The organism is Leptolyngbya sp. UWPOB_LEPTO1 (genome assembly GCF_017302695.1).
Classification (GTDB): Bacteria; Cyanobacteriota; Cyanobacteriia; order Leptolyngbyales; family Leptolyngbyaceae; genus Leptolyngbya; species Leptolyngbya boryana.
The window spans coordinates 1-48,192 of record NZ_JAFLCJ010000033.1; the positions used below are offsets into that span (position 1 = coordinate 1).

General features: G+C 47.2%; 57 protein-coding genes, 1 tRNA gene, 1 other RNA gene and 2 pseudogenes. 37 read left to right on the forward strand and 24 right to left on the reverse strand.

The window, feature by feature from the left end; translation table 11 throughout:
* Positions 1 to 127: 127 nt before the first annotated feature.
* On the forward strand, positions 128 to 451 hold the full coding sequence (locus tag J0L70_RS28675) for a sensor histidine kinase (protein ID WP_287456812.1): 324 nt from the start codon (positions 128 to 130) through the stop codon (positions 449 to 451).
* Here J0L70_RS28675 and fghA read toward each other — a convergent pair.
* The 4 genes from fghA to J0L70_RS28695 form a co-directional block, all read right to left on the reverse strand.
* Positions 433 to 1,263, reverse strand: a complete 831-nt coding sequence (fghA, locus tag J0L70_RS28680; RefSeq protein WP_287456813.1) for an S-formylglutathione hydrolase — start codon at positions 1,261 to 1,263, stop codon at positions 433 to 435. The two genes, J0L70_RS28675 and fghA, sit on opposite strands and share 19 nt — an antisense overlap.
* 7 nt (positions 1,264 to 1,270) lie before the next feature.
* Positions 1,271 to 2,380 carry an S-(hydroxymethyl)glutathione dehydrogenase/class III alcohol dehydrogenase gene (locus J0L70_RS28685; RefSeq protein ID WP_017287513.1) on the reverse strand — a complete coding sequence of 370 codons (1,110 nt, stop codon included), beginning with the start codon at positions 2,378 to 2,380 and terminating at the stop codon, positions 1,271 to 1,273.
* Positions 2,381 to 2,469: 89 nt separating this feature from the next.
* On the reverse strand, positions 2,470 to 3,675 hold the full coding sequence (locus J0L70_RS28690; protein WP_287456814.1) for a homocysteine biosynthesis protein: 1,206 nt from the start codon (positions 3,673 to 3,675) through the stop codon (positions 2,470 to 2,472).
* Between the two features lie 41 nt (positions 3,676 to 3,716).
* On the reverse strand, positions 3,717 to 4,685 hold the full coding sequence (locus J0L70_RS28695; RefSeq protein WP_287456815.1) for a tetratricopeptide repeat protein: 969 nt from the start codon (positions 4,683 to 4,685) through the stop codon (positions 3,717 to 3,719).
* Between the two features lie 86 nt (positions 4,686 to 4,771).
* Here J0L70_RS28695 and J0L70_RS28700 point away from each other — a divergent pair, with 86 nt between their 5' ends.
* From J0L70_RS28700 to J0L70_RS28730, 7 genes are all read left to right on the forward strand, one after another.
* Positions 4,772 to 5,206, forward strand: a complete 435-nt coding sequence (locus J0L70_RS28700) for a cobalamin biosynthesis protein (protein ID WP_287456816.1) — start codon at positions 4,772 to 4,774, stop codon at positions 5,204 to 5,206.
* Positions 5,207 to 5,231: 25 nt separating this feature from the next.
* Entirely contained in the window at positions 5,232 to 5,753 is a 522-nt protein-coding gene (locus J0L70_RS28705; protein WP_190653360.1) for a pentapeptide repeat-containing protein, read from the forward strand.
* Positions 5,754 to 5,762: 9 nt separating this feature from the next.
* Positions 5,763 to 6,875: a 5-(carboxyamino)imidazole ribonucleotide synthase gene (locus J0L70_RS28710; protein WP_287456817.1), complete on the forward strand. Its 1,113-nt coding sequence runs from the start codon at positions 5,763 to 5,765 to the stop codon at positions 6,873 to 6,875.
* 65 nt (positions 6,876 to 6,940) lie between these two features.
* Positions 6,941 to 7,483 carry a GNAT family N-acetyltransferase gene (locus J0L70_RS28715; protein ID WP_287456819.1) on the forward strand — a complete coding sequence of 181 codons (543 nt, stop codon included), beginning with the start codon at positions 6,941 to 6,943 and terminating at the stop codon, positions 7,481 to 7,483.
* A gap of 180 nt (positions 7,484 to 7,663) precedes the next feature.
* A non-coding RNA gene (ssrS, locus tag J0L70_RS28720) (6S RNA) lies at positions 7,664 to 7,848 on the forward strand.
* Positions 7,849 to 8,200: 352 nt separating this feature from the next.
* Positions 8,201 to 9,508: a M16 family metallopeptidase gene (locus tag J0L70_RS28725; protein WP_287456820.1), complete on the forward strand. Its 1,308-nt coding sequence runs from the start codon at positions 8,201 to 8,203 to the stop codon at positions 9,506 to 9,508.
* Between the two features lie 134 nt (positions 9,509 to 9,642).
* Positions 9,643 to 10,926 carry a M16 family metallopeptidase gene (locus J0L70_RS28730; protein ID WP_287456821.1) on the forward strand — a complete coding sequence of 428 codons (1,284 nt, stop codon included), beginning with the start codon at positions 9,643 to 9,645 and terminating at the stop codon, positions 10,924 to 10,926.
* A 6-nt stretch (positions 10,927 to 10,932) separates the two neighbouring features.
* On the opposite strand, the gene fmt is transcribed toward J0L70_RS28730, so the two are convergent.
* On the reverse strand, positions 10,933 to 11,895 hold the full coding sequence (gene fmt / locus J0L70_RS28735) for a methionyl-tRNA formyltransferase (protein ID WP_287456822.1): 963 nt from the start codon (positions 11,893 to 11,895) through the stop codon (positions 10,933 to 10,935).
* Between the two features lie 59 nt (positions 11,896 to 11,954).
* Between fmt and J0L70_RS28740 the strand changes: the two genes are divergently transcribed.
* The 3 genes from J0L70_RS28740 (at position 11,955) to J0L70_RS28750 (ending at position 14,083) form a co-directional block, all read left to right on the forward strand.
* Entirely contained in the window at positions 11,955 to 12,440 is a 486-nt protein-coding gene (locus J0L70_RS28740; RefSeq protein ID WP_190653355.1) for a hypothetical protein, read from the forward strand.
* Between the two features lie 26 nt (positions 12,441 to 12,466).
* A tRNA-Ala gene (locus J0L70_RS28745) sits at positions 12,467 to 12,539 on the forward strand.
* A 440-nt stretch (positions 12,540 to 12,979) separates the two neighbouring features.
* A complete protein-coding gene (locus J0L70_RS28750) occupies positions 12,980 to 14,083 on the forward strand; it encodes a tyrosine-type recombinase/integrase (RefSeq protein ID WP_287456823.1) in 1,104 nt (367 codons plus the stop codon).
* On the opposite strand, the gene J0L70_RS28755 is transcribed toward J0L70_RS28750, so the two are convergent.
* From J0L70_RS28755 to J0L70_RS28770, 4 genes are all read right to left on the reverse strand, one after another.
* The gene (locus J0L70_RS28755; RefSeq protein WP_287456824.1) at positions 14,080 to 14,319 is read right to left on the reverse strand and encodes a helix-turn-helix transcriptional regulator; all 240 of its coding nucleotides are present in this window, start codon (positions 14,317 to 14,319) and stop codon (positions 14,080 to 14,082) included. The genes J0L70_RS28750 and J0L70_RS28755 overlap by 4 nt on opposite strands.
* Positions 14,316 to 16,610, reverse strand: coding sequence for a virulence-associated E family protein (locus J0L70_RS28760; protein ID WP_287456825.1), 2,295 nt, complete (start codon positions 16,608 to 16,610; stop codon positions 14,316 to 14,318). The genes J0L70_RS28755 and J0L70_RS28760 overlap by 4 nt, the downstream gene beginning before the upstream one ends.
* A 217-nt stretch (positions 16,611 to 16,827) precedes the next feature.
* Positions 16,828 to 17,010: a hypothetical protein gene (locus tag J0L70_RS28765; protein ID WP_287456826.1), complete on the reverse strand. Its 183-nt coding sequence runs from the start codon at positions 17,008 to 17,010 to the stop codon at positions 16,828 to 16,830.
* Between the two features lie 250 nt (positions 17,011 to 17,260).
* A complete protein-coding gene (locus J0L70_RS28770; RefSeq protein ID WP_287456827.1) occupies positions 17,261 to 17,563 on the reverse strand; it encodes a hypothetical protein in 303 nt (100 codons plus the stop codon).
* A 426-nt stretch (positions 17,564 to 17,989) separates the two neighbouring features.
* Here J0L70_RS28770 and J0L70_RS28775 point away from each other — a divergent pair, with 426 nt between their 5' ends.
* The 15 genes from J0L70_RS28775 (at position 17,990) to J0L70_RS32065 (ending at position 25,861) form a co-directional block, all read left to right on the forward strand.
* Positions 17,990 to 18,298, forward strand: coding sequence for a hypothetical protein (locus tag J0L70_RS28775; protein WP_287456828.1), 309 nt, complete (start codon positions 17,990 to 17,992; stop codon positions 18,296 to 18,298).
* A gap of 13 nt (positions 18,299 to 18,311) precedes the next feature.
* Positions 18,312 to 18,527, forward strand: coding sequence for a hypothetical protein (locus J0L70_RS28780; protein WP_287456829.1), 216 nt, complete (start codon positions 18,312 to 18,314; stop codon positions 18,525 to 18,527).
* A 60-nt stretch (positions 18,528 to 18,587) separates the two neighbouring features.
* Positions 18,588 to 18,749 carry a hypothetical protein gene (locus J0L70_RS28785; protein WP_287456830.1) on the forward strand — a complete coding sequence of 54 codons (162 nt, stop codon included), beginning with the start codon at positions 18,588 to 18,590 and terminating at the stop codon, positions 18,747 to 18,749.
* A gap of 75 nt (positions 18,750 to 18,824) precedes the next feature.
* A complete protein-coding gene (locus J0L70_RS28790) occupies positions 18,825 to 19,037 on the forward strand; it encodes a hypothetical protein (protein ID WP_287456831.1) in 213 nt (70 codons plus the stop codon).
* Between the two features lie 85 nt (positions 19,038 to 19,122).
* Complete coding sequence (locus tag J0L70_RS28795) at positions 19,123 to 20,097, forward strand: ParM/StbA family protein (RefSeq protein ID WP_287456832.1); 975 nt, start codon at positions 19,123 to 19,125, stop codon at positions 20,095 to 20,097.
* Positions 20,098 to 20,400 (forward strand): ribbon-helix-helix domain-containing protein, encoded by a 303-nt coding sequence (locus J0L70_RS28800; protein WP_287456833.1) that lies wholly within the window; start codon positions 20,098 to 20,100, stop codon positions 20,398 to 20,400.
* Between the two features lie 79 nt (positions 20,401 to 20,479).
* Entirely contained in the window at positions 20,480 to 21,085 is a 606-nt protein-coding gene (locus J0L70_RS28805; protein WP_287456834.1) for a hypothetical protein, read from the forward strand.
* Positions 21,082 to 21,273 carry a hypothetical protein gene (locus J0L70_RS28810; RefSeq protein WP_287456835.1) on the forward strand — a complete coding sequence of 64 codons (192 nt, stop codon included), beginning with the start codon at positions 21,082 to 21,084 and terminating at the stop codon, positions 21,271 to 21,273. Before J0L70_RS28805 ends, J0L70_RS28810 begins: the two co-directional genes overlap by 4 nt.
* 3 nt (positions 21,274 to 21,276) lie before the next feature.
* Positions 21,277 to 21,432, forward strand: a complete 156-nt coding sequence (locus J0L70_RS28815) for a hypothetical protein (protein WP_287456836.1) — start codon at positions 21,277 to 21,279, stop codon at positions 21,430 to 21,432.
* Positions 21,429 to 21,845, forward strand: a complete 417-nt coding sequence (locus J0L70_RS28820) for a hypothetical protein (RefSeq protein ID WP_287456837.1) — start codon at positions 21,429 to 21,431, stop codon at positions 21,843 to 21,845. The genes J0L70_RS28815 and J0L70_RS28820 overlap by 4 nt, the downstream gene beginning before the upstream one ends.
* An 11-nt stretch (positions 21,846 to 21,856) precedes the next feature.
* Positions 21,857 to 22,723, forward strand: coding sequence for a hypothetical protein (locus J0L70_RS28825; RefSeq protein ID WP_287456838.1), 867 nt, complete (start codon positions 21,857 to 21,859; stop codon positions 22,721 to 22,723).
* 66 nt (positions 22,724 to 22,789) lie between these two features.
* Positions 22,790 to 24,622: an ATP-binding protein gene (locus J0L70_RS28830; RefSeq protein ID WP_287456839.1), complete on the forward strand. Its 1,833-nt coding sequence runs from the start codon at positions 22,790 to 22,792 to the stop codon at positions 24,620 to 24,622.
* A 465-nt stretch (positions 24,623 to 25,087) separates the two neighbouring features.
* On the forward strand, positions 25,088 to 25,270 hold the full coding sequence (locus J0L70_RS28835; protein ID WP_287456840.1) for a type II toxin-antitoxin system HicA family toxin: 183 nt from the start codon (positions 25,088 to 25,090) through the stop codon (positions 25,268 to 25,270).
* 4 nt (positions 25,271 to 25,274) lie between these two features.
* Entirely contained in the window at positions 25,275 to 25,598 is a 324-nt protein-coding gene (locus tag J0L70_RS28840) for a hypothetical protein (RefSeq protein ID WP_287456842.1), read from the forward strand.
* 8 nt (positions 25,599 to 25,606) lie between these two features.
* On the forward strand, positions 25,607 to 25,861 hold the full coding sequence (locus J0L70_RS32065; protein ID WP_353736675.1) for a GIY-YIG nuclease family protein: 255 nt from the start codon (positions 25,607 to 25,609) through the stop codon (positions 25,859 to 25,861).
* 55 nt (positions 25,862 to 25,916) lie between these two features.
* On the opposite strand, the gene J0L70_RS28845 is transcribed toward J0L70_RS32065, so the two are convergent.
* The 4 genes from J0L70_RS28845 to J0L70_RS28860 form a co-directional block, all read right to left on the reverse strand.
* Positions 25,917 to 32,255, reverse strand: coding sequence for a cell wall hydrolase (locus J0L70_RS28845; RefSeq protein ID WP_287456844.1), 6,339 nt, complete (start codon positions 32,253 to 32,255; stop codon positions 25,917 to 25,919).
* 193 nt (positions 32,256 to 32,448) lie between these two features.
* Positions 32,449 to 33,192, reverse strand: coding sequence for a hypothetical protein (locus J0L70_RS28850; RefSeq protein ID WP_287456845.1), 744 nt, complete (start codon positions 33,190 to 33,192; stop codon positions 32,449 to 32,451).
* A 54-nt stretch (positions 33,193 to 33,246) separates the two neighbouring features.
* Positions 33,247 to 33,648 carry a hypothetical protein gene (locus tag J0L70_RS28855; RefSeq protein ID WP_287456846.1) on the reverse strand — a complete coding sequence of 134 codons (402 nt, stop codon included), beginning with the start codon at positions 33,646 to 33,648 and terminating at the stop codon, positions 33,247 to 33,249.
* 189 nt (positions 33,649 to 33,837) lie between these two features.
* Entirely contained in the window at positions 33,838 to 34,284 is a 447-nt protein-coding gene (locus J0L70_RS28860) for a ribbon-helix-helix protein, CopG family (RefSeq protein WP_287456848.1), read from the reverse strand.
* 291 nt (positions 34,285 to 34,575) lie between these two features.
* Here J0L70_RS28860 and J0L70_RS28865 point away from each other — a divergent pair, with 291 nt between their 5' ends.
* Positions 34,576 to 35,148 carry a tyrosine-type recombinase/integrase gene (locus J0L70_RS28865; protein ID WP_287456849.1) on the forward strand — a complete coding sequence of 191 codons (573 nt, stop codon included), beginning with the start codon at positions 34,576 to 34,578 and terminating at the stop codon, positions 35,146 to 35,148.
* Positions 35,149 to 35,209: 61 nt separating this feature from the next.
* Here J0L70_RS28865 and J0L70_RS28870 read toward each other — a convergent pair whose 3' ends face one another.
* Positions 35,210 to 35,575 (reverse strand): hypothetical protein, encoded by a 366-nt coding sequence (locus J0L70_RS28870; RefSeq protein ID WP_287456850.1) that lies wholly within the window; start codon positions 35,573 to 35,575, stop codon positions 35,210 to 35,212.
* A 117-nt stretch (positions 35,576 to 35,692) separates the two neighbouring features.
* Here J0L70_RS28870 and J0L70_RS28875 point away from each other — a divergent pair, with 117 nt between their 5' ends.
* A complete protein-coding gene (locus J0L70_RS28875; RefSeq protein WP_287456851.1) occupies positions 35,693 to 36,280 on the forward strand; it encodes a terminase small subunit in 588 nt (195 codons plus the stop codon).
* 1 nt (position 36,281) lies between these two features.
* On the opposite strand, the gene J0L70_RS28880 is transcribed toward J0L70_RS28875, so the two are convergent.
* Positions 36,282 to 36,542 carry a hypothetical protein gene (locus J0L70_RS28880; RefSeq protein ID WP_287456853.1) on the reverse strand — a complete coding sequence of 87 codons (261 nt, stop codon included), beginning with the start codon at positions 36,540 to 36,542 and terminating at the stop codon, positions 36,282 to 36,284.
* Positions 36,543 to 36,897: 355 nt separating this feature from the next.
* On the opposite strand from J0L70_RS28880, the gene J0L70_RS28885 reads away from it, so the two are divergent.
* Complete coding sequence (locus tag J0L70_RS28885) at positions 36,898 to 38,340, forward strand: AAA family ATPase (protein ID WP_287456855.1); 1,443 nt, start codon at positions 36,898 to 36,900, stop codon at positions 38,338 to 38,340.
* Positions 38,337 to 39,020 (forward strand): Rho termination factor N-terminal domain-containing protein, encoded by a 684-nt coding sequence (locus J0L70_RS28890; protein ID WP_287456857.1) that lies wholly within the window; start codon positions 38,337 to 38,339, stop codon positions 39,018 to 39,020. Before J0L70_RS28885 ends, J0L70_RS28890 begins: the two co-directional genes overlap by 4 nt.
* Before the next feature lie 93 nt (positions 39,021 to 39,113).
* On the opposite strand, the gene J0L70_RS28895 is transcribed toward J0L70_RS28890, so the two are convergent.
* Positions 39,114 to 39,599 carry a toxin-antitoxin system TumE family protein gene (locus J0L70_RS28895; protein ID WP_287456858.1) on the reverse strand — a complete coding sequence of 162 codons (486 nt, stop codon included), beginning with the start codon at positions 39,597 to 39,599 and terminating at the stop codon, positions 39,114 to 39,116.
* Positions 39,571 to 39,876 (reverse strand): hypothetical protein, encoded by a 306-nt coding sequence (locus J0L70_RS28900; RefSeq protein ID WP_287456859.1) that lies wholly within the window; start codon positions 39,874 to 39,876, stop codon positions 39,571 to 39,573. Before J0L70_RS28900 ends, J0L70_RS28895 begins: the two co-directional genes overlap by 29 nt.
* Before the next feature lie 680 nt (positions 39,877 to 40,556).
* Between J0L70_RS28900 and J0L70_RS28905 the strand changes: the two genes are divergently transcribed.
* Positions 40,557 to 41,210 (forward strand): hypothetical protein, encoded by a 654-nt coding sequence (locus J0L70_RS28905; RefSeq protein WP_287456860.1) that lies wholly within the window; start codon positions 40,557 to 40,559, stop codon positions 41,208 to 41,210.
* A gap of 62 nt (positions 41,211 to 41,272) precedes the next feature.
* On the opposite strand, the gene J0L70_RS28910 is transcribed toward J0L70_RS28905, so the two are convergent.
* The 6 genes from J0L70_RS28910 to J0L70_RS28930 form a co-directional block, all read right to left on the reverse strand.
* Positions 41,273 to 41,971, reverse strand: a complete 699-nt coding sequence (locus tag J0L70_RS28910) for a thermonuclease family protein (RefSeq protein ID WP_287456861.1) — start codon at positions 41,969 to 41,971, stop codon at positions 41,273 to 41,275.
* A gap of 44 nt (positions 41,972 to 42,015) precedes the next feature.
* Entirely contained in the window at positions 42,016 to 42,219 is a 204-nt protein-coding gene (locus J0L70_RS28915) for a hypothetical protein (RefSeq protein WP_287456863.1), read from the reverse strand.
* Between the two features lie 25 nt (positions 42,220 to 42,244).
* Positions 42,245 to 42,535, reverse strand: a complete 291-nt coding sequence (locus J0L70_RS28920; protein ID WP_287456864.1) for a hypothetical protein — start codon at positions 42,533 to 42,535, stop codon at positions 42,245 to 42,247.
* An 897-nt stretch (positions 42,536 to 43,432) separates the two neighbouring features.
* A complete protein-coding gene (locus J0L70_RS32070) occupies positions 43,433 to 43,657 on the reverse strand; it encodes a metal-dependent hydrolase (RefSeq protein ID WP_353736674.1) in 225 nt (74 codons plus the stop codon).
* Positions 43,633 to 44,259: a response regulator transcription factor gene (locus tag J0L70_RS28925; RefSeq protein ID WP_017287500.1), complete on the reverse strand. Its 627-nt coding sequence runs from the start codon at positions 44,257 to 44,259 to the stop codon at positions 43,633 to 43,635. Before J0L70_RS28925 ends, J0L70_RS32070 begins: the two co-directional genes overlap by 25 nt.
* A complete protein-coding gene (locus tag J0L70_RS28930; RefSeq protein WP_353736676.1) occupies positions 44,256 to 44,921 on the reverse strand; it encodes a sensor histidine kinase in 666 nt (221 codons plus the stop codon). The genes J0L70_RS28925 and J0L70_RS28930 overlap by 4 nt, the downstream gene beginning before the upstream one ends.
* A gap of 102 nt (positions 44,922 to 45,023) precedes the next feature.
* Here J0L70_RS28930 and J0L70_RS28935 point away from each other — a divergent pair.
* From J0L70_RS28935 to J0L70_RS28960, 6 genes and pseudogenes are all read left to right on the forward strand, one after another.
* Positions 45,024 to 45,512, forward strand: a pseudogene (locus J0L70_RS28935) (ATP-binding cassette domain-containing protein); the annotation flags it as partial.
* Between the two features lie 55 nt (positions 45,513 to 45,567).
* Entirely contained in the window at positions 45,568 to 46,017 is a 450-nt protein-coding gene (locus tag J0L70_RS28940) for a DUF2141 domain-containing protein (protein WP_287456868.1), read from the forward strand.
* A gap of 37 nt (positions 46,018 to 46,054) precedes the next feature.
* Positions 46,055 to 46,285, forward strand: coding sequence for a fasciclin domain-containing protein (locus tag J0L70_RS28945; RefSeq protein WP_242044378.1), 231 nt, complete (start codon positions 46,055 to 46,057; stop codon positions 46,283 to 46,285).
* Positions 46,286 to 46,297: 12 nt separating this feature from the next.
* Positions 46,298 to 46,594 (forward strand): annotated as a pseudogene (locus J0L70_RS28950) (fasciclin domain-containing protein); the annotation flags it as partial.
* A gap of 6 nt (positions 46,595 to 46,600) precedes the next feature.
* Positions 46,601 to 46,759, forward strand: coding sequence for a hypothetical protein (locus J0L70_RS28955; RefSeq protein ID WP_017287495.1), 159 nt, complete (start codon positions 46,601 to 46,603; stop codon positions 46,757 to 46,759).
* Positions 46,760 to 46,827: 68 nt separating this feature from the next.
* Positions 46,828 to 47,265, forward strand: a complete 438-nt coding sequence (locus J0L70_RS28960) for a squalene/phytoene synthase family protein (RefSeq protein ID WP_268242062.1) — start codon at positions 46,828 to 46,830, stop codon at positions 47,263 to 47,265.
* A gap of 218 nt (positions 47,266 to 47,483) precedes the next feature.
* On the opposite strand, the gene J0L70_RS28965 is transcribed toward J0L70_RS28960, so the two are convergent.
* The gene (locus J0L70_RS28965) at positions 47,484 to 47,915 is read right to left on the reverse strand and encodes a GlcG/HbpS family heme-binding protein (protein WP_287456869.1); all 432 of its coding nucleotides are present in this window, start codon (positions 47,913 to 47,915) and stop codon (positions 47,484 to 47,486) included.
* Positions 47,916 to 48,192 lie beyond the last annotated feature (277 nt).

A 48,192-nucleotide genomic window follows, 5' to 3' on the forward strand; every position in this document is an offset into this window, starting at 1 on the left:
CAAGTGCGACTTTGGCTTTGAATTGGGCACTGTGTTGTTTGCGTTTGTTTTGGCTCATAATCTACTCTTACCATGAGGTTGAGGGGGGGTAGCTTATTCACCTGTCCAGCTTTTTGGTTCCACCTCAATGAATCTGCTAAGTAATGCGATCGATGCGCTTGAAACGGTTGAGAATCCCACAATTCGTATCCGCACAAAACAAGTTCATGACGATCGCGTGCTCATTTCGATCGCAGATAATGGATGCGGAATTTCAGCCCAAACTCAGCTGCGTATCTTTGATCCGTTTTTTACAACGAAACCGATCGGAAAAGGAACAGGCATGGGATTAGCGATCAGTCATGAAGTGGTCGTGCGAGACCATCAGGGCAATCTAAACTGTCATTCTGAACCGGGGCAGGGAACTGAATTTTGGATTGAAATTCCGATCCGTCAAAGCATTTCTGCATGAAAGCGAATGTGATCTTCAATGAAGGAAGCAATGAAATAGTAGCTGTGATCGTAGCCGGGTTGAATTCTCAGATTTAATGATTGTCCAACGTCTGCACAGGCTTGCTGAAATACGGTTGGCAAAAGCTGATTCGCGAGGAATTTGTCTTCGCTGCCTTGGTCGATGAGAATCGATCCGGGAAATTGTCCGACTCGAACTAGCTCACTCGCATCATACGATCGCCAGTCGTTCTGATTTGCTCCTAAGTAATTTGAGAATGCTTTCTGTCCCCACTGACATTGTATCGGGGCACAAATCGGCGCAAATGCAGAAACCGATCGATAGCGATCGGGATTTCGCAAGGCGCAGATTAATGCACCATGTCCGCCCATTGAATGTCCGGTGATGCTTTGTCGATCGCGTAAGACTGGAAAGTTTTCACCAATTAACTCTGGGAGTTCATCGACGATATAGCTATACATGCGATAGTGCTGGCTCCAAGGTTCAGCCGTTGCATCGACATAGAATCCTGCGCCAGTTCCAAAGTCCCAATCCTCATCTTCCCCCGCAATTCCGGTGTTGCGGGGGCTAGTATCTGGCGCGACTAAGATCAGCCCATACTTTGCGGCAAACTGTTGTGCGCCTGCTTTTGCCATGAAATTCTCTTCGGTGCAGGTTAAGCCAGAGAGAAAGTACAACACTGGCAGCGATCGCGCTTTTGCTTGGGGCGGCAAATAGATCGAGAATTTCATCGGAGACTGACAAGCGATCGAGGCATGAGAATAAACCTCGATCGAGCCTCCGAAGCATTTGGTTTGACTAACTAAATCCATTGAAATTTTAGAACGTTACGACTGAGCGAATGACTTCGCCTCGATGCATCAGATCAAAGGCTTGATTGATATCGTCGATCGGTAAAATTTTCGATACCAAATCATCAATGTTAATTTTGCCATCCATATACCAATCGACAATCTTCGGCACATCCGTGCGACCTTTTGCCCCACCAAATGCTGTGCCTTTCCAAACCCGCCCAGTAACGAGTTGAAAGGGGCGAGTACTAATTTCTTGCCCTGCACCAGCGACTCCAATAATCACACTGACTCCCCAACCTTTATGGCAGCATTCCAACGCTTGTCGCATGACTTTGGGATTGCCAATACACTCGAAGGAGTAGTCTGCTCCACCTTTCGTCAGGTCTACTAAATACGGAACGATATCGCCTTCTACTTCGCTGGGATTGACGAAGTGAGTCATGCCTAATTTCTCGGCTAAAGCCCGCTTGCTCGGATTGAGATCGACTCCCACAATCATGTTTGCACCGACCATACGAGCTGCTTGAATCACATTCAGCCCAATCCCACCTAAGCCAAAAACCACCACATTTGCACCGGGTTCGACTTTGGCAGTATTGATCACGGCTCCAATTCCAGTGGTCACACCGCAGCCGATTAAGCAGACTTTCTCGAACGGAGCATCTTCGCGAATTTTAGCGACTGCAATTTCTGGCAGAACGGTGTAATTTGAGAAGGTCGAAGTGCCCATGTAATGCAGAATCGGCTCTCCCCCGATCGAGAATCGGCTAGTGCCATCGGGCATCACCCCTTTTCCTTGTGTCGATCGAATCGCTTGACAAAGATTTGTCTTGCCGCTGAGACAGTACTCACAATTGCGACATTCTGGCGTGTAAAGCGGAATCACATGATCTCCAGGCTTAACACTCTTTACGTCGGCTCCCACTTCCACCACAATGCCTGCGCCTTCATGTCCCAAAATGGCTGGGAACAAGCCTTCAGGGTCAGCGCCAGACAGCGTATAAGCATCGGTATGACAGACCCCAGTCGCTTTGATTTCGACTAAAACTTCTCCCGCTTTTGGGGCTTCTAACTGCACCGTTTCGATCTTGAGAGGCTCTCCGGCTTTGTAGGCAACTGCGGCTTTCGTATCCATATCTTTAATTACCTAGTCAAACTCCATCGCAGTGTAACGCTCCTGCCTCTCCTCAGGTCAACCCATTCAAAATTTGTCACCAAACGGATTTACATCCCTCGCATATCTTGGGGAATAAATGCGCGATCGTTGGGAATGGCGGCAACAGCTTCAGTTAGTGTGAAAGTGCCTGCCTCAATCCAGCGTTTTAACTCGATTGCAACTTGGCGGGACAGATAAAGGCTTGCTAGCGGTGCGACTCGCACGACTTTGCCATCGATCGTTAATTTCCCAGACTTTAACTGGGCATAGTTCACGAGTCCAAAGGTGGGACGGACTCGGCGCGGAATCGAAAAATCAACGATCGGGGCAACTAAATCTTGATCTTGCACCGCACAATGTGCAATTACCTCTTCGCTCAGCACAGGCAACGGAATTCCCACCCCAAGCATCAACGAAGCTCCATAGCCGCGAAAATAACATCCCCGCACCCAGCGTGCATCCATCTGTTTTGCATCGCCAATTAATGCAAGCGTCGAAGCGGGTCCGATCGGCGTTCGATTGGGTAAGCGTTTCTGAAGTGGAAAATGCTGTGTTCCTTCCCAAGCGACATAGCCGATTCCCCCACCTAAAAAAATTCGTGACCCAATGCCAATCAATTGCAAATCTGGATCGTTCAACAGCGGCGAAATTGCACCCGGATTTGAGAAAACAGCATTGCCCAATTGGGGCTGTAGCGCGCCTAGATATGTAAATAAAGGGCGATCGCCCCCATTCACGCCCACGATAAAGTTCTGGTACAGATTCCGAGGATTGAATAAATAGAATTGATTAATCGTGTCCCGCGTAATGCTGGTTTCAAAAGACGATCGCGGATAGCAGTCAGTCACCTGTCCGAGTGCTCGCAACGTTACCGATCGTCCGGCAATCAGATCCTCGATCACATGCCCTCCACCGCGCTGTCGCTGTCTGGCATCTGGGGATTCTCGATCGTCATGATCTAACGGCTCTGATCCGCCCGGATACTCTACAACCTGCGACGCTCCCAAATACAAATCGACTGCGCCAAATCCTGCATATGCGGGCACTCCATCGACCCAACACTGGCGAATTTTGATCGGGGGATCAGTTTGTCCTAAGTTCAACACTGCCCCCGAAGACTCCATTGGCTCGAACGTGCCTGTCGTCACGACATCAACGAGCTTTGCGGTTGCAGCGACTCCGATTTCTGCTACTTGAGCTTTCACCTCTTCGGCAGTTCGTACGATCGCACTTCCGCGTTGAATTTTCTCGTTGATTTCAGCCAGAGTTCGCATAAGGCATCGGAATTAAGTCATCTCTGCCATTATGCGGCGAGTTAACTCCGAGCCGAAGTTGTTTTGGAAACTTCTTGAGCGAGGCGCTGTTTGGCGCGGTTCAAATTGTTCTGTGCGGCTTCGTAGTTGAGATCTGTATCGACTGCTTTTTCATACTCCGCGATCGCTTCTTTGAGTTTTCCTTGTCGCTGCAAAGCAGAACCCAATCCATTCAGTGCAATGGCATGGGTATTGCCGAGATTGCCTTTGCGCTCACTGGGCTGATTGAGCACTTGTTGGTAAGCTGCGATCGCGGCATCGAACTGATTCTGATTTGCCAAAGCATGACCGAGGAAAATATGTGCCCACGCATAGTCCGGCGCAACTTGAGCCGCTTTGCGATAGAGATTAATCGCTTCTTCTGTGCGATTTTGAGTCTGCAAGGCTCGTGCCAATCCGACATACGCGATCGCTTGTGCTTTCTCGGTTTGCTCGGGTGCTTTTAAGGCTTGTTCGTACTGCGCGATCGCTTCTGGGATTTTCTTCTGTTCTGCCAGCACATTTCCCAATCCTGCATAAGCCATCATCTGCTTCGGATTCGCCTCAATCGAACGGCGATAAGCTGCGATCGCTTCCTCGTTGCGTCTGCGATCGGCTAGAGCATTGCCCAATCCGGCATAGGCAGAGGCATTTTGTGGATTAATTTCAATCGAGCGGCGATAGGCGGCGATCGCCTCTGCAATTCGACGTTGTTCGATCAGTGCTTGTCCCAGACCGTTATAGGCTTCAGAGTTTTCCATGTCGAGCACGATCGCTTTGCGATAGACCGCGATCGCTTCTTCGTATTTGCGACTCGATTGCAGTTCGTGTCCTAAATTGACGTAATAAGCAGGATCACCAAGCGAGAGATCGGTGGAAAGTTCTGGAGTAGAAGCACGAACCGCATCGCGAGCATCATCGCATCCGGTGGTGAGTGCTGCTGCTGCTAGAGTCAAAAGGAGGGGGAGAGCCGATTGCTTAGAAACTTGCATCTTTTTTGCCCTAAAACGTTGGTGACAAGTCATTTTCCGTACCCAACGCACCCTAATTTGTTCTATTTTGCACTAAGTTGGCTGCAGTGAGAATCCGTACTCAAGAACTTTTCGACAATTGGCTTAACCTGAAACAGTCGTCGCTTTGCCTCTGGATTGGGATTGGCTGTCGTCGAGGTGCGACCAAGTTGATCATTCAAACTGCAATTGATCAAGTTCTCGATCTGTATCAATTGGAGCATAGGACGATCGCAGGAATTGCAACGCTCGATCGTAAATCTGATGAAATTGGACTGGTCGAATATTGTCGAGATCACGCTTTGCCCTTACGATGCTTCTCCGCAGATCGGCTGAGTACGATCGCGGTTCCCAATCCGTCTTTACACGTTGCGATGACTGTACAAACGCCGAGTGTGGCAGAAGCCGCAGCAATGTGTGCTGCGCAAACGCAAATTTTGAAAGTGCCGAAACAAGTGATCCAAGGGGTGACGATTGCGATCGCGGAAAGTTCGCTACAGTGAAGGGTGTTGAATCGGCAAGATAGTTATGGGACGGCGAATCGCGATCGTATGCTTGACTCTCATCTGTAGCGTTTGGATTATGGCAAGCGCTAGTGCTGATCCGATTGTAGGAAAACGCTACGACCAGCAATATCGCCCGCCTTTGTCTTATAGCAATGCAGATGTGAAAGGGCAGGATTTTTCAGGTCAGACCTTGAGATTGGCAGAATTTACGAATGCCAATCTCACAGATGCAGATTTCTCGAATGCTGATTTGTCCGGGGCTGCGATGAGTGCATCGAATATGACAGAGACGAATCTGCATGGTGCAAATCTGCAACAGGCAATGGTCGATCAAGTTCCAATGGTGCGGGTGAATCTGAGCGATGCGATTTTAACGGATGCAATGTTGCTGCGGAGTGAATTCTTGAATGTTAATATCACTGGGGCAGATTTTACGGGGGCAATTCTCGATCGCTATCAGATTCGAGAATTGTGCAAGGTGGCTCAAGGAACGAACTCAAAAACTGGGGTCGAAACTCGTGAGTCGCTCGGTTGCCCGTCCTAGGAGGCAAGTATGAACCGAGTCGGTGTGATTGGCGGCGGACAGTTAGCTTGGATGATGGCAGAGGCAGCTAGAAAGCTGAATCTAACATTGGTGGTGCAAACCCCAAATGAGAGTGATCCAGCCGTGTCGGTAGCACAAGAAACGCTGTTTGCGCGGGTGAATGATGCCAGTGCAACCGAGGTTTTAAGCACGCATGTCGATGTGATTACGTTTGAGAATGAGTTTGTCGATCTCAATGCGCTCGCTAAAATTCAGAATGTGACCTTTCGCCCTAGCTTGTCTGCATTGCGACCGTTGCTGGATAAATATGTGCAGCGGGAATTTCTCAAAACTTATGATCTCCCGACTCCTGATTTCTGGTTACTTGGTGAGCGAGATGTTGAATTTCCGGTAGTCTTAAAAACTCGTCGGTTAGGCTACGACGGACAGGGGACATTTATCATTCGAGATGCGGCAACTTGGGAAGCAACGATCGAGAAATTGCAGAATGTGCCGATCGTGCTGGAAGAATTTATTCCGTTCGATCGCGAATTAGCGGTGATGGCGGCTCGCTCAAGTTCGGGTGAAATTGCAATCTATCCGATCGTGGAAACGCAGCAAGAAAATCAAGTCTGTCGTCGCGTGATTGCGCCTGCTGAAGTTTCAAAAGGTGTTCAGCAAGAGATTCACCGAATTGCTCAAACAGTACTAGAAAAGCTCGATGTCGTCGGAATTTACGGGTTTGAGCTATTTCTGACGAAAGACGATCGCGTTCTCGTCAATGAAATTGCACCTCGAACTCACAATTCAGGACATTACACGATCGATGCTTGCGAAACCTCACAATTTGAACAACAGCTTCGAGCCGTGAGCGATTTGCCTTTGGGCAGTCCAGCTTTGAATTGTCAGGGTGCGTTGATGGTAAATTTGCTCGGATTTGAGCAAGCAGAAAGCGAGTATTTAGAACAACGCAACGCGATCGCTCAATTGCCGAACACGTTTGTGCATTGGTATGGCAAATCTGAATCGCGCCCAGGTCGAAAATTAGGACATGTCACGGTTTTACTAGACGATGTGACTGATCTGAGGCAACAAGCGTTAGAGATTGCTAGCACGATCGAAGAGATTTGGTATCGGCATTAAAGGAGCACTCGGCTTTTTCAGTGGTAGGATTTGCCCATAGCAGTTGATCGAACTGAAAGCGTTTCATGCTAACTCACGCTCCCGTAGAAACACCTCGATTAAGTCTTCGCTTTCTATCTCTAGCAGATGCGCCGTCGCTCCAGACTGCAGCAAGCGATCGTGAAGTTGCCGATATGATGATTTCGCTGCCGCATCCGTATCCTGAAGGCGAAGCAGAACGATACATCCAAGCACAAATTGCGGCGGCTGAGGCAGGACGATCCTTTGCCTTTGCGATTGAGCGTAAAGCTGAACCAGGATTATGTGGCGTGATCGAAATTGGCTCGATCGAACTCGAACATGCTCGGGCAGAACTGCGGTTTTGGCTGGCAGTTGCGCTTGGGGAACAAGGATATATGAGCGAAGCCTTACAAGCTATACTTCGCTTTGGATTTGAAAACTTAAACCTGAATCGAATTGATGCCTATCATCTGGTGAGAAATCCGGCTTCTGGAAAACTCTTTCAAGATAATGGATTTGTGCAAGAAGGCGTGCTCCGTCAAAGAGTGCGTAAAGGGGAAGTCTTTGAAGATGTGAAACTCTGGTCAATTCTGCGAGAGGATTGGTAGTGCGATTTGAAGCTCTGACAAATCGGCGAACGGCTAATCTCGGTTAGAGGGCTAAAGTTGCAACCTCGCAAAGACATTCCATCCCTCTAGATGGGCGATCGCTGCCAAAACTGATTTCCTCTCTTTATCCAAAATCTCCCTGCTTCCCAACTTCGGATTGACCCGCTAGAATAAGTGAAGGATTTGCTGCGGCGTTGGTGACTGCCAACAATGTTTTATGATCTATGTTTTTTGAATCTGGGAGTCTACAAAGGCTGATGGCAGTAGACCGGGCTTGTACCCGGAAACTTTATATCCGCCACTTCGACACCCACCTGGTTTTAACCAGGTCAAAAACTGAGGTAAGACGGCGTTGCGGTATCCTACTTCTTGATCCCTTACTAGAACCTAGTAGGGGAGTTTTTATTTTTAAACGCCCATATCCCGAAAGTTACGTTTTATCAAAAATATATTCTGAACTGTGTTTTGCAATGGGTTTTGTGCAATGAATGATCTAATTGAGATCTATCTTTTGAACGATTTATCTTCTGCACTTTGACGCAAGAAATTCATCCTGAATTATTCAAAGATGTTGCATGATTCTTAAGCTTTTCATATTTGAAGCAGGCTTGTCAGTTTTCTAGATCACAATCTGCTTTCTTAAGAAATCGATCCCCAAACCTTCGTTCTTCAATTAAGCCCTTGAACATTTATCGATCGCCCCAAAACGCTCTTTTCGTGCCTGCGACTGTTCATCGCTTCGACAATGGGTTAACGCTGATTCATCATGACTTGCCGGCGACCGGGATTGCTGCGATCGATGTCTGGGTGAATGCAGGCTCGATTGTAGAACCGGATGAATGGTCAGGCATGGCGCATTTTCTCGAACATATGATTTTCAAAGGAACCGAGAAAATTGCACCGGGCGAATTTGATCAAGCGATCGAGAAACGGGGCGGCATGACGAATGCTGCAACGAGCTATGATTACGCGCATTTCTACATGACGACTGCGGCACAAGACTTTGCCGACACTCTGCCGTATTTAGGCGAACTGCTCTTAAATGCTGCGATCCCCGAAGACGAATTTGAGCGAGAACGGGAAGTCGTTTTAGAAGAAATTTTGCAGACTTATGACAATCCAGACGCGATCGCATTTCAATTTCTCGCGGAATTGGTGTATCAGCGGCATCCGTATGGGCGATCGATTTTGGGCACAGAAGAAAGTTTGATGAGACGCTCCGCAGCAGAAATGCGATCGTTCCATCGCACCCATTATCAGCCTGAAAATATGACGGTCGTTGTCACAGGCGACATTCGACTAGACCATGTGAAACAGCAAGTCGAGCAAGCCTTTCACACCTTCCCAGAGGCAGACGCATGTCGAATTCACATCGCCGAGGCAGAACCCCCGATTACAACGATTCGCCGTGAAGAGATTCAATTGCCTCGCTTAGAACAAGCAAGATTATTAATGGCTTGGATGGCTCCAGGTGTGGAGGCTCCGGTGGGGCAAGTTGACGAAACGCTCCCCTGGAAACGCTTTGAACAAGCGAATCAGCAAGATCCGCTCAGAGCAGCATGTGGACTCGACTTGATCTCAGCCGTTTTAGGAGCAGGACGCACCTCGCGGTTGGTACAAGAGCTTCGAGAAGAGCGACATTTAGTTCAGGGAATTGACTGTAGTTTCTCGCTCCAGCGTGATTCCAGTTTGTTTACGATCGCGGCTTGGCTAGATGCCGATGATCTCCAACGGGTAGAAGCCTTGATCTGCGATCGCTTATCGCAATTGATGACAGTTCCCATTTCTCAAGCCGAACTCGATCGCGCCAAGCGGCTTTTGTGTAACGATTATGCGTTCTCGATCGAAACACCTGGACAACTTGCCGGACTCTATGGCTACTACCATTCGCTGGCAGAAATTACTGCTGCTGCAGCTTATCCGCATTTGATTCAGTCCTTTACGGTTGAAGATTTGCGCGATTTAGCCAGCCAATATCTTTCGCCTTATCACTATGCGGCGATCGTTGTCACACCGGGCGACTGATGATCGCATTGCTCATCGAATTCGCGCTTCGAGTCTATCAAGACAGACTTGATTTGAGTCGTCTCGAATCGATTCGAGAAGGCAGATTCCCGACCGATTGCTAAAATCAACACACGTCAATTTTAAGAACGATCGTGACTTCAACTATTGCTTTGCCCCATAATCGCATCATTCATCGCACGGTTTTAGACAATGGCATCACCGTGCTGGTCACTGAAAATCCGTCTGCTGACATCATTGCAGCGCGGCTTTTCTTCAAAGCGGGTAGCCGTTGGGAGTCGATCGAGCAAGCCGGACTTTCCCACCTCGTTGCCGCTGTGATGACGAAGGGCACCGAAAAACATTCGTCTCTAGAAATTGCTGAACGCGTTGAATCGATCGGAGCGAGCCTGAGTACGGATGCGGCTTCAGATTACTTTTTGCTCAGCATCAAAACAGTTTCTGCTGATTTTCCTGAAATGTTGAAATTAGCAGGAGAACTACTGCGATCGGCAACTTTTCCAGAATCAGAAGTTGAACTCGAACGTCGCTTAGCGTTACAAGCAATTCGATCTCAGCAAGAACAACCCTTTACAGTGGCACTCGATCGCTTACGCCATGCCATGTATGGGGATCATCCTTACGCACTCTCAGGCTTAGGCTCAGCCGAAACCGTTGCCAATCTAAAGCGCGAAGATTTACAGCACTACTATCAAACCCATTTTCGTCCGGATAATCTGACAATTAGCATTGCAGGACGAATTACACCCGAAGAAGCAGTCTCACAAGTTGAAGAAATTCTCGGCAGTTGGCGCGCGCCCTTAGTTCCCTTGCCGAATCTGAATTTACCGATCGTCGCTTCTAATCCGACTCGCAGCGCTGTTCCACAGGATACACAGCAATCGATCGTCATTCTGGGCTATCTTGCACCTTCTGTTACGCCCGAAACGATGGAAGACTATGCTGCGTTGAAATTGCTGAATACCTATCTGGGCAATGGATTATCCAGTCGGCTATTCGTGGAACTGCGAGAAAAAAGAGGATTAGCCTACGAAGTCTCAGCCTTCTATCCGACTCGATTAGATACGTCGTACTTTGTCACCTACATGGGCACTGCACCCACCAATACTGCGATCGCGCTTTCTGGCTTAAAAACAGAAGTCGATCGACTGTGTGATGCACCGCTGAGCGCGGAAGAAATCCAAGTCGCCAAAAACAAATTACTCGGACAATACGCGCTTGGCAAACAAACTAATTCGCAACTGGCGCAAATTTTTGGCTGGTATGAAACGCTAGGTTTAGGGGTGGAATTCGACAGTCAGTTTCAAGACGCGATCGCGAAGGTTTCCGCAGAGGCCGCCCAAGAAATTGCTTGTCGGTATTTTGGTGAACCTTACATTTCATTATTAGGGCCTGCGGACGCGATCGAGTCGCTCTAGATTTGCTTAGAGTGCTTCACCGATGGTAATCCGCATTCCATTCGCAAAATCCCATCCAGACTGGGCGCGTTTCCCGGCTAGCTGCACTTCTTTAAGCAGTAATGCCCCTGCTCCAGTCTGAATCACGGCTCCCCAATTTTTGACAATTTCGATGACTTCTCCGGGTGTTCCAGTCGGAAGTTTTAGCGCGCGCAACTCCTCAAATTCATTCAAAAACTCTCCTTCAAGCGGAATTGTCTGCATTACTTTCAGCCCAGTTCCTCGAAACTGAGTGTTGCAATTTGGGTAAAACCCTCGAATCTGATTGTGAAGCTCGATCGCACTTCTTGACCAATCCAATTCGTAATCCGGCTTTTTAATCAAGGGCGCATAAGTGGCTTGTTCGTTGTCTTGTGGAATCGGTGTAATTTCCGGAAATTTCAACAAGGTTTCCACTAGCAAATCAGCGCCAATTGTACTGAGACGAACTGCCAAATCATGCGCGCTATCAAACGGCTCGATCGTAGTTTTCGCAATCAATAACATTGCCCCTGTATCCATGCCCGCATCCATCAGCATCGTTGTAATTCCGGTTTCTGCCTCTCCGTGATACAAACACCACTGAATCGGGGCGGCTCCGCGATATTTCGGCAAAATCGAGCCATGAACGTTCACACAGCCCAATCGCGGCATATCTAGAATTTCCTGCGACAGAATTTGCCCGTATGCAACGACGACAAAGGCATCTGCGTTGAGCGATCGTAAATACTCTAATCCCTCTACATCTTTCTTAATACTCTTCGGCTGTAAGACGGGAATTTCGTGGGAAAGCGCGATCGCTTTAATCGGCGAAGGCGACAGTTCATTTCCCCGCCCCCGCCGTTTATCAGGCTGAGTCACGACAGCCGCGACCTCAAACGAGTTGGATTTCAGCAATGCTTCCAACGTGGGCACTGCGAATTGAGGCGTTCCAAAGAATACAATTTTCATCAATTTGAGTCTCGCTCCCGACAGACGCTTACACTAATTCAAGCTGATATTTTGAACTCATGAAGCCTAAATTTGCAACGATCGAAACCTGGCAGCAGGCAGAACTTCTAATGCAGCCTGCTTTTATCCGCCTGATTGATAATCTTCGCAAGCAGTTGGACAGTTCTACCTGGCGAGGAACGTATCAGGATGTGCAAATTTGGGCAGATGACATTTCAGATGAGACGAAAGCGCAGGTTTTGCAGCTTCGACAACAGCTTGAGACGGCTTCACCAGAGCAGACCGCAGAGATTGAAGCCGAATTGTCTCAGATGCCTTCACCATATCCTGGATATGAGCTGCATTTAGAGAAAGACGATCGCCAAATCAAAGTCGATCTGTGGGAATTATGCTACCGAATTTGTTTTCGCTCTCCCATGCTGGATGAGCATCCCGTTGATATCGATACCCATTTGATTGATGAAACAGGCGATGTCGATTGGAATCAGTTAGAAGAAAAAACGAAACAAATTGTTGAACAAGTTTTTGCAACTCTACCGGAGTAAATGCAGTAGGATAAATAATAGCTTGGGGGGCTATAGCGCAGTTGGTAGCGCACTTCAATGGCATTGAAGGGGTCAGGGGTTCGAATCCCCTTAGCTCCATATTCTGGAAACGTTGGTATAACAACGTTTTCCGAACTTATTCCCTAGTGTTGGGTGGTTGCTCCATTCTCAATAAGTAGCGTCTGAAAGCCTCAGAAATCGTCAGAGAGATTCTGAAATTGGTCTGAAATTGGGATGACTCCCTCAGTAACAAATGGCGCGATCGAGGTAGAGTCTGGAAATAGCGCTATAAGAACGCTGTTTTGGTGGTAACAGGTGGTAACAGATCGCTGAAACCCTTCTATAGTGAGAGTTTCAGCCTGTTACCACGTCAAAAAAAGGTGGTAACAGGTGGTAACAGTTTTTTGAGATCTTTGCTCACTTGATGCGGTCTAAACCCTTCTGAAATCAAGGGTTTTAGGTCTGTTACCACCTCGGAAACCATGCTGTTACCACCTCAAAAGCGATCGTTTCGTTTTGGTCAATCAAGGTGGGAACAGATGGCAAAATCCAAAAAAGGGAGTGTTGCAATTTCCGTTGTCGATGGTCGGTTCCGTTTGCGGTGGATGTATTTTGATGAGATTCGCAGGCAGAAAAGGTACACGCTTTCGGCTGGAGCGGAAAATGAGGTGAACCGCACCGCAGCCGAAAAACTCGCTAGGACGATCGAACTTGACATCGCTAGCGAGAATTTTGATTATTCACTTCGCAAATACAAGCAGGGATTGGATCGTCCCGAATCAATCACGGTTGAAGCTTTGCTCGATCGCTACATCAAGGCGGAATTTTCCACTGATCAGACAAGCTCGATCGAGCGTTATTCAACGATTCGCAATCATTTCACCCGGTTTCAGCGGTCGATGACTGCTGACGAATGCACTGAGAAGAAAGCGATCTCATTTATGCGCTACCTGCAAGAGCGCGGACAAAGCGGCGAAACCGTAAACATGAATCTCACCTGCATTCGTGCAGTATGGGTTTGGGCGATTAAGAAAGGATTGGTGCATGTCAACCCGTGGATTGATTTGAAGGTCGATGTTGAACCAAGGGAACATCCCAAGCCTTTCACTTTGGATGAAATCAAGAAAATCCTAGAAGCGTTTCAGGGTAGCCATTATGAAAACTTTGTGCGGTTCATGTTGGGTGTTGGATGCCGCATTGGTGAAGCCGTGGCGCTCGACTGGAGCGCAATAAATGAGGACTGCTCGGAAATATTCATCAAGCAAGCATACAACCCACGATCGCGCAAAATTAAAGGCACAAAGACGGGAAAAACTCGCCATGTGCCTGTTAGCCCCAAGATCCAAGCGTTGCTGCAAGAGTTGAGACAGTCATCTAATTCAGAGATTGTGTTTCCTTCCCCCAAAGGTGGTCGCATCGATCGCGCCAATTTTCGTAAACGCCACTGGCAACCAATATTAGAAAGACTGGGCATTGAGTACCGAAGCCCCTACAATGCCCGTCACACTCGTTGGAGTCATGAAATAGAGTCAGGCAATTTAAGCATTGCCGAAGCGGCACAATATGCCGGGAATAGTCCAAGGACAATGCTAGATCGATACTATGGCGCAACGAAGCGACCCAGGTTGCAAGACTTCGATTAAGCGCGTTTTTTGCCAAAGATAGCGCGTCTCTTAGCGTCGATCGCTTGCTGGTGAGCCTCCGGATCACATTGGAAACGGACGGCAATATCGATCATTTCAGGATCAAAACGTCTTAACCGTCCGGTTCCTCCATAGTGGATGCCAGAGACTAAATAGCCATCTTTGATCCAACGCTCGATCGTTGACTCGGAGAGCTTCGCACGATCGCAAACCTCAGATTGAGTGAGCCAAATCATGCAGCCACCTCCATCCGTCTAATTGATTGCAGGTTGTGGAAGATGTATGGATTTTTCTTGTTATCGACCATCACTCGATACTCATGCTTGCCATGAGCGGCAGGAACCTTTAAGACGGTGGCAGGTGTCCATTGTCCAAGCTCAAGTACAAGAACTCGATCGCCTTCTTTGGGCTGCCAAGAAGCTTCCAGTTCAACTGCTTCGGATTCTGGCAAATTGTTTTGCTCGACCTGCTGAGTTTTGGGCAAATCTGGCTTGCTCCAGCCCTTAAGCTGCTTGCCGTCAACCCGTTTACTCTCCTTCTTCCAACCTGCTTTTTTCAGAATATCGGCGATCCTCATTTGTTCAGATTTGCTTTGGCGTGAAATTTCAACTTGCAAGGCTTTGTCGAGAATTTCGGGGGTTGTCACAAAATCCCGGTCTTCCACATAGTCCAGGACTGGCTCTGTCCAAACGTCGCTAGTTTGGTAGCATTCCGCAATTTTCGCTGCCGCAGTCTCTTCTAGATCTGTGAGCCACCATTGTTCACCTGCTTTATAGAGAGCAACTGCTGCTGCCCAAATACGAGCGCGCTCTTTTCGCAGTAAATCGATGTCAATTTTTTTGAGAACTTCAACAACCCAGAATCGACGGTTTCCGGTGTTATCGCTAAGAAACTCATCTTCATTTGTTGTACCGACGATAATAGACGGACGCTTTAACTCATCCGTCATTCGCCCATACGGAGGACGAACGTAGTCGGTTTTGCTCGTCAAGAAAGCTTTGGTTGCAGAGACATCGCGCTTACGAAAGATCGTTTCAAGCTCTGCCCACTCGACAATCCAAACAGAGTGCAGCTTCAGTAGATCGTCTTTATCTGAGCAGTCTTTGAAGGAATCCGTGAAAAAGCCGTCTCCACCAGCAAGTTCTAGGAAGAAGCTTGATTTTAGAAAGCCTTGCTTTCCTTTAAGAATTAGCGCGGTATCCATTTTGCATCCCGGATTATATGCTCGTGCAACCGCTCCGATTAAGGTTCGTAGCAGCATTGCGTTTTGAGTCGGGTCTGACTGTCCGAAATAGCGCTGTGCAAGACCTTGGAGGATCGAAGTGTCTGCGTTGTGCTGTGCTGACACTTGATCCAAATATTCAACGATTGGCGAATACGAATTGATTTCCGCCGCTTCAAGCAGGATATCGGCGAAATCTTCTTTCGCAATTTTTCCGGATCTGAAGTTGTGACGGATGCTGAACCATGTTTTGGCAGAGCCGATTTTGACAACCTCGCCATCAAACTCAACGCGCTTCTTTAGTGTGTTGAAACGCAATCGATCGCCCATTCGGAACAATCTGATAAACACTGAATATGTCGGATCGTCGTCAGTAAGCGCTTTCCAGAAATAAGTTCCTGTAAGCTCCTGCAAGTCTTTTGCTGAGAATTTCCGCTTTGCAATTGCTGTTCTGATCTTGCTAGCGTGGTCGGACGCTAAAGACTCTAATTTTTCATCAACGTCTTCCACTCCCAACAGCGAGGCTATTGGCGCGATTTCGGGTTTCTGAAGGTAAATCGCGCACAACTTTAGTAGTGCAGTCTCGCACTTTTCACGATCGTCTTTAAAGAGTCCAGCCCAACGTTTAGGCAATTCTTTCAGAAAGTCTTTAGGCGAAAGCGCAGAATCAATTAGTTTTCGATAATCTGCTGCTGTGTGTCCTGCCTTGAAATACTCGCACAGTCCGGCTTTCGGCTCGTCAGGGATTGGCGGAACTAGCTGAATTTTGCCCTTCAGATAGTTCCCTGCTTTGAATAGCTGAGTGAAAACATCAGGATTTGTCCATCCGTCTGAATCAAAAAGTATCGTGTAGCCTGCGCCACGCTTCAGATTTGAAGCTTTACGGTAATGGCTGACTCCTGCTAGCGCTCCGGTCGCAATTTCGCCATGCAGAAAGCCTGCAAGAGCGTCTTTCATGCCCTCTGTAACCACTTGAACGCCATCAGGCAACCATGCCATAACATCAGCTTTGCAAGGGGTCAGATATTTTGCGCGTTTAGGAGAACCATCCTCTTTAATTCCTGTGATCGGCGGATCGTCACAGCGAATCTGACCAAAGCCCTTTGCAAACGGGAAATACAGACCACTGGAGGACACAAACTCATTGTGCTGATCAGTAGTGCCGATACTGAACGATCGCGCTTCTGCTTCAGTAATTGATTGAACGCCTAAACAATTGTGCATCCAATCAATTTGCTGCTCTGAAAAGCCTTCGCTTTTCAGATGATCGCGATGCGCGGTGGTCAGTCGTGAACAATGTGCCATAATTTTTTTAGACCGCCTGTAATTTTTGAAGCCCGTTTGCGTATCCAGCGCGACGGGCATTTACATGCGAATTGGGTTCCTTACCTCGCTCCTCGCCAAGCGCTCTTTCATCAGTGACAAATGAGAGCTAAGAGCGCGACCACGCGGACTTAACCCGTGGCGATTGATTTTTGAATTTAGGGAGCCAGTGTTTTGGCTAATGTTTTTTAAGCGGCGTTCATGCTGCTTCCCGCTCCGGTTGAGATAGCAGTCGTTCCGCAAGCACAGCCGAAACGCTCAAGTTGCGTCGCTCCGCTTCCCGCTCGATTTTCAGTGCAAACTCTAGAGGCAAGTTGACCCCCAAAAACTTTTTTGCCTGAGTCTTGTCGTATTTCTGACTCCGAACTCGAAAATTCCGCATTTTGATTTCCTAAATTAGGACAATCAATTTTGGGAAAAGCCAAAAAAGCTTAAAAAAGCCTTACATACTGGACATTTCAGCTTTTTCCAATACAAACGCTCTATCAAAACAGTCCTAAATCCGATGAATTCCTATAGAAAAACGCTAGAAATAGCCGTATACAGGGATATTCAGCCGCTTTTACAAAATGTCACAATCGGATAAAAGAACAAATGATCCTCTGATCCATCAATGGGCATCAGAGGATTTTCTATTCGTTGCCATCGACAGGCAGATCATTATTTGGGGCAGAAAGACGATCGTCTTTCTGTGCATCTGCCTGAGCTTCTTTCATGATTTCGTCCATGCGACTAACGAAATCTGCGTAATTAATGTCGCCACTTTTCAACATTGCTTTTGCTGCAAGTCCATGTCGCAAAAGATCTTCGATTGTGTCAATTTCATTCCAGCCCAACTTATCCGCTTCTATTAAGACTGCGGCTCTGACAGATCTCGAAATGTTGTAATTGACGCGATCCGCGTCTTTTTTCTTGCGTCCCACGCTGGAAACCATAATTTGCACCTTATTCATTAAACGATACTTCGTAAATCCTACACGTTTTTTCTATTTATCGTGTACACGATATATATACGATAAAGCTATGCAAAACACATTGAACGATAACTATAAATCATGTATATCATGTACACGATATCTGTATATCAGGTTATATTCAATATGTCGGAGCGAGAGATAACGCTTCAAGAGACGGGAGGGCAGGACTCTCCAGCAGATCGAAGATCCAAGCGAAGTGAAAAGCCTCGCAATCCTCCTGAACCGTTCACAACCGAATAGCGAGTTTGCACCTACCTAGCCGAACCGGAGCGAAGCTGAGTCCTTCTCGCGTAAATTTCAAAGATTTCAACGATCGCGCTTCTGAACTGAGAAGCCGATCCGTTGGATTCTTCCAGCGAACACAACATTTCAGGAGACATTCAAATGCTTACTTTATTGATTACTGCATCACTCGGAGCTTACGCAAGCCAACGAATCAGCATCGTGCAAGATGGCGAAATTGCTTCGATGTCAGTTGACTATCAGCGAGTTTGGCAGGACGCGATCGCGCTTTTCTCTTTATTTGGCTTGCTCTGTAGTGCGGTATTTGGTGCTGGTAAGTGGCTTCGAGCTTACGTAGATCAAGCGTTGATTCCTTGGTTGGATTTCAACTTCGGAATTTATTTCGAGCTTCCGAGCCTCCCCTCCAACCCTGCATTCCCGATTTTGCCGCAAGACTTCAAGGTTCAGTAAGCTAAGAGATTTTATGGATTCAGAACTTCAAAACCGGATCAGCCACGTTCAACTGAACGACATCAAAGCGTTACAAGCTCAAGCGGCACAACAAAATCACGAACTAGCTTCCACCATGTTCGACATGATTACCGCCAACGTTCACAGCTTTGACGCTCTAGATGAGCTTGCCCACATGCTATGGAATCATGTCGAGACTGTTCGGCAAAATGCGAAGCGATCAGATTGATCGAGTGTTCCCCCAACTCAAAAAGAAACGGGGTCAGAAATGACCCCAAGAAACAAACTAATGATGATTATGACGAAACTTAGAAGCGCGATCGTTCCCTTGCTATTCCTGGGAGCTTTCGCAATCCTGACTGCTGGAAATGCGAGAGACATTCTCGAATTGAATCAGCGAGTAGTGCCCCCGGATCGTCCATCAATCACGAACCTTGACGAACATCGCTAAACAAAAAGCCCCTCCCACCTTGCACAGTAGAGCGGCTTTTTGTTTGTCCAATTCTGAACAATCACTCACAACATTATGACAACAATTTCGACCTCTGATGCGATCGACCTCTACATGCTTCGCGTTTCTAAGGCCATGCAACCGCGAACCTTAAAGCGAGTTTGCGCGAATTGCCGAGAATACGATCGCGGAGTTTGCAAACTTCGGGCAAGTGCCGATTGGGAAAACGATTCATTTGTGAAAGCTGAGCGATCGGCTTGCAGCTTCGCTGTTCTGCGTCCGTTCTAGCACTCAATCTCAAAACGGGGCAGTAGATGCCCCAATCAAAAAACTTACTCAATTAACAATAGGAACGCAACACATGCACATGCCGATGACTGAACTACAAAAAATCAATCGAAACTATCAAGCAATTCGAGAAACTGTCTGCGTCAATCCTGGCAATCGGTTCACCGAATTTATTGACGCTAGAGGGCAAATTGTTAGAGTCTCGTCTGTGGTTCGTGACTTCGACTTGAGCTTTGAAGATGCACCGGAGCCGAACGCAGGCACGATCGTCATTGAACGTGACAAACGTATCTATGCAGTCGGTTCTCTAGCCAAGTCACTCAAGGGCAAAGCCGCATTCGACAAGGGCAAGTTGTCAATGATGAAAGATTTAGTTTTCCCCGCGTTAGAGCCGAATCCGGGGACAAACATTATTCGGATTGAGAATCTACTGATTGCTGTGCCTGACACCCGAAATTCAGAAGCACTCAACGCAGTAAAAGCACTCGAAGGAACACACGAATACAAGCGAAACGGAAAAGCTTTGATTGCCACGATTTCTAAGGCAACCGCGATTGAAGAAGCCACCGCAGCCTACCGCTATGGCATCAAAAACGGCTTGTATCAGTGGACAGACGCGATCAATGGCGTAATTGATTTCGGAGGCGGAACCAGTTCAGGACGGCTTTATGCACCGGATGGAACGCCGATCCGAGACGCATCGATCACTCTCCCAGGAACGAACGCGCTAGGACATAGCATTCAAGCGAGGCTACTAAAAGCAACTGGGCAATCCGTTGATATTGCCTCGATTCTGGACGGCATTGAGTCAAAAACGTACGCCACCGGACGCAACGGAGTCAGCTTTAAGGCTCAATTCGATAGCTGTGTTACTGAATGGCTAGACGATATTCGCACTACAGCGCGGGGGCAGTGGTCAGGATTCTTCTCAGATTTAGGTGAGGTTTTGCTAGTGGGAGGTTCAGCACCATTGGCAACCGCGATCGAGCAATCGACTAACAGACGGTTCAAGATTGCTCCCAATCCACAAGACATCACTATCAAAGGGATGGCTTTGTAAATGGGAGTCAGAAAGCAAATTACTCTGCCTGATGATGCTGCCGCAATTCTGCAATCTCTCACGGCAGATTGCGGCATGGATCAGAGCCTTGTGATCACGCAACTTTTACGCCGCTATCACTTGCAACTTAAACAGCTATTTGCAATTGATAGCAACTCGCTACGGCTTACTACGGTTTCAGAAGTGCCTACTACGGTTTCAGAAGTATCTACGCTGCAACTCGCCGCAGATCACCGTAGCGAGTTGCAACAAACACCAAAAGCCGCAGATCCCCCTCCCAGACCGCCCTTGACGGGACTTTGAGCAATGAACGATCGTACTTCCCCAAAGCTCAGATTGATGGTGAAACCGTTGAACATACGACCCAAAGGATCGACTAACGATGATGTATTTCGCACCTGAGCACGTTGCTCAGTTTGAAGCGTTTGAAAAATGGCGAAAATCTCACCCAAATGGATATTCAGAATCCTTCAAGCCTGATTCTGAGGTCTTCAAACCTGATTCAGAATCCTTCAAGCCTCGCAAACGGCGCAGATTCAGATTAATTCTGAAACCTGCTCTGAAGAGTAATCAAAAAGCAGATCGCTTTGCCCTAGGAAAGTTCAGCGATCTGCTTCACCCCAACAACCATCAAATTATTGAGGATTCAACCATTATGACTAAATCAATCGGACATTTTGGCGGCGACTACAGCAATCCTGCAATCAAGGAATTCGCCGAGCAATTTGAAGATGCAGCAGGCAATTGCAGTCTATCTGATAACGATCAAGCGGCATTGGTTGCAGTGCTTAGTGTTCATGCTTGGGGTTTGAAGTCTGGGCTACAAGATGACTTTTGGACAAGTGTGGGAGACGCGATCGGGGATGGTGTTGAAACCTCAATGGAGAACGAAACAGCAAGCGATCCAATGCTATTGGCATTATCTGCACTGGAATCGCTTGAAGATCCAATGCAGTGCTGGTCGCTGATCACTTGGTTAATTCAATGATTGATCTCAAAGGCGAATTTATCCCACATGCGCTCGAACATATGGCTTCAGAGCGGGTGAAAGCAACAATGCAGCAGATTCGCAGCATCGTCGAAAATTCCGGCTTGGATGAAGACGAGTTACCTGATCTGCAATTCCTGATTGAAGACCTTGCCAATGATTTAGAAAACCTAATCCCGGAGGATTAGATCATGAGTAACTATCACCGTGATGACGGATCGATGATGAGCGGGATTTTCGTATTTGGTTGCGTCCTGCTTGCTTTCGTCGCTGGCTACTGGGTGCGTGACCAGGGTGTTCTATTCAAGGTTGAAGTCCCACAAGTCGAGCAACGGAGGGCGAAGTGAGCCTACACAAACAGCTTTACAAATCCTCTCGAAATCTTGGTATCGGGTTACTGCTATTCTCAGCCGCGATCGGTGGCACTCAGCTATTCATCAGAGCGGGAAAGCAGCACCAAACTGACCTACGAACTTCTGAGATTGAGCAGCGCGCTCAAATTGCAGAGAAGCAAGCCGATGCACAAGACAGAGAGGCTAAAGCCTTTCAGAAAGCAGACCAGTTAAACATCGATCGGCTGATTGTTGGAGATCTTAGCCGAGAGCAAATCAAACCAGGGCTTCCGGGTTGGAAGAATCAACCAACTCAAACACGATTGATTTTCGACAAATTTGAACGCTGTGCAGGAATTTGGCGCGATCGCAAATTCACGCCTGATCAAACCGTCTGCAATAACCCCGATCATCCCTTACTCAAATAGGAGCAACACTCATGGCACTTCGCAGCGCTCAAGGCAATTCAACTCAGCCCAAAGCAACTGGATCAGATTCGACTCAGCCCAAATCGAATCACAACACTGAACCGACTGCCGATGAAATCTTTAGTTCACTCGCAGATACGATCGCGTGGTTCTTCTCCCGTCCAGCTGCACTTTACAAGTGGTGTACGGCTCCACGGGGAGGACAGCGCATCTTTCTCGGTTCCATCGCCATTTACTTCTGGCTGTGCAGTGCTGAATCTTATTGGCAAGCACTCGCGATCGGCAATCACTTCTCGAAGACGGGCAAGTTTGACGGCTCATACATTGCCGAAACTCATCCAAGCTTCATGCCAAAGCCGTTCTCGCCTAACAATGGCAACATTCAGAACATCGGCGTTGCATTCGCTGATCCAAACTTCTACGTGACGGGTGTTATCTCGATCGTCATTTTGGGAGTTCAAGCCAACTTGCAACGCGGTAAAAAGTCTGTTGCCAAAGCTAAGCAGGACTACGAATCGGTGAAAAACTTCCGGGTGGGCGAAGTTCCAAAAGAAGCGATCGATGTGGTTCATATCGAAGCAAAAGCCTACAAGCAGGCGGGTACAGCCAATCATAAAAAGATCTCAGGCGTGGTTCGAGCTTCCTATGTTGTGGACATTGCATCAGCCGTCGCACCGCTTTATCGGTTCATGTTCCTTAGTCCTAGCGCTTTCGTCACTTCTGTTATCTGGACTTATATCAATGTCTTTGCCGCAGAAAAGTTTGTGGCACTGTGGCAAGCCAATGAAGACATCGTGAAGGCTGAAAACGAGTCGAAGCGATTCCCCAAAGTGCTGAACTTTAGAAAGCCTTCTGCAAACAAATCTGAATCTGCATAGATATGACAAAGGGGAGCCGTCACACTCCCCTTTTTTTCCATTCAAGTCCCCGGTGAGGCAAGTTAAATGGCTCTAGACAAGTTTAATCCTCAATTAATGCACGATGATCAGCTTCTACCAGCGACCCTGTTGGAGATGGGCGACACGCTCAACTTCATCGAAACCCGTAAACATAGCCTGCGTAATGAGATCAAGACATCCAAGATTGATGCTGGAGTGGGCAAGGTTTCAGGGCTTGCGGGTATTGCAGGCGGAGGCGCACTCCTCATTCTCAGCAATCCGTTAGGCTCACTCATCGTCGCAGGAGGAGCGATCTCCTATTCGATGGCAGTCTTTGCCCAATGGTTGCAAACTGGCAAAGTTCAAATCATGCCACTGTCCAGCAAGACCCAAGCCGAGCGTGATGTTGAGTTGTCCAGTTCAACCGAAACCGGAAATGCTTACGATGTCGCTGCAATTCAAGGGCAGCGGGATTCGATTCGGGAAGATGCAGCCTACTTGAGCGATCGCGAAAAGGTTGAGTATGAATTGCTCCACTTCTCGCCAGAAGGTTTACTGTCAGCAATGAACCATGTTCACCCAACCCAGAGATGGGCTTGCTATCAATTCCTCATTGATGCATTTCTCGCGGGTACAATTCAGAGCTATTTTGCCAATCCCCAAGCATTGCGAGATGTTTTGGGCAATCCGCAAATTTATATAAGCCATCTGCCAGAAGCATCGAAGCGATTCCCTCAATATGGATTGCAAAGCGCGGGTGCAATTGAAGGGGAGAAAGCACGATCGTCTTTCCAACCTGCGGCAGTGCCCACAATTGGGGCAAATACCCGATTGAATGCGGTAGAGGCGCAATCATCGCCAATGATTCAAAGTGTCGCTTCTACGGCTCCAAAACAGGCATCAGAGGATATTGCCAAGTCACTTGCCGAACATCTGCAATCAACTTTGATCGTTGGGCAACCAGGGGCAGGCAAAGGACTCACGATCGCTTACGCAACTCGCTGGATTAAACAGTTGCACCCTGACTGTCAGATTTGGGCAATTGATCCGAAGTCAGATCCGGCAGAGGCGGATTACTGGAAGATGTGCGATCGCTTACTGCAATGTCCCATTCGTCCGTTCACGCCTGCTGAGGACATGGAAGCCATTCAAGACGCGATCGATCACTTCATCGCTGAGTTTCAAAACTCACGCGCACCCATGAAACTTCTGATTTTCGATGAAGCATTAGCGGTGAAGGAAAAGACCGGGAAGTGGTTCAAGGGACTGATGGCAGGGTTCAACGCGCTTTGCTCAATGGGACGGAGTTCTAAACAGTATGGATGGTTAGTTTCTCAATCCCCCAATACTGATGATTTCGGTATCAGTGGCGGAACTCGCAACGTTTACAGAAGGGTGTTGTTGTTGGCGAAATCAAATCAAGGATTGATTGCCAATCGTTCGACCTTCTTTAGTGGTGAACCAACGCAATCGCAACTCGAAACTACTGGACGGGTTTACTTCGACTCGATTACAAACTCGTGGGGAATCACTCCGGTCTATCCTGACCTGGTTCAAGATAGACCGGAACCAAAACCGGAACCACGATCGCGCAGACATTCTTTAGAGTCGATTCTGCAATCTGATGAAGCCGAGCATCCGATCGAGCAGTTCTATCACAGCGATTCAATGCCATCTGATGCCGCTAAAACAGATGATTCAGAACTCGCAATCAGAACCGAAATCAAGCGTTTCCTACTGGCAAATAGTGAAGGCTCTAAACCGCGTGACCTTGCCAGAAATGCCCGTCAGCCTGTTCGTGGGATGTCTACAGAGGATATCAAGCTTTACCTGGAAGTAATGGCGTTAGATAAAGAAATTTACGAGGTTGATGGCACATTTTTTACTAACAGTAATTAACCTCTGTCGCATTTGTCGCATTGTCGCAAAATATCCCTTGTCGCATTCTGTCGCAATGGTGCGACAAGGGTGCGACAGCCCTTGCAACAGTGCGACAAAATGCGACATGCGACATGCGACACCGCAAAATGCGACAGTGCGACGCTCTACAAATGAACTATCAAACTATTAGGAGAAGGCTATGTATTGCGCCGTTTGGGAAGTTAAAAATGAAGTAGAATTTTTGACCAGATTAAAGGATGGAAGGACAGATTTTGATGAAACCCCTGTTGTAGCTGAAGACTCGATCGAGGGTTTTGAGTCTGATTTCGTGCCACCGATACACTCGTTTATCACCCTCCAATTGAGGAGACAAATGGTGAAGTTTCGGGTTGTTTTCGTTGATACGTACATCGAACGAATAGATAACAAAACGCAAGTCTCGGCCGCGCATCTTTACGTGATTCGACTCGCGGGGAATAAGTCATGAGCCACAAATTCAAACAGAAACTACAGGCACACGGATGGCAATTTAAGCGCAATGGCAAAGGCAGTCATGAGATATGGTCCCATCCCAAACGAGGGACGATCGCGGTTTCCCTCAATGCCCAACGCGGCAAAATCGATCTCGCTTTGTCCTCAAAATTGTTTGGCGTTGCAGGAGTTTAGCCGCATGAAATTAGCATCATTTTGTGTTCCTGGATTCAACCGCTTCGATCCAATCGGCTTGGAATTTCGCGCCAAATCAAAGCGACTCGGAATTGAGCAAATCTATTTCTGGACAGCACCATTCGGCGCGAAAAACGATCGTCTTTTCCGGTGGTTGCCAGAATCATCAAGTTGGAAGGAATGCCCGGTTAGTGGACTGAGCGAGAAGAAACGCTCTCAGTTGCTCGAATGTTGGAATTCTCAGAAAGATATTGGACTATGGATCGCTCAGTCGAAGCGGCTAGCTGAGCTAAACCGGAATTTACGCGATCGTACCTATGCCGCATGATTTACGTAATGCATTCTGAGAGGCAGCAAGCGCTCAAAATTGGCATCGCCAAGGATATCGATCAACGTCTCATGACACTCAGGACCTCATGCCCTGATTGGGAGGTTCTACGGCATCTCAGCCTCAAATCAGCGATGATCGAGCGCAGAATCGAGCAGAGATTGCATAAGCAATTCCGACACGAAAATATCGAACGCGAACTTTTCCACTACTCGATAGGACTTCTCCAAGAAATCGATCGAATCTTCGCAAACTATCAATAAAAACCTCCCCTACTGATCCGGAGTGGATCAGTAGGGGAGGTTTTTTGCGTCTGAATCAAAAACCCGCCTGCCGTCGTGCCGAAGGGCTAGATCTTAGAAAATCGAGCGCCATTTTTGCCCCTTGCTGTGGATCATTTCTGCGATTGACCCGCGTTTCAAGTTGAGAAAGCAGCGAGTCTGCCTGCTCTCGGCTTACCATGTCAGCGTCACCAACCTTTTTATATTCAACGGTGAAGCTGTGACTGCGAGAGATTGAATTTTCGGGTGAAAGCGTTTCATAAACTTGAGCCATTTGCCCTTCAATCCCCATCACGCCACCTTTATCAAAGTTCGGAATCAGTCCATCGATCACAGCCGATCGTAAGTAATTGACCTGTGGAATGGTGAGAACTCTTTCACCCTCATGCAGTGCCGCAAGAATGGGAGTACGACCGCTCAATAATTTCTCACGTTTCAATCCATCGGCAATGGCGCTAAGCGTAGGCACACCTTCAAAAGAACCCATCTCACCACCGCTTGCAAAGTTCAGCAGTTTAGCGATGCTCTTACCCGTGCTTGCACCCGCAGTAGAACCGATCGCGGGCTTTCCTCCTGCAAATAATCCTAAACCTGTTTGCAGTAGACTCAGGAATGTACCCGCTGCACCACCACCGCTTGAACCTGTCCCTCTACCTTGGAACAGTCCGATGATTGACTGCATGATATTCGGCAAGCCTTGCTGAGCGACTTGTAAGAAGCCAGCTCCAAAACTTTGACCGACTCCGACTTGACCCGTGGTTGCCGCAAAATCAAGTGCAAGCGTTTGCCCAATGCCGCTAAAGTCAATCGGTTTAATCAATCCTTCTTGACCCATGCCAAGTCCAGGAGTCGGATTTAGCAGATTGGAAAGCGCACCGCCCGCAGGTACGATCGTATTTCCGAATGCCGTGGGTATCGGTCGCATTGATTCAGCAAGTGAGCCTATGCCGCCCATTGGTAACTCGCCATCCAAGATGGATTTGGCACGAATTGCAGCTTCGATTAAGCGTTGCCCCGCTGACATGCCACCTTGCTCTAATAACCCTTGAGTCATCGTTGCACTATCAACCATTGGATCAGATTTTCCGACTCCGAATAGACCACCGAGTAAGCCTTGATTCTTTTTACCGTCACCGAATACACCATTTGTAATGACATTGGTAAACATGTCAATGCCCTTGTTGATAAAGACATCGGCAATATTTTTCAGCATGGCTTGCCAGTCGAAGCCCTTACCGTCAATAAAACCTCGGATGCCACCTTTTAAGCCATCTGAGAAAGCCGATCGTGTTTGGTCACGTAATGCCTCAGCAATGGTCGGGAATTTCGATTTAATCTCCTCAAGGTCATTAATCGTCGTTTGTTTCAGCGTGTCTAACTGCGCTTGTCTCGCCTGCTCGATCGCATCAGCACTGCCTAATCCTGCACTTTGCAGCACAGAACGCCCGTCTTCAGTCTGGAGCATTTTCAAACGATCGAGTGCTTGCTGATTGACCTCATTCACTCGCGCTCTGACATTCTCCTGTACCTGAATCCCTGCTGCTCGTCTGCGTAAATCGATCGCGGCTTGCGGGTTAAACTTCTCCAGTGCTTTCGCCTGCGCCTCTAAGCCAGAGCTTTGATCACCTGCAATCTGTTTTTTCAGTGCAGCAGTTTCTTTTTCTCTATCCAGTTTTAATTGCAGTTCAGCAAAGACGATCGCGGCTCTGTTCGCTTCATTCAGTTTCTCTTGTGCCGCAGTCGCCTCATTAATTCGTTCTGTGATTAACGATCGTTGTTCTGCCGATAGTCCCTCTAAGTTCAGCGATTCTTTTTGGTCACGCAGGTAATCGCGCAATTTATTCGAGGTTTCTCTAAACCGGGCATCTCGTTCAGCGCGTTTCTTCGCGAATTCTCCTTCTGCTGTATTGAATCCATATTCTGAGCGTGAGAAATCTGCGATCGACCTCATTTGCTCTGAGAATCGGATATCCATTCTCTCGGCAAAGTTGCGCTCGATTAATTCGCGTCCTTTCTTCAGATTCTCTGGCAGTTCAGCCAATTCTTTCTGTAACTGGGGGATTTCTTGCTCAAGTTGCTTTTTCTGTTCTGGGTCAGTCGTTGCTTTGGCTAAAGCCTCAAATTGTGAAAGTTGTGATTTCAGTTCCGATTCGCGTTTACGACCTCTCTCGTCAAATTGCGCTAACTCGATCGCGTTTTGTCTGTACTCTGATTTTTCACCGTACTGTCCTGATTCTTGCAGTCGTTCTGCTTCAGTGTCGCGACGAGTTTTGAGAACTGCGTCAACCTGCTTTCTGATTTCATTTCTCACAGGTTCAAGTTTTACGTCACGCAGCTTTTTACGCTCGTCTAACCGTGCTTGTGCTTGCTTCAGTTCAGCCTCAAAATCAATAGGGCTAATCCCCCTCGCTTTCAATTCGGAAGCGGTTGCTTTCTTCGGATCAAATGGTTGCCCTGACTGTTTCCCTTCCTCGATCGCGCTTGCAATTCGCAGTTTTTTATTCGCCTGCAATCGCTTGATGTCTTCAATTTCGCGTTCTGCTGTGCGAATCGAGTCAGCATATTGATCTTCAACTTGATTCACTTTCTGCTGATTCTGGAGCGCTTCTCTCACCCCTTGATCTTCAGATTTGTAAAGCTTGCTGATTCGGGCATTCAGTGCTGCGTCACGTTTTTCACGCTCTAACCGTCGATTCTGATCGTCGTTCTCACGTCTTTTTTTGAGAATTGGATCACCTGCTTCCAAACGATCGAGTTCTTCTTTCAGTTGCCCTGATACACCTTTCTTCGCTAATGCCTTAAATTCCTCGTCTGAAAGTAGTTTATTGGTGGCGGTTGTGGCAGTGGAACCGCTATCGACGTTTTTACCGTTGATACTCACAGCCCCTCTGCCTGCAAGGTCGAGTCGCTTCAGCGCATCAGCTTGTGACTCACTACTACCCTGTTTATTGTCAGGGAGTCCACGGCTCATCGCTCCGTGTCCCGTCCACATGATTGTTTTACCGGAACTGTCTACGATTCGCGCAAAGTTTCCATATCCGCCTGGATCTTGCGAATAAACAACATTTGTTCCAGGAACCGACGGCAACATGATCTCGTGATTTTTCACCGAATCACTGAAACGATTTGTGCCTTGTTTGGGTGCGTAGTAATCAACTGAGTACACTCCACGATTTTCATCACGCCCTTGGGAATGATGAGCGCCGATCGCTTTCTTCAGAGTTTCGAGACGATTGGGGTCATTGAGTCGATAGGTGAGTCCTGAAACAGCAGCATTAGAAAATTCAATAAATCGTCCTTCCGCTTCATACCCTTTAGCAATTTGGTCAAATAATTGCCCAATCTTCTCCATCCCAAGAGAGCGTTGAAACTTGGAGTCAATGTGATATTCTGCGCCCGCTCCAATATCCCCCGATGCACCCGTGTATAAACCGGAGCGCATTGCACCACCACCAACGATCGTCCCTCCAGAACTGCCACCACCACTTGCACCGAAAATTGAATCAATCCCGATCGAGTTGTACCGATTACCCGCTGAATCACTTCTAGCGTTGAAGAAGAAATTAGACTGCCCATTGCGCTGCACCACATCATTCGCATTCTCGCGACCCATGCCAACGCCAAGGAAGTACGATCGTGATCCAATCGCTTCGGCAGAGCGTTTCACCATATTTGGATCACGGACTGCGGCAAAGAATTCGTCAATGAGTTGCTTTGCAGCTTCGCGTGACATTTTGCGGGCTTTCATCAAAGCCGCGATCGCACTTTCTTCGTCCTTAATGTCGTCTCTGCCGATCCCGTAGCCACCGTCGGCAACACTGAAGAATGGTTGAAACTGCCCTGGCGCGAATGCCTGATCTCGGATTGTTTTACCCTTATTGTCGAAATTATTCCCAACTCGGTTTGCAATAACTTTCGCTACATCTACTTGCCCCTGCTTATCGCCTTCACCCGCTTCTAAAATCGACAGTACAGCACCCACAAATTGATCGGCACTGGATGCACCGCCCGCGCCTACCTCCCCTTGATTGGGTGAAGGCGAGTTGATCATCTTCATCAGATCTTTTAACCACGGGGGAGCCATGTTTTTCAACTGATCCGTGATTTTAGGGATTGCACCCAACAGATCGAAGAATGCCTGTTTGATTTTATTAGCTATTCCTTGAGCAATATTTAAGCTTGCTTTGAATAATTCTGACTTCCCGACTGTTTCGTTTAAGAATTGAGTAATCTTGTCCCAAATGGTTCGGATTAAATTCAAAGCTCCGACAATGCCATTCGCAATTATGGTTAGCCATTTCGCTGTCATTGTGACACTGAGAACAATGAACGGCAGAATTAATTGCAGAATGCCCCAGATAACGCCGATCGCTTTTCCGATTAGGTCAGCAGTATTTGCAATCGCAACGATCGCCACGCTGATTACAGATGACAATAAACCGCCGATCGTATCCCACAGTTGATTTTGCTGACTTAACCAGCCAAAGACTTCGCCTAAAGTACCTGCAACTGAGCTTAAAGCAGAGAAGATAGTATTTATTGCCGTTTGCACTGCGGGATTTGCCATCGCACCTAGAAATGCTTCTGTTGCGGCTTTGCCTATATCCAAGATGAAATCCCAAGCATTTTTAAGTAGTGGGCTTAGAGATTGAAAGAATTCAACTACTTTAGGCATTACATTCGCTACAAACTCAGCGACTATTGGCTGAGCTTGTAGCAAAACTTCCTGTAAAACCCCTCCGACTTGGACGATCGTGCCTTTTGCATTTTCAAAAACTCCCCCAATTAAAGGGGCAATAGCACTAAAAACAGGGGCAAGTGTCTGGAATGCTTGCGCGGCAATTGGAGCGATGAAATTAAACGCATCGCTTAACAGCTTAGGAATACCACCGATCGCGCTTTGTACCTGATTGAAAACGTCAATCAACCCTTTCCCAAAATCAGTTTGAAAGAATGTCTGTAATCCGGCAGTTGCTTCTTTCAACGCGCCATTAATAGAGTCGATCGTGTTTTTCAGCGCGACCATCGGATCGCCTACATTCAATCCGACGGCTGTTGCTTGCGTTCCCAGTTCTGACAGAAATCCGCCCTCTCCAATCAGGCTTTTTACAGCAGCACTGACAGATTTGTAAACGTTGTCTCCTCCACCTAAATCACGCTGAATAGACAACGAGCCTTGCATCCCAAATAGCGAGTCTTTGGCTCCTTGAAACGTAGAGTCAAGAGAAGCTTTAGCCGCTTCTACCCGTTCAGGTGTTACGAATTTCGCCTGCGCTTGTTGAACGACTAATGCTCGTGATTGTGCGTCTAATTCTGACAGTTCGTTTGCATTTTTCAGCTTTGCCAATCGCACCATTTCATCAACGATTTGAGGCTGATCTTGGAAATACTGAAGCTGTCTAAGCTGTGCAAAACTTGATGTGCCATTCAGCGCACGGGATAATCCCATTCGAGCAAAGTTTGGATTTAATCCCGCTGCCCCAGAAAGGATACCTGCATCTTTTGAAATCTCGATCGCGTTTTTCTGGAAGTTTTTTAACTCGGTCGGGTCAAGCTTACGATCGATTCCTCGAAACGATTCAACCAGTTCATCTTGAATCCCGGCATAGATTGACAGGTATTGCTCAGTGGTTCCCGGTAGTGTTGCTGCTAATTTTGCAAGTTCACGCCGAGTCGATTCAAACGTTGCGCGACCTTGCTCAAAAGTTAAACCGCCCTTCGCTTGAATTGCAGATGCACCGCCGATCGCTTCCTGCTCTGCTGACATCCCGCGCTTAACTTGCTCTGTAAGGTTATTTTCAGTAATAGTTTGACGAATGCCTCCGGTTATGTCACCCAAGATAGTAGAAGCAATCCCGCGTAACGCATTAACAGACCCGCCGATCGCGCCTCCAATCCCACCCACTAATCCGGTTGCGAGTGAGGTTGCAATGTTCGCTTTGAGGATGGATGAAACAATCGTGTTTCCAAGATCCGCTTGTTGAATCCCTTGTTGTAATGCACCACTAATCCCATTCGATATGCCGCTTGTGTTCGGCATTTGGATACTGGGCTTAATTGCAATTCCAGTTAGACCGCTGTCAATTTCTGAGCGTACCTGCTTACCTAATCCGCTGATACCCCGTGCGAGGTTACGCTGAAATGTGGTGTCTAAACCAGCAGTCCCCGTTGCAATTTCTTGCCGCAGTGCATACCCGAATCGACTTACTTTTATCCCATCAGCCAGTCCGTTCGATAATGCCCGTGACATTGATCGTGCGGCATCATCGGCAAGTTTATTCAGGTCAGCGAGGAGTGCAGCGCGATCCTTCCTGTAGCCTGAAAAGTCGATCGCGGTATCGACGCTGATTTTGCCGATGGAGTAGGGAGAGGGCATATTTTTGCAGCAAATCTATCTTCAATTTTGTGCAAAACCCTCACTTCTCCATCTCGAAGTACAATCGCGCTCCGCAGCCATGACAAATGATGGACCGCACCGGTTCGCTTCGTCATCAGTAGCACTAGGTTGTCTGCGGCAAGTGAACGGAGGCGTTAGGCTTATTGCTAGGTGTGTGCTGGATGCTGAAATCTCAACATCCAGCGACCACTTGTGCAGCGTGGTATTTAGCGCGGTTGAAGGTTTGGTACTGAGATAAAGGATTTGCACGTTCGTTTATCTCGAATGCAGTTAGCGCTACTCGGTCCGGGTCTGGTTCCTCTTGTTTTGATTCACAGGTGAATTTCATCGCAAGTTCAAGATCGTTTGTACGAAACTGGGCATTTCCCCTTCTCCATGTTCGCAAGGTTTCCCGCGCATATTTGGTGTTCTCAGCAGTTGAGAGATATTTCTCCATTTCTTCTGCAAACCTTTCACCATCTGTTTTTGGTGGCTGTGCTTTGATGTCCGGTTCAACAGGTGCGATGGGAACAGGAGTAGAGGCAGCAGCAACCGAATATGCTTCACCCACTTCACCACCAACCGATTTGGCGAATTTCTCGGCTCTAGTACGATCGCTGAAACTAGCCAGTTGCACAGTAGGCTTTCCGTTCTTCTCGCGAGTTTTCGCGATCGCATCCTTGCAAAATTTCGCTTGAATCTCTGCCAAGTTCCCGCCGTCGATGAAAACTGGATACCAATTGTCAGCACTGCCCGAATCGCCACACGTTTCTTTAGCCACTTGTGCAGGGTTGTCAGTCGGACTCGGTTTTGCAGAGATAGGAGCTTGATTTGTTGTAGAAGTTGGACTCGTTTTCGATCCATTGTTGGCAGCGATTCCAATTCCTCCAAGAATTCCGATCGCGATGGGAGCGGCGACGATTAGTAAGCGTTTCATTTTTCCTTTGGGTCAAGTGTTCTGTTTTGAATCAGCTTCAATCTTCTGGTCAATTTAGTCTGAAATCTGCGGACAAAAGGCTGCCCTAGCAGCCATTGACTGTGTAACCAAGAGGGTTATCAGGTTTTCTCTCTCATCCTTGGTTTTGGCGGTGGCAACCACTTGGCTATATTTTTGATTGATTTCGCGTCTGCTTGTCCCGCTAAGACGAGCATTACAGTAAGTAATACCGCCATCCACAATCTTTCTCTTATTCTCGGAACTTAACCCACGCAAAACAGTTAGAACGAAAGAATCAGCGCGTGTGGGGTTTGTTTGTAGTATCACTTCCATTGCGCCCCAAAAACGTTGTTCAGCATTAGCGTCGTACTGAACCAACTCGGCTCTAGCTGAATTAGAGACTGTGCAGAAGGCACTAATGGCTATCGCAGCAACATAGGCTTGAATATTATTCATTTGCTTTTCTCCGTAGACTTACTTTAAAACTTGTCATATAAATCACATTCAGAATCCAGCAATAAGGCTGAATGTGACGGCGCGATCGAGCAGTAGCCAGAGAGATCGCATTTCCGCTTGAGTTATCTATCAATTAATCAACTGCCCATCAGAGCAGATGATCCGATGAGCAGATTTTTTGTGTCTATCCTAAGCTGCTAAATCAAAGCGACTCGTCTTCCCGCACCCGTGGCAGAGAATCGATCTCACTTGTGCCGATTCATCCTCATCCGCCCAATCCGAATCGAGCGAGGAACAGTGCGGACAGATGATTAATGCGTCCGCATTCACCCATTCACTCAGCAAATATGGCGGATTTGCAACGTCCGATTGTACCGGGATATTCCCAGAGCCATCTTCCTGCCCATTCTCAGAGGGGCAATCATGATTGATTCGCGCTTCTAGGGCGGAAACACGATCGTTTAATCGCCTCACCTGCATGTTTAGAGTTTCAGGCAATCCTAGATATGAAATGAGTGCTTCGGTCATCAGTTCCGTTTGCGATCGTCCAGTCTTCTCGATCAAGGCTTCCAACTGAGCGAAAAGCTCCGGCTCTACCCTGAAGCCAATATTTTGCTTTTGAGTGCCACTAGGCATAATTTCTCATCTTAATGTCGCTAACCCTCAATTTTGCATCGATTCGAGATTGTCGCTGTGGAAAGGGTTAGAAGCGCTAACGCTATAAGCCAAGCTTATCTATTAACGAGAGAATGCGGGTTTCAAGCGTTTTATATGGCTAACGATCGATAAGTTCTGCTTTCAGGCAAGCAGATCCGTATTCGATCGGGTATCAAAGTACGGAAAATTAGGGTTTTGAGCGACTAACCTTACAATTTAGTGTTTTGTAAGGTTACAATTGAGACGTTAGCGCCGTTGAGACTTGAGAACATGATTAGCTTCGATATCGAACTTGGGAATTTAGAAGCGAGTGCCAAAGTCGATGGGCATGGACAAGCCAAAATTCTCACGGATGAAGAATTAACCCGATTATTTGAGGAAGGGTTTCAAACTTTCCGCGATCGGTCTTTGTATGCCATCTGCATGTTCACCGGATGCCGCATTAGCGAAGCGCTGAAACTGAAAGCAGAAATGATTCGGGGAAACTTTATCACGTTCACTCGTGAAACGCGCAAAGGAAAAACGGGTACTCAGCAAGTCGAAATCATTCCAGCGTTGCAGTCGTTCCTAGATGAATGGAGCCAAGCGGGAGAAATGCCAGAGTCAGGCTATCTATTCAAATCCCGACCGGACAGCAAGAAACCGTTTCTCAGCAGGATGCAGGCGCATGACATTCTGAAGGCAGCTTGCGATCGTATTGGGATCGAGGGAGTTAGCACCCATTCGTTTCGTCGCACCTACATCACAAAGCTAAGGAGTAAGGGATATTCACCTGCCCAGATTCAGAAGCGCACTGGGCACAAGCGACGGGAAAATCTGATGCACTATTTTGATCAGGTTTAACAAAGGGAGGGATACGATCTCGTTTCTCGCATCCCTCTGCAAATGTTCAACTTTGAATAGCTCAGCGGTAGCAAACGAAGTTGCCACTTTTTATCACAGTGATACACTTTCCCCCATCAGATGCCATTTTGAATGTGGCAGGTTCACCGTCGATCGTGGCTGTCCCTTCTGCTACACCCATATGCAACGATTCGATGGTCAAGAACTCGATTTGGGTTCTGACTCCATCACTCCATTCAAGTGTTGTCTGTTTGGGGATAAATCGTGTGAGTGTTCCTGAACTCGTAAATGAGCAACGATCTCGCAGAGATGTCTCTTTTCCCTGAAAAGTGCAACCGATTTTAGGAAGCTGAGCGAATCCAGGGACAGAAAGCACGATCACACTTAGCGCCGCAACTGCGAGTGCTGCAAACTTGGCAATTCTCATGGAAAAGCTCCACAAACATTTGGGCAGTGCCTTACGTTAGCCGCGATTTCTCAAACTGCACTTCTCACTCAAGGTTCTTTACCCAAAATTGATTGAATACTGTCCCGTAGTGTCCCGATGGCAAGATCCAGACGATCTGAATTAACAGAGCAGGAGAGACGATTCGCTGATGCTTATTTCGTCTGCCTGGATGTCAAGCAGTCCCTTGCTGCCGCAGCATACACGGGCAATCCAGAAGCATTGCGAAAAGCAGGGTATCGCTTGCTAACAAGTGATCGCGTTCAAGCTTATTTACAAAACCGTAGGGAGAAAGTTGTGAGTGCGACTGACCAAACGCTGAATGAAATTCTCACTCAACTGAAGACGATCGCATTCTGCAATATTAAGGACGTGGCGACCTGGGATGCTCAAGGCGTTCATTTCAAGAATTCCGATCAAATCTCTGACGAGAAAGCGCAGGCAATTAGACGGATAAAAGGTCGCAAGCGGTCGTTATTGGGCAAGGATGGTGAGGTCACAGGCGAAACCTTCGATTTTGAAGTTGAATTACACAACAAGGAAATGGCACTCAAGACACTTGCCACCTATTACGGCATTGATTCTGACTGGAACAGTCTTATCGCAGGTCTCGCCCGATTTGGACTCGTGCTGAAAGAGGATGCGAATCAACTCTCCGGCTGGAGAGTCGATCGACTGGAGAAGTAGGCTAAGGGTCGAATCTCTCGTTTAGAGTCTCGAAATCTCGGTGCTGAAGAACGATCGGCTTGGTCAGTTCGCCAGTCGCAAACACTTGAGGAATGAGCGCTTTCATATGGCGATAATCGCCCAAACTTCTAACCAGGATGAAAAGCTCATCCTGAGAGTCGGAACGGGATGCGAGGTCGATTAGATCGCCTGCATTGAATTCTCCAAACGATTTAGGTGTGCTGAGAATCATTAATTCAGGGATGTAAGATTGATCGTGCATAGTGAATGTATTTCTTTGTAGTCGAGATACTACAATTTTGATGAAACCCCGCCGTTCAACTGAGTTCGGCGGGGTTTTTGCTGTTTGAAAAAGAAGGGGGGTTGCTGTGTCTGTCTGCGGAAGTAACACGGATAAGCGCTATCACAGTTGAATAAACGAGATCGCCCGGTTGCCAGTTGAAAAACTCATTAGTGCGGTCGTACTGTTTTCTAGGAAAGCGATCGAAAAAGCTGCGTGTCAGATAAAATCCTCGACTCTCTGCTCTTAGGTGGTCTTTGAACTGCCAACTTCACAGAGCTTATACAATCCTAAGTATTTTCAGCATTAATAAGATAAAAATTTATACGTAATATACTTGCAAATAGCAATAATTACTCCGGAGCCTCAAGAGGTTTTACGTAAACACTTCTTGGTAGTCACCTCAAGGAAGACAATCGTTTTATCTTTTATGCTTATGTCATCCACAAGCCTGCAACAAGCCCTACATAGCCTTCCAGATGGGGCAGCAGAGGCAATTGTTGATTTCAACTTTGCACAACGCGCTTTTCTGGAAGCGTTGGGATTTTATACAGGAGAGGTATGTCCACAATACGATACTGGTGGTGGTACTTTTGTTGACTACGCAGTTCGCAAAAACAATTCAGATGATTGTTTCGTAAACACTAAATCGAATCCTTACCTCTTAATTGAACTGAAGGGACGAGATGTGAGCTTAGCTGAAGGCTCAGCAGGCTATAAGAAAACAGTTGCACAACTCAAGGGGTATTTGCTGGGGACTCAATGCAAAACAGTGCAGTGGGGAATTATTACCAATTCTGTTCACATTCAGCTTTTTCGTAAACACGGAAAGGTGATTCATCCAGCAACAACTTGCCTCGAAATTACAGCAGAGAATATTGACCAAGTTATTGGTTTAGTGCGAAAGAAAATTGAACAACCGATAAGAGCATTGACCGTTTCTGTCTACAACAACAAGGGTGGAGTTGGTAAAACAACTACAACAACTAATCTTGCCTCCATTTTCACCCTATTTGGTAAAACGGTACTGATTGTAGACTGCGATCCGAATCAACAAGACCTGACTAGCTCTTTAGGAATGGCATTAAACGAAGGATCTGTTTTTCAAGCACTCACAGACAGGGATGTTGATTTCTGTTCAGCAATTAAGCCATTCTCGGTTAGTTCTAGAGCATTAGGCAGAGAGCTTAAGTTTGACGTTATTCCCGCAGAGAAGCAATTTGCAGCAAATGATTTTGATGAAGTAAAACTGCGTCAACTGCTTACGCCTCATACCTTACGTCGAAAGTTAGAACCGTTGAAGTCAGAGTACGATTACATCCTCATTGATGCTCCCCCAAATTGGCGAATCTTTAGCCAATTGGCAGTTTATGCAGCGGATGTGGTCTTGATACCCACGAAACACAATAATCTATTTTCTCTAGAGAATGCAGCGATGGCGATCAAGGAGTTCATTCCCGAAGCCCAGAGAGCAAGAGACGATGGTAGTCCTGTTCCATTACCTGTCTTTTTTAATGGGGAAAAGACAACCCCGCATCAAATTGCCGCAGCTCAAATCGAAATTGCTAATATCCTCAAGCAGGCAAAGAAGGAAGGGTTTGATTTGATGCCCCATTTCTATCCAAGGTATACCAATACCAAGAAAGATTTGCATATCTTTGAAGTTCCCAGCTATGCGAATATCGCCAACGCAGCATTTGCTCGCGTTCCGGCAACTTATCGTGACAAAACCGCTCGTGATTACTATTTAGCCCTGGCAAAGGAGTACTTTCTACAATGAGTGCCTTCACTGATATTGGCAACCTTATGTATCTGTATCTTGATGAAATTGATCCAGGTGAAGGAACCGATGCTCCTGAATTTCTAATCAAAGCGACTGCACAACAGTTGAAAGATGCAGGGGGGCGGAACTGGCTACCAACGATCGTCAAAGAAACCAGCAAAGATCGCTATGAAGTAGTGGGTAATGCCTTTGTCTATGCGGTTGTAGAGGCTGCGGGGTTAGAGAGAATTTGGTGCATTGTTGCAGACGAGAGTGAGGTTACTGCTAAACTCTCACAAACGTTATCTAGAGAAGCGACTCCTCAAATTAATCTCTCCACCGCATCGAGAGATGATATTCAAGCAGCATTGCAATATCTCATTGAACAACCAGGCAGCGGATTCACAGGGATCAAACTACCTGTAGCGACGAATCGAATTGATGAAGCACCTCGTCAGTACTGGAAGACCCTAGATCCGATTACAACGCTCAAGTGCGGAATTAGCAAAGGGAAGAAGCTCAACGCTTTGAAGCGAGTTTTTTACCTAACGCCTCAACCCTTGCCGGATGTTATTAGAGATCCCGCTATTTTGCACAGTCTGACAACTCAGGAGTTAAAAAAGATGGCGAAACAGCGAGGTGTAGCGGGATATACTAAATTGAAAAAATCGGACTTAATTACTCAACTCAGCCTCTGAGCAAGTTTGAGGCAGGCACTGATCGCATCATATGGCACTCAACCGAAAGGGTAAGACAATCTATTCTTGGCATGATAATTAGTCCAAACCCGCTTAAAACAAACGCTGTTCAAGCGGGTATAGGCTGTCCCAGTAGAATTTGTCCGCTTCTTGAATGACCTCAGCTAGGGTTGGCCATTCTTCCAGATCGAAAATCTCATAAGGCGATTGATGTTTTTCGTTTCCATCTTCATCGAAGCGGTGAACATGAAACTCTGATCGGTGACCAAGATAAAAATGAACATGGGCATTGTCGTATCGAAAAACATCTCGCTCATCGCTAGTGGTCAGATGATAAGAGTATTTAACTGTTTCTACAAATTGAATGCTATTTAATTTTGAGGCTTTCAAGGTTTTGTTAACTGTCAATTCAAGCCCTCCACGGCAGATAACACGCCCCTTTATTCGAAAGTTGCCCTGTTCCAGCCTAATCAGATTGAGCGTCTCAGACTCAATCAATCCGTCTTTTTTAAGGCGCTCTAGGTAGCGAGCGTGTGTCGTGAAATAAGTGCTAGAGCGTACTCGTGAATGTTTCCCCACAGCCTTTGTCCGTTGCTGAAATCATATCTTTCAGCAGTCCATAATAGATCGCCCAATCAACAAAGTCCTGCGTTTCCTGTAATTCCCCAGAAGAAACTTTGCTGAGCATTTCCTCTGAAGCCATACGATAAGTCTGCTCATATATAGCAATTTTTCCCTCAATAAAATTCACCGACCCATTGGGAGGGACGAAAGAATTTTCAATGAGAGGAAACATTTTTCTCTCAATCTGCTCGTCAGTGAGTCCCTCCAGTTCCGATAACTTTAAACATTCCATAGCACGTGCTCCAACGGTTAATTCAAACTTATCTCTTTAAAGCACCAAAAAGATGTATCAACATGATACTTAAAGCAAAAAATATAAAAAAAGTTATAGACGTGTCATTCCCTATAATTCCTCTTCTTCTTGAAAGAAAAACTATTTTTTCCTTTGCAACCCTTGCGAGGTGATTGCGCTAAGTTTGCCGAACTCTAGAAGGCTCCTCGTAATTCAAATTAAATTGGCAATTGCAGCACTCGCTTTGATTAATACGGATTGCCTCAACACTATCTCATGAGTTAGCTTTCTAGCGAGTCGCTCGAGTTCAAGCTTGCCGTGTTTGGTATCCATCAAACGATGGCGCTCTCACTTCTTACCAGTTGCACGCTACACAGCAGAGGGAGACGGGATTTGTTCCTCCAGTAACGAAGTTTATCGATCGCGCTTATCTCCAAACAAAAAATCCCGTCACTCTGGCGGGATGAATGCGTGAACTGACAAATAGATTAATCTCAGGATTCCCAAACGATCTGTCAGCGATCGTGCAAATGGTACAGATTTACAGATTGAAAGCGCGATCGCTGTTCTTTTATCAGCGCTTCATGAATTCGAGCGTGTAGCGCAAAGTTTATGTAAACTCAGTATTTTTGCAGAATCCAGATAATTATTATTCTCAGCATGTTTCTATCTCAAAAGTCATGCTGAAATCAATAATTCTTGGAAGTTCGATCGCATTTCTATCTGCTCTGTCTTTGCCTGCAATCGCTACCGATTGGCGTACAACGGGTGTATCAACTCGAACAAGAGAAACCGTTGCGATCGATATGGATTCAATCAATCGTGTTTCTCGATACGATGTGCGGTTTCGATATCTAATTGGCAAAGATTTGGTGCAAGCATCGGTGAACTGTGATTCTTCCCTAGTGACTCCGGATCAAGGGAAGCCGTTCGTTCCTGATATGACAGGCGCAACGCGAGAAATGATTAAGCTGGCTTGTGGGGAACGCCGTGATAGAGCGTCAGCCACTAATTACGATCGAGGATATGGTCACGGATCTAGGCAGGTTGGTAATTCGCCCAGATTCGCTGTAAGTCGAGATGCGATCGCAGCAACGAGACGGCTTTCCTATACTGATTTCGCCAAATACAGAGTCTCAGACGAGGCAATCATAGAGGGACTTACTACCGTCTGTCGAATTTACAGCAACGGTGGAAGTAAAAGCACTGTTGCTGCTATTCAGAGTTCTACCCTAATTGACAAGGATGATGATACAAGAACGGTCATGATTGATTTTTACGGCAGCATTCATGTTGTTGCCCTTTCTAGGGTTTGTCCCGAATACGATTTGTAGAGCGGAAAAAAAGAGATCGCGTCTTCTTTACCGAAGTCACTTCGACTTGCAAGCATCATCTATTAGGGCAAACTCTCGCAGGCTTGCCCGTCCTTATCTCTATCAAGACGGAACGGATCGCCGGGGAACGCATTAAACACTCGTTGAGCCTCAGCCTGAGTCCTGAAATCGCTGCAATCACAATCACTCTTCGTACAGGCTGGCAAACTATTCTGAGTAGGCTGAAATACTGTTCTCGGTTTCGGTTGTGGGGTTGCTTGTTGCACTCCCCGTCGGAAGTCCCACGGCATCACCGGAGTAGATTGATTCCAAAACGCCAGCCGTTTCAGTTGGGCATCGGCTTCAGCCGTCAAGTATTGTTTAGCGTTGCACCCGTTCAAGTATTGCCTGTAAGCAACGGCTTGTCCCTCTTGAACCATGCTGAGATTAATCGAGCGATCTCCCACAAAAACTTCTGCAACTTTCCGATTGTATTTGTCCGTTGCGATCGTCCTCAGGTAAACCACTTGCCCCACGGGTAAGAGTTGCTTAAGCCTTGCTGCTGCTCTCTCACCGTAGGGTTTCTGTGCCATTTCCGCCGCATCAATGCAGGCTAACCGGACAGTCACAGCCTTATTGCCTTCTTTGACTCGGATTGTGTCCCCATCTCCAACAGATGCAACCGTGGCAGCAGTCCGTTGTTGAGCGATCGCCGAGGGTGCAAACAGTAAAGGTGCAAACAGTACAAGTGCGATCGCAGATGAGAGCAGTAATTTCTTCATGGTCTAAAACTAGTGGTGCATTGCCCGTTTAGAATTCCCAACGCTCAGCGATCGCACTCGGAGCCGTAGAGGACTTTCCCTGACCCATCTGGAGAAAATCTGACGCACCATTCCCCATCTGCCAACCAGATACGCAACGGGTGATGGATAAATTTGCCGTAGATGAAGGCGAGAACCACGATAACCAAGAATGAGATCCCCACACCTTGAACTACTTTCCAGGGGCGAGCTGTCCATTGATTTTCCATTGGCGCAAATCTTGAGGGAGCGGGTTTAGAGTTCCCCTGCTGTGCCTGAAGATTTCCGCAACGCTTCCCGATGCCGCCGCCGAAGCGACTTCACAAGGTTGCGAAAATCCTCGGTTAACTCAGGCTCCTCCCAGTATTCAGGAATCAGCTTTAATTGAAAATTCACCCATTCATACGAGGCTTCGTCTTCGCTATAGTTTCTGGCAGTGTGGAGAGCGGTTACGATCGCGTTTCTAATCAGTGGGTTGAGTTCCTGCATTTGTGCGTCGCTCAGGTATTTGCAATGAAAGTCTTCCATCTCGTTACGAACAGTCATTGCAATCAGCATCGCTAGGTTTTTTGTGCCTTTTAATAATCGGGGGCGCTTTTTTGTCATCGCTGAGTATCTACTGAGATTTATCTCATATTAATCATGAGCGCTTCTCAAGCGAAAACCCGTTCGATCGTCAATCCCGTCGCTCTGCCCCAAATCCCTACGCTACCAGCTCCCACATTAACGCCAGAGTCAGCCCATTCGCGATCGTCCGGTAAAAGAACAAAATTACTGTGAAGCCCCGTTGGTCAATGAGATCAAGCGGGTTTTTTGTTGCTTGAAAAAGAAGGGGGGCTGCCTCACTTTGCCAGAATCGTCAAACCCGCGATCGTCATTCAGTGAATTCAGACTCAAAATTCACCAAATCGATTTTTCGTTGCCACTGGGGCTAGAGAACGGGCTTAGGGTTCCCAGGCGTAGAGTTCGTCGATCAAGGTGGTAACAGGTCGGTTTTGAGGTGGTAACAAGCCTGGGATGCCTAATTTTATTGGGTTCTGACTATAACCTCGCAAAACCAATAAATGGATCTGTTACCACCTGTTACCACCTAGCTTGCAGAGGTGGTAACAGGTGAAAGCATTGAATTTACTACGTTCTAGCTTGCTGTTACCACCTGTTACCACCTATTTATATAAAAAAGCAGTTTATCAATGATCTCTGTCGATGGTTTGGTTTTGGTTCTGCTTCTATTGCAACCGCTAAAAACCCCGCAATAGAAGGCTAATAGAGATTGAATTAGCTCAATGGCATTGAAGGGGTCAGGGGTTCGAATCCCCTTAGCTCCATACCTTTCAGCGATCAAGCTTGGGAGCGTCCCTAAATCATCTCTAAAGCTGTTTGTAATGAATAGCGGGAGTGCAATATTAAGGGCGTATTCACAGCCTTTAAAGGCAGTAGCTTCTATAAAAAGCTATGAATACCTTTTTTAGTTTTTAGCAGCCTTTGCAATTCGGGCAATATTCTAAATCTGACGGGTTGGAACAGCTCGAAGGCAACGCTTTTGTATTCGAGTTCTTTAGCGGCATGCCATTCCCACAACGCTTTCATCCGTGGATCGACTTCTGCCAAAATTTTGTGATGTAGAGAAACTTCCGATATCCTTAGATCAAATTCCGCTGCGCCCACAGTGCTGCTGCTACTCGATCGCGCATTCCTAACTTGCTCAAAATTTGAGTCACATGATTTTTGACGGTTCCTTCGCTGAGGAAAAGCTCCTGTGCAATCTCTTGATTGTTCTTCCCCTCACCTACTCGTTTCAATACTTCAATTTCACGTTTGCTTAATTCGTCGAGATGGTAGTTCGAGGACAGTGGTTTCAGTTGAGAAAAAGCTTTGGGTGCAATCGTCGGTCCAAGTTGGCTATATCCTTGAGCGACCGATCGGATTGCAGTCGCAATTTCAGGGGCAGGAGTCCGCTTCAAGAGATATCCGAGTGCCCCGACTTGAAGCGATCGCAGAATGTACTCATCGTCATCGAAGGTGGTGAGGACTAAAATCCGAATCCACGGATAGTACTGGTGAATTTCTTGGGTAGCTTGTACGCCATCACAAACGGGCATTCGCACATCCATCAGAATCACATCGGGTTGTAAATGCTTTGCTGCCTCGATCGCTTCTTGTCCATTGGCTGCATGACCCGCAATTTCCAGATCTGCTTCGACTGAAAGCATGGTCGCGAGTCCTTGCCGGAAAATTTCCTGGTCATCGACAAGCAATAGACGAATCATAGCGGCAGTATGATCGAGATTTGAGTCCCTTGAGTAGGTGCGGTTTGTAACTCGAACTGTCCGCGCAACAGTTGAACTCGCTCGATCATACCCTGAAGTCCAAATCCTGGCTTGAGTGTTGTTGCATCAAATCCAATTCCATCATCTTTGAGATTGAGCATTAGACCTGCTGGTGTTTGATCGGCAGAAAAGTAAACGTGAGTTGCTTGGGCATGTTTCTGAACATTCATCAATCCTTCTTTTACAATGCAGTACACTTGATAGCTCTGATAAACAGGGAGATGCGGCAAGTTTACTTTCCATTGCACTTGAACCGTTGAAGTTTGTCTGAGTTGTTCGAGGAGCGCAACCAAGGCGTGATTCAGATCGAAGTCAGATTGACGCATTCGATCGAGAGCTTGACTCACATCCTCGATGCACTGTCGCGCTAATCGTTTTGCGGTATCGACAGCTTGAAACGATTGATCGAGATTGTGCGATCGTAGGGTTTGAGCAACCGCAAGCTGGGTATCTAAATCGGTTAAGGTATGTCCGAGCGAGTCATGAATTTCTCGTGCAATCCGGGTTCGCTCTAGGGTAGCGGCTAAAGATTCAACTTGTTCGGTCAGTTCTTCGATCTTCTGATCGCTTTTCTGTTGCACCACAATCATCTGGCTGAGCATGACCGTGAAGAAACTGGCAGCCGTGTAGATGGCAAGCGTAAAGATGATAAATCGAATGGGGTTGCTGAGATTCAGACCGAGTGGATCAAGCGGAATTGATTGCTGAAGGCGATGGATCAAGAACTGTGTGGAGCAACACGATCGCAGTTAGTTCAGGCAAGACGGCAAATTGGCTACATTTTTCAAGCACACAATCTACTCAATAGCTTAACGGCTCAAGAGAATGTAGAGATGACGCTGGAGTTGCATCCTCAGATTCCTTGGCGCGATCGCCAGCAGAAAGCACAACAAATGCTGGAGACGGTTGGACTAGGAGAGCGCACCACTTACTATCCAGATAGTCTCTCTGGCGGGCAGAAGCAGCGGGTCGCCATTGCCCGCGCGCTCGTAGCGAATCCTAAGATTATTCTCGCAGATGAACCCACGGCTGCACTCGATAAGAAATCAGGACGCGATGTGGTCGAACTGATGCAACGGCTTGCTCAAGAGCAAGGCTGCACAATTTTGCTTGTTACGCACGACAATCGCATTCTTGATATTGCTGACCGAATTATCGAGATGGAAGACGGTTACTTGATTCAAAAAGACTAAGGATGCCGAAAGAGTTTCTGAAGCAAGTTCACGGAGATTCTACCAGGAGAAAGACATGAACGGACAAGCGATCAGTTTAGCGATCGTATCAATCTTAGGAGTACAGATGATGACATTACCTGTGGATGCCGTTTCTAATAGCCGTCTTACTGTTGAGGTTAGCGGCTTGAGAAACCAGGATGGAACGCTGTGTCTGAGTTTGTTTTCGAGTGAACAAGGCTTTCCAAATCAAAGCGATCGCGCCATTGCCTCTCGCTGTATTGAAGCCAAAGAAGCGACAGCTACCTTTGATCAACTGCCACCGGGACGATATGCCGTTGCTGTTATTCATGACTCTAACGACGATGGCAAGCTCAACACTGGTTTTCTCGGCATTCCCAGAGAAGGGTTTGGCTTTTCGCGCAATCCGAGAATTGGGACCCGTGCGCCGAGTTTCAGAGACACTGCCTTTCTCGTCGCTGGAGAAAGCACCAAGATTCAGATCGCTCTGAGATATTTGCTGTAAAAATCTTTCGCTGTTATCTACAAGGAGTTACTGTGTTATGAACTGCTCAAAGCTCAATATTATTGGTTTCGCGATCGTTCTCTCAAGCTTTGCCCTCAGCTTCCCTGCTCAGACTTGTCCGTCTGCGTCAAAGTCTACATCCGTTCAAGCTTCCGCTCGTCAGCCCCAAACGATCGTTGATATTGCCGCCTCGAATCCAAACTTCAGTACGCTGGTTGAGGCAGTCAAAGCCGCAGGACTGGTTAAAACGCTGTCTGAGCAGACTTAGTTAACAGTTTTTGCTCCGACTAACGAAGCCTTTGCTGCATTGCCTCCAGGAACGCTCGAACAGTTGTTGAAGCCCGAAAATCGTGCAGCACTGAGAAAAGTACTGACCTATCATGTTGTTCCAGGAGCATTAGAGTCAAAGAACCTGCGCTCTGGTCAGGTGAAATCAGTGGAAGGGAGTCCGGTGAATGTTCAAGTGGCAAATAATCAGGTTAGGGTCAACGATGCAACGGTCATTTCTGCGGATGTGAAAGCAAGTAACGGTGTCATTCATGTCATTGATCGTGTGATTCTGCCCCCTGATCTCTAATCTTCTATGCTGCAACTTACTTTTGCCGAAAACGCACCGTCTGATATTGCTGATGCTTACGATCGCTGTCGTCAACTCACTTGCGTGAATTCGACCACGTTTTATCTCAGTAGCCAACTGCTGCCGCAATTTAAACGCCAAGCAATTTGGGCAATCTACGCTTAGTGTCGGCGCACGGATGAACTAGTGGATGGGGTTGTATCTGCTGCTACCACCTTGCTGACATTAGACAGATGGGAAAGACGGCTCGAAGCGTTGCGGGTCAGCCACAGGACGATTACGATGCAGCCTTAACAGATAGCATCGAACGATTGGAGATCGACATCCATCCCTTTCGCGAACCGATCGAAGGTCAGCGAATGGATCTCCGTCAGAATCGTTATGAAACCTTTGCCAGCTTGTATGACTCTTGCTGCCGAGTTGCGGGGACAGTGGGGTTGATGTCGCTTGCAGTCATCGGGACGCAACCAACTCTATTCAATACGCCTTGCTTTTTCGCGGCTTCTCATGCACTGTTTCCAAACTCGCCCGAAAGCTCTCCCATTCAATCACTTCCCCTAAACGCACCAGCAAGTCTTTCTTCTGTTCCAACTTCGCCTAACGCTGTTCGATTTTGTCTTTCCCGAACCCCTGTCTCATCAGTACTATCCTCCCAGTATCCCTGCTTCTAGCCTGACATCCTTTTTCCTAGTTGGCTCTGGGCTTAATCTAATTTTTCGAGGTGCCCTATAGTTAATGTAGAGTGTTTACTACTAAAATAGAGATATCGAACTATATCTGAGTTTCATCCACAAAAAACTTCTAGTGCTGACTCAGTTCTTAGAGAATGGTTAAGAAGTTTGTGGCTAAAAACTAGACGATTCGTAAATTTATCGTTGCTCAATTCTTTTTAACTCCCTGCTTCAGATGAGATCGCTGCTTTCAAAGCCTCAATTGCTGCTTCAGCAACTTCAATATCCTCCTCATCTGTGCCCGAACCAATACCAATACCACCAATCACTTCGCCATGAATCTCAATCGGTAAACCTCCTGCAATTGTGGCAAACCGATTTCCCGATGCCAAGGCAATTCCCACTGCTAAGTCAGTTGGTAATTGCCCTGTAGAAACCTTTGCCGAAACTGCCGTATAAGCCTTTTGAATCGCAGAAAATTGGCTATGAAGTTTAGCCCCCTCCATCCGCTCAAACACCATCAAATTGCCCCCTCGATCGACAATGGCAATACATTGAGGCACACCCATCGCTTCAGCTTTTGCGATCGCTGCTTGCAACAGCACCTTTGCCCCCTGCACAGACAAGTCCAAAACTCGATTTATATACATTCCAAAACTCCCATAAGGCATGAAGAGAACTTGTCTAGAATAGCCTCAATCAACACCTATTTTGTCCCTGCATCTCCTAATATGCCTTCCACTAACCAATCCATTTTCTGCAACTGAGGATCTTGCAAGCTATACGTCTTTCCAGAGGGGTGAGGTGGAACCAAAAAGCTGGACAGGTGAATAAGCTACCCCCCCTCAACCTCATGGTAAGAGTAGATTATGAGCCAAAACAAACGCAAACAACACAGTGCCCAATTCAAAGCCAAAGTCGCACTTG

Coding starts and splice junctions, on each gene's coding strand:
- J0L70_RS28940 (WP_287456868.1), top strand. CDS start 45,568: ATGAACGGACAAGCGATCAGTTTAGCGATCGTATCAATCTTAGGAGTA.
- J0L70_RS28775 (WP_287456828.1), top strand. CDS start 17,990: ATGCTTACTTTATTGATTACTGCATCACTCGGAGCTTACGCAAGCCAA.
- J0L70_RS28815 (WP_287456836.1), top strand. CDS start 21,277: ATGAGTAACTATCACCGTGATGACGGATCGATGATGAGCGGGATTTTC.
- J0L70_RS28880 (WP_287456853.1), bottom strand. CDS start 36,542: ATGCACGATCAATCTTACATCCCTGAATTAATGATTCTCAGCACACCT.
- J0L70_RS28760 (WP_287456825.1), bottom strand. CDS start 16,610: ATGGCACATTGTTCACGACTGACCACCGCGCATCGCGATCATCTGAAA.
- J0L70_RS28900 (WP_287456859.1), bottom strand. CDS start 39,876: ATGGAATGTTTAAAGTTATCGGAACTGGAGGGACTCACTGACGAGCAG.
- J0L70_RS28795 (WP_287456832.1), top strand. CDS start 19,123: ATGACTGAACTACAAAAAATCAATCGAAACTATCAAGCAATTCGAGAA.
- J0L70_RS28835 (WP_287456840.1), top strand. CDS start 25,088: ATGAGCCACAAATTCAAACAGAAACTACAGGCACACGGATGGCAATTT.
- J0L70_RS28785 (WP_287456830.1), top strand. CDS start 18,588: ATGATGATTATGACGAAACTTAGAAGCGCGATCGTTCCCTTGCTATTC.
- J0L70_RS28945 (WP_242044378.1), top strand. CDS start 46,055: ATGAACTGCTCAAAGCTCAATATTATTGGTTTCGCGATCGTTCTCTCA.
- J0L70_RS28845 (WP_287456844.1), bottom strand. CDS start 32,255: ATGCCCTCTCCCTACTCCATCGGCAAAATCAGCGTCGATACCGCGATC.
- J0L70_RS28705 (WP_190653360.1), top strand. CDS start 5,232: ATGGGACGGCGAATCGCGATCGTATGCTTGACTCTCATCTGTAGCGTT.
- J0L70_RS28750 (WP_287456823.1), top strand. CDS start 12,980: ATGGCAAAATCCAAAAAAGGGAGTGTTGCAATTTCCGTTGTCGATGGT.
- J0L70_RS28840 (WP_287456842.1), top strand. CDS start 25,275: ATGAAATTAGCATCATTTTGTGTTCCTGGATTCAACCGCTTCGATCCA.
- J0L70_RS28810 (WP_287456835.1), top strand. CDS start 21,082: ATGATTGATCTCAAAGGCGAATTTATCCCACATGCGCTCGAACATATG.
- J0L70_RS28860 (WP_287456848.1), bottom strand. CDS start 34,284: ATGCCTAGTGGCACTCAAAAGCAAAATATTGGCTTCAGGGTAGAGCCG.
- fmt (WP_287456822.1), bottom strand. CDS start 11,895: ATGAAAATTGTATTCTTTGGAACGCCTCAATTCGCAGTGCCCACGTTG.
- J0L70_RS32065 (WP_353736675.1), top strand. CDS start 25,607: ATGCATTCTGAGAGGCAGCAAGCGCTCAAAATTGGCATCGCCAAGGAT.
- J0L70_RS28695 (WP_287456815.1), bottom strand. CDS start 4,685: ATGCAAGTTTCTAAGCAATCGGCTCTCCCCCTCCTTTTGACTCTAGCA.
- J0L70_RS28690 (WP_287456814.1), bottom strand. CDS start 3,675: ATGCGAACTCTGGCTGAAATCAACGAGAAAATTCAACGCGGAAGTGCG.
- J0L70_RS28960 (WP_268242062.1), top strand. CDS start 46,828: ATGGGAAAGACGGCTCGAAGCGTTGCGGGTCAGCCACAGGACGATTAC.
- J0L70_RS28875 (WP_287456851.1), top strand. CDS start 35,693: ATGGCAAGATCCAGACGATCTGAATTAACAGAGCAGGAGAGACGATTC.
- J0L70_RS28790 (WP_287456831.1), top strand. CDS start 18,825: ATGACAACAATTTCGACCTCTGATGCGATCGACCTCTACATGCTTCGC.
- J0L70_RS28770 (WP_287456827.1), bottom strand. CDS start 17,563: ATGGTTTCCAGCGTGGGACGCAAGAAAAAAGACGCGGATCGCGTCAAT.
- J0L70_RS28865 (WP_287456849.1), top strand. CDS start 34,576: ATGATTAGCTTCGATATCGAACTTGGGAATTTAGAAGCGAGTGCCAAA.
- J0L70_RS28965 (WP_287456869.1), bottom strand. CDS start 47,915: ATGTATATAAATCGAGTTTTGGACTTGTCTGTGCAGGGGGCAAAGGTG.
- J0L70_RS28740 (WP_190653355.1), top strand. CDS start 11,955: ATGAAGCCTAAATTTGCAACGATCGAAACCTGGCAGCAGGCAGAACTT.
- J0L70_RS28850 (WP_287456845.1), bottom strand. CDS start 33,192: ATGAAACGCTTACTAATCGTCGCCGCTCCCATCGCGATCGGAATTCTT.
- J0L70_RS28685 (WP_017287513.1), bottom strand. CDS start 2,380: ATGGATACGAAAGCCGCAGTTGCCTACAAAGCCGGAGAGCCTCTCAAG.
- J0L70_RS28925 (WP_017287500.1), bottom strand. CDS start 44,259: ATGATTCGTCTATTGCTTGTCGATGACCAGGAAATTTTCCGGCAAGGA.
- J0L70_RS28780 (WP_287456829.1), top strand. CDS start 18,312: ATGGATTCAGAACTTCAAAACCGGATCAGCCACGTTCAACTGAACGAC.
- J0L70_RS28955 (WP_017287495.1), top strand. CDS start 46,601: ATGCTGCAACTTACTTTTGCCGAAAACGCACCGTCTGATATTGCTGAT.
- J0L70_RS28930 (WP_353736676.1), bottom strand. CDS start 44,921: ATGCTCAGCCAGATGATTGTGGTGCAACAGAAAAGCGATCAGAAGATC.
- J0L70_RS28715 (WP_287456819.1), top strand. CDS start 6,941: ATGCTAACTCACGCTCCCGTAGAAACACCTCGATTAAGTCTTCGCTTT.
- J0L70_RS28675 (WP_287456812.1), top strand. CDS start 128: ATGAATCTGCTAAGTAATGCGATCGATGCGCTTGAAACGGTTGAGAAT.
- J0L70_RS28800 (WP_287456833.1), top strand. CDS start 20,098: ATGGGAGTCAGAAAGCAAATTACTCTGCCTGATGATGCTGCCGCAATT.
- J0L70_RS28890 (WP_287456857.1), top strand. CDS start 38,337: ATGAGTGCCTTCACTGATATTGGCAACCTTATGTATCTGTATCTTGAT.
- J0L70_RS28765 (WP_287456826.1), bottom strand. CDS start 17,010: ATGCGGAATTTTCGAGTTCGGAGTCAGAAATACGACAAGACTCAGGCA.
- J0L70_RS28710 (WP_287456817.1), top strand. CDS start 5,763: ATGAACCGAGTCGGTGTGATTGGCGGCGGACAGTTAGCTTGGATGATG.
- J0L70_RS28905 (WP_287456860.1), top strand. CDS start 40,557: ATGCTGAAATCAATAATTCTTGGAAGTTCGATCGCATTTCTATCTGCT.
- fghA (WP_287456813.1), bottom strand. CDS start 1,263: ATGGATTTAGTTAGTCAAACCAAATGCTTCGGAGGCTCGATCGAGGTT.
- J0L70_RS28870 (WP_287456850.1), bottom strand. CDS start 35,575: ATGAGAATTGCCAAGTTTGCAGCACTCGCAGTTGCGGCGCTAAGTGTG.
- J0L70_RS28855 (WP_287456846.1), bottom strand. CDS start 33,648: ATGAATAATATTCAAGCCTATGTTGCTGCGATAGCCATTAGTGCCTTC.
- J0L70_RS28910 (WP_287456861.1), bottom strand. CDS start 41,971: ATGAAGAAATTACTGCTCTCATCTGCGATCGCACTTGTACTGTTTGCA.
- J0L70_RS28805 (WP_287456834.1), top strand. CDS start 20,480: ATGATGTATTTCGCACCTGAGCACGTTGCTCAGTTTGAAGCGTTTGAA.
- J0L70_RS28830 (WP_287456839.1), top strand. CDS start 22,790: ATGGCTCTAGACAAGTTTAATCCTCAATTAATGCACGATGATCAGCTT.
- J0L70_RS28755 (WP_287456824.1), bottom strand. CDS start 14,319: ATGATTTGGCTCACTCAATCTGAGGTTTGCGATCGTGCGAAGCTCTCC.
- J0L70_RS28920 (WP_287456864.1), bottom strand. CDS start 42,535: ATGACTGTTCGTAACGAGATGGAAGACTTTCATTGCAAATACCTGAGC.
- J0L70_RS28825 (WP_287456838.1), top strand. CDS start 21,857: ATGGCACTTCGCAGCGCTCAAGGCAATTCAACTCAGCCCAAAGCAACT.
- J0L70_RS28915 (WP_287456863.1), bottom strand. CDS start 42,219: ATGGAAAATCAATGGACAGCTCGCCCCTGGAAAGTAGTTCAAGGTGTG.